The 57159-nt window shown below is 54.0% G+C and carries 58 protein-coding genes and 1 pseudogene; 40 read left to right on the forward strand and 19 right to left on the reverse strand.

Annotated elements, in window-relative coordinates:
* The first annotated feature begins 223 nt into the window (after positions 1-223).
* The 4 genes from metA to aceK all read left to right on the forward strand — a co-directional run bounded on the left by metA (position 224) and on the right by aceK (position 6164).
* Positions 224-1153 carry a homoserine O-succinyltransferase gene (metA, locus tag HX884_RS07830; RefSeq protein WP_178327936.1) on the forward strand — a complete coding sequence of 310 codons (930 nt, stop codon included), beginning with the start codon at positions 224-226 and terminating at the stop codon, positions 1151-1153.
* A gap of 270 nt (positions 1154-1423) precedes the next feature.
* Positions 1424-3025, forward strand: coding sequence for a malate synthase A (gene aceB / locus HX884_RS07835; protein WP_178327937.1), 1602 nt, complete (start codon positions 1424-1426; stop codon positions 3023-3025).
* A gap of 32 nt (positions 3026-3057) precedes the next feature.
* Complete coding sequence (gene aceA, locus HX884_RS07840) at positions 3058-4362, forward strand: isocitrate lyase (protein ID WP_038418438.1); 1305 nt, start codon at positions 3058-3060, stop codon at positions 4360-4362.
* Positions 4363-4412: 50 nt separating this feature from the next.
* Entirely contained in the window at positions 4413-6164 is a 1752-nt protein-coding gene (gene aceK / locus HX884_RS07845; protein ID WP_020686611.1) for a bifunctional isocitrate dehydrogenase kinase/phosphatase, read from the forward strand.
* Positions 6165-6186: 22 nt separating this feature from the next.
* Here aceK and iclR read toward each other — a convergent pair whose 3' ends face one another.
* Positions 6187-7014 carry a glyoxylate bypass operon transcriptional repressor IclR gene (iclR, locus tag HX884_RS07850; protein ID WP_013095025.1) on the reverse strand — a complete coding sequence of 276 codons (828 nt, stop codon included), beginning with the start codon at positions 7012-7014 and terminating at the stop codon, positions 6187-6189.
* 193 nt (positions 7015-7207) lie between these two features.
* On the opposite strand from iclR, the gene metH reads away from it, so the two are divergent.
* The 5 genes from metH to rluF all read left to right on the forward strand — a co-directional run bounded on the left by metH (position 7208) and on the right by rluF (position 14269).
* Positions 7208-10891, forward strand: coding sequence for a methionine synthase (gene metH / locus HX884_RS07855; protein ID WP_178327938.1), 3684 nt, complete (start codon positions 7208-7210; stop codon positions 10889-10891).
* 116 nt (positions 10892-11007) lie between these two features.
* A complete protein-coding gene (locus tag HX884_RS07860) occupies positions 11008-12639 on the forward strand; it encodes a Na/Pi cotransporter family protein (RefSeq protein ID WP_178327939.1) in 1632 nt (543 codons plus the stop codon).
* A gap of 95 nt (positions 12640-12734) precedes the next feature.
* Entirely contained in the window at positions 12735-13028 is a 294-nt protein-coding gene (locus tag HX884_RS07865) for a type II toxin-antitoxin system CcdA family antitoxin (protein WP_178327940.1), read from the forward strand.
* Positions 13028-13345 carry a CcdB family protein gene (locus tag HX884_RS07870; RefSeq protein ID WP_023621410.1) on the forward strand — a complete coding sequence of 106 codons (318 nt, stop codon included), beginning with the start codon at positions 13028-13030 and terminating at the stop codon, positions 13343-13345. The genes HX884_RS07865 and HX884_RS07870 overlap by 1 nt, the downstream gene beginning before the upstream one ends.
* A gap of 54 nt (positions 13346-13399) precedes the next feature.
* Positions 13400-14269, forward strand: a complete 870-nt coding sequence (gene rluF / locus HX884_RS07875) for a 23S rRNA pseudouridine(2604) synthase RluF (RefSeq protein ID WP_013095030.1) — start codon at positions 13400-13402, stop codon at positions 14267-14269.
* Positions 14270-14336: 67 nt separating this feature from the next.
* Here rluF and panS read toward each other — a convergent pair whose 3' ends face one another.
* Together panS and lysC are read right to left on the reverse strand one after the other, a co-directional pair.
* Positions 14337-15281, reverse strand: a complete 945-nt coding sequence (gene panS, locus HX884_RS07880) for a ketopantoate/pantoate/pantothenate transporter PanS (RefSeq protein WP_178327941.1) — start codon at positions 15279-15281, stop codon at positions 14337-14339.
* 92 nt (positions 15282-15373) lie between these two features.
* Complete coding sequence (gene lysC, locus HX884_RS07885; protein WP_178327942.1) at positions 15374-16723, reverse strand: lysine-sensitive aspartokinase 3; 1350 nt, start codon at positions 16721-16723, stop codon at positions 15374-15376.
* Between the two features lie 375 nt (positions 16724-17098).
* Between lysC and pgi the strand changes: the two genes are divergently transcribed.
* From pgi to HX884_RS07910, 5 genes are all read left to right on the forward strand, one after another.
* Positions 17099-18748 carry a glucose-6-phosphate isomerase gene (pgi, locus tag HX884_RS07890; protein ID WP_178327943.1) on the forward strand — a complete coding sequence of 550 codons (1650 nt, stop codon included), beginning with the start codon at positions 17099-17101 and terminating at the stop codon, positions 18746-18748.
* 367 nt (positions 18749-19115) lie between these two features.
* Positions 19116-19358 carry an exopolysaccharide production protein YjbE gene (gene yjbE, locus HX884_RS07895; protein WP_013095034.1) on the forward strand — a complete coding sequence of 81 codons (243 nt, stop codon included), beginning with the start codon at positions 19116-19118 and terminating at the stop codon, positions 19356-19358.
* Between the two features lie 63 nt (positions 19359-19421).
* The gene (locus HX884_RS07900; protein ID WP_013095035.1) at positions 19422-20060 is read left to right on the forward strand and encodes a YjbF family lipoprotein; all 639 of its coding nucleotides are present in this window, start codon (positions 19422-19424) and stop codon (positions 20058-20060) included.
* Complete coding sequence (locus HX884_RS07905) at positions 20057-20794, forward strand: capsule biosynthesis GfcC D2 domain-containing protein (protein ID WP_072200518.1); 738 nt, start codon at positions 20057-20059, stop codon at positions 20792-20794. Before HX884_RS07900 ends, HX884_RS07905 begins: the two co-directional genes overlap by 4 nt.
* Positions 20794-22890 (forward strand): YjbH domain-containing protein, encoded by a 2097-nt coding sequence (locus tag HX884_RS07910; RefSeq protein WP_029882648.1) that lies wholly within the window; start codon positions 20794-20796, stop codon positions 22888-22890. The genes HX884_RS07905 and HX884_RS07910 overlap by 1 nt, the downstream gene beginning before the upstream one ends.
* 55 nt (positions 22891-22945) lie before the next feature.
* Here the strand turns inward: HX884_RS07910 and HX884_RS07915 are convergent, their stop codons facing one another.
* Positions 22946-23398: an acyltransferase gene (locus HX884_RS07915; protein ID WP_020686619.1), complete on the reverse strand. Its 453-nt coding sequence runs from the start codon at positions 23396-23398 to the stop codon at positions 22946-22948.
* A gap of 96 nt (positions 23399-23494) precedes the next feature.
* Here HX884_RS07915 and psiE point away from each other — a divergent pair, with 96 nt between their 5' ends.
* The 6 genes from psiE to HX884_RS07940 all read left to right on the forward strand — a co-directional run bounded on the left by psiE (position 23495) and on the right by HX884_RS07940 (position 28393).
* Positions 23495-23905 carry a phosphate-starvation-inducible protein PsiE gene (gene psiE, locus HX884_RS07920; RefSeq protein WP_000202963.1) on the forward strand — a complete coding sequence of 137 codons (411 nt, stop codon included), beginning with the start codon at positions 23495-23497 and terminating at the stop codon, positions 23903-23905.
* Positions 23906-24051: 146 nt separating this feature from the next.
* Positions 24052-25287: a PTS sugar transporter subunit IIC gene (locus HX884_RS07925; RefSeq protein WP_249166247.1), complete on the forward strand. Its 1236-nt coding sequence runs from the start codon at positions 24052-24054 to the stop codon at positions 25285-25287.
* Positions 25269-25745 (forward strand): PTS sugar transporter subunit IIB, encoded by a 477-nt coding sequence (locus HX884_RS27175; protein ID WP_241692334.1) that lies wholly within the window; start codon positions 25269-25271, stop codon positions 25743-25745. The genes HX884_RS07925 and HX884_RS27175 overlap by 19 nt, the downstream gene beginning before the upstream one ends.
* Complete coding sequence (locus tag HX884_RS07930; RefSeq protein WP_058660669.1) at positions 25742-26785, forward strand: oxidoreductase; 1044 nt, start codon at positions 25742-25744, stop codon at positions 26783-26785. The genes HX884_RS27175 and HX884_RS07930 overlap by 4 nt, the downstream gene beginning before the upstream one ends.
* 2 nt (positions 26786-26787) lie before the next feature.
* A complete protein-coding gene (locus HX884_RS07935; protein ID WP_178327944.1) occupies positions 26788-27648 on the forward strand; it encodes a hypothetical protein in 861 nt (286 codons plus the stop codon).
* A 40-nt stretch (positions 27649-27688) separates the two neighbouring features.
* Positions 27689-28393 carry a GntR family transcriptional regulator gene (locus HX884_RS07940; protein WP_038418451.1) on the forward strand — a complete coding sequence of 235 codons (705 nt, stop codon included), beginning with the start codon at positions 27689-27691 and terminating at the stop codon, positions 28391-28393.
* A gap of 103 nt (positions 28394-28496) precedes the next feature.
* On the opposite strand, the gene malG is transcribed toward HX884_RS07940, so the two are convergent.
* The 3 genes from malG to malE form a co-directional block, all read right to left on the reverse strand.
* Positions 28497-29387: a maltose ABC transporter permease MalG gene (malG, locus tag HX884_RS07945; protein ID WP_178327945.1), complete on the reverse strand. Its 891-nt coding sequence runs from the start codon at positions 29385-29387 to the stop codon at positions 28497-28499.
* A gap of 14 nt (positions 29388-29401) precedes the next feature.
* Positions 29402-30946 (reverse strand): maltose ABC transporter permease MalF, encoded by a 1545-nt coding sequence (malF, locus tag HX884_RS07950; protein WP_020686620.1) that lies wholly within the window; start codon positions 30944-30946, stop codon positions 29402-29404.
* 125 nt (positions 30947-31071) lie between these two features.
* Positions 31072-32262 (reverse strand): maltose/maltodextrin ABC transporter substrate-binding protein MalE, encoded by a 1191-nt coding sequence (malE, locus tag HX884_RS07955; protein WP_014830274.1) that lies wholly within the window; start codon positions 32260-32262, stop codon positions 31072-31074.
* 371 nt (positions 32263-32633) lie between these two features.
* On the opposite strand from malE, the gene malK reads away from it, so the two are divergent.
* The 5 genes from malK (at position 32634) to ubiA (ending at position 37742) form a co-directional block, all read left to right on the forward strand.
* A complete protein-coding gene (malK, locus tag HX884_RS07960) occupies positions 32634-33743 on the forward strand; it encodes a maltose/maltodextrin ABC transporter ATP-binding protein MalK (protein ID WP_178327946.1) in 1110 nt (369 codons plus the stop codon).
* Between the two features lie 71 nt (positions 33744-33814).
* Positions 33815-35122, forward strand: coding sequence for a maltoporin (locus HX884_RS07965; protein ID WP_178327947.1), 1308 nt, complete (start codon positions 33815-33817; stop codon positions 35120-35122).
* A gap of 114 nt (positions 35123-35236) precedes the next feature.
* Entirely contained in the window at positions 35237-36181 is a 945-nt protein-coding gene (gene malM, locus HX884_RS07970; RefSeq protein ID WP_178327948.1) for a maltose operon protein MalM, read from the forward strand.
* A gap of 180 nt (positions 36182-36361) precedes the next feature.
* Positions 36362-36859 carry a chorismate lyase gene (gene ubiC, locus HX884_RS07975; protein WP_013095049.1) on the forward strand — a complete coding sequence of 166 codons (498 nt, stop codon included), beginning with the start codon at positions 36362-36364 and terminating at the stop codon, positions 36857-36859.
* 13 nt (positions 36860-36872) lie between these two features.
* Complete coding sequence (gene ubiA, locus HX884_RS07980; RefSeq protein WP_013095050.1) at positions 36873-37742, forward strand: 4-hydroxybenzoate octaprenyltransferase; 870 nt, start codon at positions 36873-36875, stop codon at positions 37740-37742.
* A 99-nt stretch (positions 37743-37841) separates the two neighbouring features.
* Here the strand turns inward: ubiA and plsB are convergent, their stop codons facing one another.
* Positions 37842-40262 carry a glycerol-3-phosphate 1-O-acyltransferase PlsB gene (gene plsB / locus HX884_RS07985; protein ID WP_013095051.1) on the reverse strand — a complete coding sequence of 807 codons (2421 nt, stop codon included), beginning with the start codon at positions 40260-40262 and terminating at the stop codon, positions 37842-37844.
* Positions 40263-40416: 154 nt separating this feature from the next.
* On the opposite strand from plsB, the gene HX884_RS07990 reads away from it, so the two are divergent.
* The 5 genes and pseudogenes from HX884_RS07990 to HX884_RS08005 all read left to right on the forward strand — a co-directional run bounded on the left by HX884_RS07990 (position 40417) and on the right by HX884_RS08005 (position 43273).
* On the forward strand, positions 40417-40785 hold the full coding sequence (locus HX884_RS07990) for a diacylglycerol kinase (protein WP_013095052.1): 369 nt from the start codon (positions 40417-40419) through the stop codon (positions 40783-40785).
* Positions 40786-40893: 108 nt separating this feature from the next.
* Entirely contained in the window at positions 40894-41502 is a 609-nt protein-coding gene (gene lexA / locus HX884_RS07995) for a transcriptional repressor LexA (protein WP_013095053.1), read from the forward strand.
* A 64-nt stretch (positions 41503-41566) separates the two neighbouring features.
* Positions 41567-42904: an MATE family efflux transporter DinF gene (dinF, locus tag HX884_RS08000; protein WP_038418457.1), complete on the forward strand. Its 1338-nt coding sequence runs from the start codon at positions 41567-41569 to the stop codon at positions 42902-42904.
* Positions 42901-42975 (forward strand): annotated as a pseudogene (locus HX884_RS27500) (hypothetical protein); the annotation flags it as partial. The gene dinF and the pseudogene HX884_RS27500, both read left to right, overlap by 4 nt.
* A 49-nt stretch (positions 42976-43024) precedes the next feature.
* Positions 43025-43273 carry a CsbD family protein gene (locus HX884_RS08005; RefSeq protein WP_178327949.1) on the forward strand — a complete coding sequence of 83 codons (249 nt, stop codon included), beginning with the start codon at positions 43025-43027 and terminating at the stop codon, positions 43271-43273.
* A 31-nt stretch (positions 43274-43304) separates the two neighbouring features.
* On the opposite strand, the gene zur is transcribed toward HX884_RS08005, so the two are convergent.
* Complete coding sequence (zur, locus tag HX884_RS08010; protein WP_013095057.1) at positions 43305-43817, reverse strand: zinc uptake transcriptional repressor Zur; 513 nt, start codon at positions 43815-43817, stop codon at positions 43305-43307.
* A 115-nt stretch (positions 43818-43932) separates the two neighbouring features.
* Here zur and HX884_RS08015 point away from each other — a divergent pair, with 115 nt between their 5' ends.
* The 4 genes from HX884_RS08015 to HX884_RS08030 all read left to right on the forward strand — a co-directional run bounded on the left by HX884_RS08015 (position 43933) and on the right by HX884_RS08030 (position 47249).
* The gene (locus HX884_RS08015) at positions 43933-44421 is read left to right on the forward strand and encodes a cupin domain-containing protein (protein WP_095908423.1); all 489 of its coding nucleotides are present in this window, start codon (positions 43933-43935) and stop codon (positions 44419-44421) included.
* Between the two features lie 220 nt (positions 44422-44641).
* Positions 44642-45901 carry a conjugal transfer protein TraF gene (gene traF / locus HX884_RS08020; protein ID WP_201747483.1) on the forward strand — a complete coding sequence of 420 codons (1260 nt, stop codon included), beginning with the start codon at positions 44642-44644 and terminating at the stop codon, positions 45899-45901.
* Between the two features lie 353 nt (positions 45902-46254).
* Positions 46255-46782 carry a Panacea domain-containing protein gene (locus HX884_RS08025; protein ID WP_032620640.1) on the forward strand — a complete coding sequence of 176 codons (528 nt, stop codon included), beginning with the start codon at positions 46255-46257 and terminating at the stop codon, positions 46780-46782.
* A 5-nt stretch (positions 46783-46787) separates the two neighbouring features.
* Positions 46788-47249 (forward strand): hypothetical protein, encoded by a 462-nt coding sequence (locus tag HX884_RS08030; RefSeq protein ID WP_032620638.1) that lies wholly within the window; start codon positions 46788-46790, stop codon positions 47247-47249.
* Between the two features lie 34 nt (positions 47250-47283).
* Here the strand turns inward: HX884_RS08030 and HX884_RS08035 are convergent, their stop codons facing one another.
* From HX884_RS08035 to HX884_RS08080, 10 genes are all read right to left on the reverse strand, one after another.
* The gene (locus tag HX884_RS08035; RefSeq protein WP_032620635.1) at positions 47284-47556 is read right to left on the reverse strand and encodes a pyocin activator PrtN family protein; all 273 of its coding nucleotides are present in this window, start codon (positions 47554-47556) and stop codon (positions 47284-47286) included.
* Positions 47557-47594: 38 nt separating this feature from the next.
* Positions 47595-48164 (reverse strand): 3'-5' exonuclease, encoded by a 570-nt coding sequence (locus HX884_RS08040; RefSeq protein ID WP_032620634.1) that lies wholly within the window; start codon positions 48162-48164, stop codon positions 47595-47597.
* Positions 48165-48357: 193 nt separating this feature from the next.
* On the reverse strand, positions 48358-49089 hold the full coding sequence (locus HX884_RS08045; protein WP_032620632.1) for a site-specific DNA-methyltransferase: 732 nt from the start codon (positions 49087-49089) through the stop codon (positions 48358-48360).
* On the reverse strand, positions 49086-49412 hold the full coding sequence (locus tag HX884_RS08050; protein ID WP_032620631.1) for a hypothetical protein: 327 nt from the start codon (positions 49410-49412) through the stop codon (positions 49086-49088). The genes HX884_RS08045 and HX884_RS08050 overlap by 4 nt, the downstream gene beginning before the upstream one ends.
* Positions 49409-49609 (reverse strand): hypothetical protein, encoded by a 201-nt coding sequence (locus tag HX884_RS08055; RefSeq protein ID WP_032620630.1) that lies wholly within the window; start codon positions 49607-49609, stop codon positions 49409-49411. The genes HX884_RS08050 and HX884_RS08055 overlap by 4 nt, the downstream gene beginning before the upstream one ends.
* Complete coding sequence (locus HX884_RS08060) at positions 49594-50136, reverse strand: hypothetical protein (RefSeq protein ID WP_032620628.1); 543 nt, start codon at positions 50134-50136, stop codon at positions 49594-49596. The genes HX884_RS08055 and HX884_RS08060 overlap by 16 nt, the downstream gene beginning before the upstream one ends.
* Positions 50137-50271: 135 nt before the next feature.
* Positions 50272-51099, reverse strand: a complete 828-nt coding sequence (locus HX884_RS08065) for a YfdQ family protein (RefSeq protein WP_058687609.1) — start codon at positions 51097-51099, stop codon at positions 50272-50274.
* Positions 51100-51156: 57 nt separating this feature from the next.
* A complete protein-coding gene (locus HX884_RS08070) occupies positions 51157-51528 on the reverse strand; it encodes a hypothetical protein (protein WP_032634314.1) in 372 nt (123 codons plus the stop codon).
* Positions 51529-52062: 534 nt separating this feature from the next.
* Positions 52063-52257, reverse strand: a complete 195-nt coding sequence (locus HX884_RS08075) for a hypothetical protein (protein ID WP_058687610.1) — start codon at positions 52255-52257, stop codon at positions 52063-52065.
* Positions 52258-52425: 168 nt separating this feature from the next.
* A complete protein-coding gene (locus tag HX884_RS08080) occupies positions 52426-53100 on the reverse strand; it encodes a LexA family transcriptional regulator (RefSeq protein ID WP_032634275.1) in 675 nt (224 codons plus the stop codon).
* Positions 53101-53188: 88 nt separating this feature from the next.
* On the opposite strand from HX884_RS08080, the gene HX884_RS08085 reads away from it, so the two are divergent.
* From HX884_RS08085 to HX884_RS08110, 6 genes are all read left to right on the forward strand, one after another.
* The gene (locus HX884_RS08085; RefSeq protein ID WP_032634276.1) at positions 53189-53389 is read left to right on the forward strand and encodes a YdaS family helix-turn-helix protein; all 201 of its coding nucleotides are present in this window, start codon (positions 53189-53191) and stop codon (positions 53387-53389) included.
* Positions 53390-53432: 43 nt separating this feature from the next.
* A complete protein-coding gene (locus tag HX884_RS08090) occupies positions 53433-53990 on the forward strand; it encodes a YmfL family putative regulatory protein (RefSeq protein ID WP_032634277.1) in 558 nt (185 codons plus the stop codon).
* Positions 53991-54162: 172 nt separating this feature from the next.
* Complete coding sequence (locus tag HX884_RS08095) at positions 54163-54864, forward strand: phage regulatory protein/antirepressor Ant (RefSeq protein WP_230203876.1); 702 nt, start codon at positions 54163-54165, stop codon at positions 54862-54864.
* Between the two features lies 1 nt (position 54865).
* The gene (locus tag HX884_RS08100) at positions 54866-55045 is read left to right on the forward strand and encodes a DUF4222 domain-containing protein (protein WP_047715956.1); all 180 of its coding nucleotides are present in this window, start codon (positions 54866-54868) and stop codon (positions 55043-55045) included.
* A complete protein-coding gene (locus HX884_RS08105; RefSeq protein WP_047715957.1) occupies positions 55042-55905 on the forward strand; it encodes a conserved phage C-terminal domain-containing protein in 864 nt (287 codons plus the stop codon). The genes HX884_RS08100 and HX884_RS08105 overlap by 4 nt, the downstream gene beginning before the upstream one ends.
* Positions 55902-57159: phage N-6-adenine-methyltransferase (locus tag HX884_RS08110; protein WP_375138598.1), on the forward strand; the 1258-nt coding region annotated here is incomplete at its 3' end. The genes HX884_RS08105 and HX884_RS08110, both read left to right, overlap by 4 nt.

Consider the following 57159-nt stretch of genomic DNA (forward strand, 5'->3'; position numbering starts at 1 on the left):
CGATGGTAGTGTGGGGTCTCCCCATGTGAGAGTAGGGAACTGCCAGGCATCAAATAAGAAGAACCCCGTACCGTAAGGTGCGGGGTTTTTTGCTTTTGTTTTCTCCCTCTCCTTGAAACTTTCTCACCTTTAGCTTGAAGACTCGACATTCACGCCAATTCTGGGTATCGTTGGCTGTCTGGATGTCTAAACGTTTATACGTATGCTGTGAGGATACAAGGTTATGCCGATTCGGGTGCAGGACGAGCTACCAGCCGTCAATTTCTTACGTGAAGAAAACGTCTTTGTGATGACCACTTCACGCGCGACAGGTCAGGAAATTCGCCCCCTGAAGGTGCTCATTCTTAATCTGATGCCGAAAAAGATCGAAACAGAGAATCAGTTCCTGCGCCTGCTTTCGAACTCTCCGCTCCAGGTGGATATTCAGCTGCTGCGGATCGATGCCCGTGAGTCGCGTAACACGCCTTCTGAGCATTTGAATAACTTCTACTGTAACTTCGACGATATCCGCGAGGAAAACTTCGACGGACTGATTGTCACCGGTGCGCCGCTAGGCCTGGTAGAATTTAATGATGTCGCCTACTGGCCGCAGATCAAACAGGTACTGGAGTGGGCAAAAGATCACATCACGTCCACGCTGTTTGTCTGTTGGGCGGTACAAGCTGCGCTGAATATCCTCTACGGCATCCCCAAACAAACCCGTACCGAAAAACTTTCCGGCGTATACGAACACCACATTCTTCACCCTCATGCCTTGCTGACACGTGGGTTTGATGATTCGTTCCTGGCCCCGCATTCGCGCTACGCCGATTTCCCGGCGCAGCTGATTCGTGACTACACCGATCTGGAGATCCTGGCCGAAACAGAAGATGGCGATGCTTACCTGTTTGCCAGCAAAGATAAACGTATTGCCTTTGTAACCGGCCATCCTGAATACGATCCACACACCCTCGCGGCAGAGTATTTCCGTGATGTCGAAGCGGGTCTCAATCCGGATGTGCCGTATAACTACTTCCCGAAAAACGATCCTCAGAACAAACCGCGAGCCACCTGGCGCAGTCACGGGAATTTGCTGTTTACTAACTGGCTCAACTATTACGTCTACCAGATAACGCCATACGATCTGCGTCACATGAATCCGACGCTGGAGTAATCTTCTGCATAAAACGATCCTAAAGCGTTTCAGCTATTCACATCAGGCACCTACGGGTGCCTTTTTTATTTCCGAAATTCAACTCAACATACATTAAAACTTTAAACTCATATTAATCAATAAGTTGAAGTTAAATTGAATTTAAAATGGAAATTGTTTTTGATTTTGGAGAAAATAGAGATAGTCTTAATTCTGCTGAGCGAAAACTACACAACGATCTTTCGTTCGCATTGGGGATGTGAATTTGGATCTTTGATGAGGAGCAGAGTGATGACTCAACAGGCAACGACGGTCGATGAACTGGCCTTTACCCAGCCTTATGGCGAGCAAGAACAGCAAATTTTGACGGCTGAGGCGGTTGAATTTCTGACTGAACTGGTGACCCGCTTTACGCCGCAGCGCAATAAGCTGCTGGCTGCACGCATTCATCAACAGCAGGAAATTGATAATGGCAAGCTGCCTGGGTTTATTTCGGAAACCACTTCCATTCGACGCGGCGACTGGAAAATCCGCGGCATCCCTGAAGATTTGCAGGATCGCCGCGTTGAGATCACTGGCCCGGTAGAGCGCAAAATGGTGATCAACGCCATGAACGCCAACGTCAAAGTCTTTATGGCGGATTTTGAGGACTCCCTGGCCCCGGACTGGCGTAAAGTGATCGACGGGCAGATCAACCTGCGCGATGCCGTTAATGGCACCATCAGTTATACCAACGAAGCCGGTAAAATTTATCAGCTGAAACCCAATCCGGCGGTTCTGATCTGCCGCGTACGCGGCCTGCACCTGCCGGAAAAACACGTCACGTGGCGCGGAGAAGCGATTCCGGGCAGCCTGTTTGATTTTGCCCTCTATTTCTTCCACAACCACAAAAACCTGCTGGCAAAAGGCAGCGGCCCCTATTTCTACCTGCCGAAGACCCAGGCCTGGCAGGAAGCGGCCTGGTGGAGTGAGGTGTTCAGCTACGCGGAAGATCGCTTCAACCTGCCGCGTGGCACCATTAAAGCCACCCTGCTGATTGAAACGCTGCCTGCCGTATTCCAGATGCATGAAATCCTGCACGCTCTGCGCGATCACATTGTGGGTCTGAACTGCGGACGCTGGGACTACATCTTCAGCTATATCAAAACGTTGAAAAACCACCCCGATCGCGTACTGCCGGATCGCCAGGTTGTCACCATGGATAAACCGTTCCTCAGCGCCTACTCGCGCCTGCTGATTAAAACCTGCCACAAGCGCGGTGCCTTTGCGATGGGCGGCATGGCGGCCTTTATTCCGAGCAAAGACGCTGAGCGTAACAATCAGGTGCTCAGCAAGGTGAAAGCTGACAAGGAGCTTGAAGCGCGTAACGGTCACGACGGTACGTGGATCGCCCATCCAGGCCTGGCCGATACGGCAATGGAAGTCTTTAACCACGTGCTCGGCGACAACAAAAACCAGCTGTTTGTCACCCGTGATGACGATGCCCCAATCGCAGAAGAGCAACTTCTGGCGCCGTGCTCGGGTGAACGCACGGAAGAGGGCATGCGCGCCAATATCCGCGTTGCCGTGCAGTACATCGAAGCTTGGATTTCTGGTAACGGCTGTGTGCCCATCTACGGTCTTATGGAAGACGCGGCGACGGCAGAAATCTCCCGTACCTCTATCTGGCAGTGGATCCACCATCAGAAAACGCTCAGCAACGGCAAGCCGGTGACCAAATCCCTGTTCCGCCAGATGCTGGCCGAAGAGATGCGCGTCATTCAGGACGAGCTGGGCGAACACCGCTTCAGCAGCGGACGTTTTGATGATGCCGCCCGCCTGATGGAGCAAATCACAACCTCAGATGACTTAATCGACTTCCTCACCCTGCCAGGCTACCGCCTGCTTGCGTAAATCCACCACATAACAATATGGAGCATCTGCACATGAAAACCCGTACCCAACAAATCGAAGAACTGAAGAAAGAGTGGACACAGCCGCGCTGGGAAGGTATCCGTCGCCCGTACAGCGCTGAGGAAGTGGTGAAACTGCGTGGCTCGGTCAATCCGGAATGCACGCTGGCGCAAAATGGCGCGGCGAAGATGTGGCATCTGCTGCATGGCGGCTCCAAAAAGGGCTACATCAACAGCCTCGGTGCACTGACCGGCGGTCAGGCGTTGCAGCAGGCGAAGGCCGGTATCGAAGCCATTTATCTTTCCGGCTGGCAGGTCGCGGCTGATGCCAACCTGGCCTCCAGCATGTATCCGGATCAGTCGCTCTATCCGGCAAACTCGGTGCCGTCGGTGGTGGATCGGATCAACAACACCTTCCGCCGTGCGGATCAGATCCAGTGGGCGGCAGGTATTGAGCCAAACGATCCGCGCTTTATTGACTACTTCCTGCCGATCGTCGCGGATGCAGAAGCCGGTTTCGGCGGCGTGCTGAACGCCTTTGAGCTGATGAAATCGATGATTGAGGCCGGTGCAGCGGCCGTACACTTCGAAGATCAGCTGGCCTCGGTGAAGAAATGCGGACACATGGGCGGCAAAGTGCTGGTCCCGACCCAGGAAGCGATTCAGAAGCTGGTCGCTGCGCGTCTTGCCGCTGACGTGCTCGGCGTGCCGACGCTGGTGATTGCCCGTACCGACGCGGACGCGGCTGACCTGATCACCTCTGACTGCGATCCATACGACAGCGAGTTCATTACCGGCGAGCGCACCAGCGAAGGATTCTATCGTACCCATGCTGGCATTGAGCAGGCCATCAGCCGTGGCCTGGCGTATGCACCGTACGCAGACCTGGTCTGGTGCGAAACCTCCACGCCGGACCTGGCGCTGGCAAAACGCTTTGCCGATGCTATCCACGCCAAATACCCGGGCAAACTGCTGGCCTATAACTGCTCGCCGTCCTTCAACTGGCAGAAGAATCTGGACGATAAAACCATCGCCAGCTTCCAGCAGCAGCTGTCAGACATGGGCTACAAGTATCAGTTCATCACCCTGGCGGGGATCCACAGCATGTGGTTCAACATGTTCGACCTGGCGCACGCCTACGCGCAGGGTGAAGGCATGAAGCACTATGTCGAGAAAGTGCAGCAGCCGGAGTTTGCCGCGGGCAAAGAGGGCTATACCTTTGTTTCTCATCAGCAGGAGGTGGGAACCGGTTACTTTGATAATGTGACCACGATTATTCAGGGCGGCACCTCCTCCGTCACTGCCTTAACGGGGTCAACAGAAGAAGCACAGTTCTAATCTTTTCCCCCTCTCCCTTCTGGGGAGAGGGTTGGGGTGAGGGGGAATCTATGTCGCGTGGTCTGGAATTACTGATTGCACAGACTATTTTGCAGGGCTTCGATGCCCAGTATGGTCGTTTTCTGGAAGTCACCTCCGGCGCGCAGCAGCGCTTTGAGCACGCCGACTGGCATGCGGTCCAGCAGGCCATGAAGCAGCGTATTCACCTCTACGATCATCACGTGGGTCTGGTGGTGGAACAACTGCGCTGCATTACCGACGGTAAAAACCCTGACGCGGCATTTTTACTGCGCGTTAAGGAGCACTACACCCATTTGTTGCCAGACTACCCGCGCTTCGAGATTGCGGAGAGCTTTTTCAACTCCGTGTATTGCCGGTTATTTGACCACCGCTCATTATCTCCTGAGCGGTTATTTATTTTTAGCTCCCAGCCGGAGCGCCGTTTTCGCACCATTCCGCGCCCGCTGGCGAAGGATTTTTTCCCCGACCACGGCTGGGAGAAGCTCCTGCACCGCGTGTTAACAGATTTACCGCTGCGTTTGCCGTGGGAGAATAAAGCCCGCGATATTGGCTTTATCATCGCCCATCTCCACGAATCCTTTGGCGAAGAGGCTCTCAGCCACTGCCATTTGCAGGTCGCCAACGAGCTTTTCTACCGCAATAAAGCCGCATGGCTGGTGGGCAAGCTCGTGACGCCCTCCGCCACCGTGCCGTTTCTGCTGCCCATACACCGTACCGATGATGGGGAACTGTTTGTCGATACCTGCCTGACCACCAGCGCCGAGGCCAGCATTGTGTTTGGCTTCGCCCGCTCCTATTTTATGGTCTACGCTCCGCTGCCTGCCGCCCTGGTGGAGTGGCTGCGCGAGATCCTGCCGGGCAAAACCACCGCCGAGCTGTATATGGCGATTGGCTGTCAAAAGCATGCCAAAACGGAAAGCTACCGGGAGTATTTGCGTTATGTCACCACCGCCGATGAGCAATTTATCGAAGCGCCCGGCATTCGCGGCATGGTGATGCTGGTCTTTACGCTGCCGGGATTTGACCGGGTGTTTAAGGTCATCAAAGATACATTCGCGCCGCAGAAAGAGATGACCGCAGCGCATGTTCGTGCCTGCTATCAGCTGGTGAAAGAACACGATCGCGTCGGACGTATGGCGGATACGCAGGAGTTTGAAAATTTTGTGCTGGATAAGCGGCAGATCGATCCGGCTTTAATGGCCCTGTTACTGCAGGAAGCACCGGCAAAAATCACCGATTTGGGCGACAAAATAGCGATTAGCCATCTGTATATCGAGCGCCGTATGGTGCCGCTGAATATCTGGCTGGAACAGGCCGACGGTCAGGCTTTAAAAGATGCCATTGAAGAGTACGGCAACGCGATTCGTCAGCTTGCCGCCGCCAATATCTTCCCTGGCGACATGCTGTTTAAAAACTTCGGCGTGACCCGACACGGGCGGGTAGTGTTCTATGATTACGATGAAATTTGCTACATGACCGAGGTTAATTTCCGTGATATCCCGCCGCCCCGTTACCCGGAAGATGAACTCTCCGGCGAGCCGTGGTACAGCGTCTCACCGGGCGATGTCTTTCCCGAGGAGTTTCGCCACTGGCTGTGCGCCGACCCGCGTATTGGGCCATTGTTTGAAGAGATGCATGCCGATCTGTTTCGTGCCAGCTACTGGCGCGGGCTGCAAACGCGGATCAAAAACGGGCATGTGGAAGATGTGTACGCCTACCGTCGTAAGCAGCGGTTTTGCATCCGGTTTTCTCCCTCTCCCTGTGGGAGAGGGCCGGGGTGAGGGCAACAGACCGCACTCAATCCTAGCGAATCCCACCATACGCCAGGGTGACCTCTTTCGCCGCCTTAATCACCAGCGCACCCAGCTCGGTGACGCGATCGTCGGTCATACGGGAAATCGGCCCGGAGATGGAGATGGCGGCAAACGGTTCGCGATGCTCGTCAAAGATACAGGCCGCAATGCAGCGCAGGCCCAGGGCGTGCTCCTCGTCGTCAAACGAATAGCCGCGCTTACGGGTCAACGCCAGATCTTCTTTCAGATGCACCGGTGAAACCAGCGTGGCGTGGGTATAGGCGTGCAGCCCTTTACGGTGCAGCAGCCCCGTCACCTGTTCCTCGCTCAGCTGCGACAGAAAGGCTTTCCCCGCGCCGGACGCGTGCATAGGCAGCTTACCGCCAATGGGGGCTGACATACGCATCAGCTGGGTACACTGTACCTGGTCAATGATGATCGCCTGATGGTCGCTCTGGTCGAGCACGGCCAGATTCACGGTCTCGCCCGACTCTTCCATTAATTTGCGCAGGATAGGGTGCACAATCGCCAGCAGGTTGCGGCTTTGCAGGAAGCTGCTGCCGACGATGAACGCATGGGCGCCGACTGCCCAGTGCCCCAGCTCGCCAACCTGACGCACAAAGCCAAGCTGTTGCATGGTGGTCAGCAGCCTGTGCGTAGTGGAGTTCGGCAAACCGGCCTGCTGGGCCAGCTCCGTCAGGGCCACGCTGCTGTGCGACTCGGCTATCCATTCCAGCAGCTTCAAACCGCGCGTGAGCGATTGAACCTGTCCGCCCTGTTGTGCGGCGGGGGTGGCAGCAGGTTTTCTGCCGCGTTTCGCGGGAACGGTCGTGACCATGACGATCTCCTTTTTCTGTATCGTGGAAATCATTTTCGTTTTATTTGGTGATTTTGCAACCGTTATCCTGACAGATCGGATGAGTGATAGTGAACATGTCTCATGTTACCGCCGTGTGACTTTTCCACCCTGCAAGATTGTGCCAGTATGGACCGCAGCCTTTTGGCCTGGTTGAGCGTTGTCGGGAGCAAGTGTGAGCAGCAAAGTAGAGCAACTGCGTGCGCAGTTAAATGAACGAATTCTGGTGCTGGACGGCGGCATGGGCACCATGATCCAGAGCTATCGCCTCAGTGAAGACGATTTCCGTGGCGAACGTTTTGCGGACTGGCCATGCGATCTCAAAGGTAACAATGACCTGCTGGTATTAAGCAAACCGCAGGTGATTGCGGATATCCACAACGCCTACTTCGAAGCGGGTGCGGATATCGTTGAAACCAACACCTTCAACTCGACAACCATCGCCATGGCGGATTACCAGATGGAATCCCTGTCGGCGGAGATAAACTATGAGGCGGCGAAGCTGGCCCGCGCCTGTGCCGACGCGTGGACGGCGCGCACGCCGGAGAAACCGCGCTACGTTGCCGGGGTGCTGGGCCCAACCAACCGCACCGCCTCTATTTCACCGGACGTAAACGACCCGGCGTTTCGTAACATCACCTTTGACCAGCTGGTGGCAGCCTACCGTGAATCAACCAAAGCCCTGGTGGAAGGCGGTTCCGACCTGATCCTGATTGAAACGGTTTTCGATACCCTCAATGCCAAAGCCGCGATTTACGCGGTGAAAGAGGAGTTCGAGGCGCTGGGCGTCGAGCTGCCAATCATGATTTCCGGCACCATTACCGATGCCTCTGGCCGTACCCTGTCCGGGCAGACCACCGAAGCGTTTTATAACTCCTTGCGCCACGCGGAAGCGCTCTCCTTCGGCCTGAACTGCGCGCTGGGTCCGGATGAGCTGCGCCAGTATGTGCAGGAACTGTCACGCATTGCGGAATGCTACGTCACCGCACACCCGAACGCCGGTCTGCCAAACGCCTTTGGCGAATATGATCTGGATGCGGACACCATGGCGGCGCAGATCCGCGAATGGGCCGAATCCGGTTTCCTGAATATCGTTGGCGGCTGCTGCGGTACCACGCCGGAGCACATCACCGCCATGAGCAATGCCGTGGCCGGTTTGCCGCCGCGTAAACTGCCCGAGCTGCCGGTTGCCTGCCGTCTCTCCGGCCTTGAGCCGTTGACTATCGGCGATGACAGCCTGTTTGTTAACGTTGGGGAACGTACCAACGTCACCGGTTCCGCTAAATTCAAACGCCTGATCAAAGAAGAGAAGTACAGTGAAGCGCTTGACGTTGCCCGCCAGCAGGTAGAAAGCGGCGCGCAGATCATCGACATCAACATGGATGAGGGGATGCTCGACGCCGAGGCGGCGATGGTACGTTTCCTCAACCTGATCGCCGGCGAGCCGGATATCGCTCGCGTGCCGATCATGATTGACTCCTCCAAATGGGAAGTGATCGAAAAAGGGCTGAAGTGCATTCAGGGCAAAGGTATTGTCAACTCCATCTCAATGAAAGAAGGGGTCGATATCTTTATTCACCACGCGAAGATGGTGCGCCGCTACGGCGCGGCCGTGGTGGTGATGGCCTTTGATGAAGTGGGCCAGGCGGACACCCGCGAGCGCAAAATTGAGATTTGCCGCCGTGCGTACAAGATCCTGACCGAAGAGGTGAGCTTCCCGCCGGAAGACATCATCTTTGACCCGAACATTTTCGCCGTCGCCACCGGGATTGAAGAGCACAATAACTACGCCCAGGACTTTATCGGCGCGTGTGAAGACATCAAACGTGAGCTGCCGCATGCGCTGATCTCCGGCGGTGTCTCGAACGTGTCGTTCTCGTTCCGCGGCAACGACCCGGTTCGTGAAGCGATCCACGCCGTATTCCTCTACTACGCCATCCGCAACGGGATGGATATGGGGATCGTCAACGCCGGACAGCTGGCGATTTATGACGATCTGCCCGCAGAACTGCGCGACGCGGTGGAAGATGTGATCCTCAACCGCCGTGACGACGCCACCGAGCGGCTGCTCGATCTGGCAGAAAAATACCGCGGCAGCAAATCGGACGACGCTGCCAACGTCCAGCAGGCCGAGTGGCGTAGCTGGGATGTCAAGAAGCGGCTGGAATATTCGCTGGTAAAAGGCATCACCGAATTTATCGAGCAGGATACCGAAGAGGCGCGCCAGCAGGCCGCCCGGCCCATCGAGGTTATCGAAGGGCCGCTGATGGACGGCATGAACGTGGTGGGCGATCTGTTCGGCGAGGGCAAGATGTTCCTGCCGCAGGTGGTTAAGTCCGCGCGCGTGATGAAGCAGGCCGTGGCGTATCTGGAGCCGTTCATCGAAGCCAGCAAAGAGCAGGGCTCCAGCAACGGTAAAATGGTTATCGCCACCGTGAAGGGCGACGTGCATGACATCGGAAAGAACATTGTCGGTGTGGTGCTACAGTGCAATAACTACGAGATTATTGACCTTGGTGTAATGGTGCCGGCGGATAAAATCCTCAGGACCGCGCGCGAAGTCAATGCTGACCTGATTGGCCTTTCGGGGCTGATTACCCCGTCGCTCGACGAGATGGTTAACGTGGCGAAAGAGATGGAGCGTCAGGGCTTCACCATTCCGCTGCTGATTGGCGGGGCGACCACCTCAAAAGCGCATACTGCGGTGAAGATTGAGCAGAACTACAGCGGCCCGACGGTCTATGTACAGAACGCCTCTCGCACCGTGGGCGTGGTCTCAGCGCTGCTCTCCGACACCCAGCGCGATGACTTTGTGGCCCGGACCCGCAAAGAGTACGAAACCGTCCGCATTCAGCATGCCCGCAAGAAACCGCGCACCCCACCGGTGACGCTTCAGGCGGCGCGCGATAACGATCTGGCGTTTGACTGGGCGAGCTATACGCCGCCGGTTGCCCATCGCCTGGGCGTGCAGGAGGTGACCGCCAGCATCGAAACGCTGCGCAACTACATCGACTGGACACCATTCTTTATGACCTGGTCGCTGGCGGGCAAATATCCGCGCATCCTGGAAGATGAGGTTGTCGGCGAAGAGGCGAAGCGCCTGTTTAAAGACGCTAACGACATGCTCGACAAACTCAGCGCCGAGAAATCCCTTAACCCGCGCGGCGTGGTGGGGCTGTTCCCGGCTAACCGCGTGGGCGACGACATCGAAATTTATCGCGATGAGACGCGCACTCACGTGCTGACAGTAAGCCATCACCTGCGCCAGCAAACCGAAAAGGTCGGGTTTGCCAACTACTGTCTGGCCGATTTTGTTGCGCCGAAGCTGAGTGGTAAAGCCGACTACATCGGTGCCTTCGCCGTGACCGGCGGTCTGGAAGAGGACGCCCTGGCGGATGCCTTTGAAGCGCAGCACGATGATTACAACAAAATCATGGTCAAAGCGATTGCCGATCGTCTGGCGGAAGCGTTCGCAGAGTATCTGCATGAGCGCGTACGCAAGGTTTACTGGGGCTACGCGGCGAATGAAAATCTCAGCAATGAGGAGCTGATCCGCGAAAACTACCAGGGGATCCGCCCGGCACCCGGCTACCCGGCCTGTCCGGAACATACCGAAAAGGGCACCATCTGGCAGCTGCTGGACGTTGAGGCCCATACCGGAATGAAACTGACCGAATCTTTCGCGATGTGGCCTGGGGCATCGGTATCCGGCTGGTACTTCAGCCATCCGGACAGCAAATACTTTGCCGTGGCGCAGCTGCAGCGCGATCAGATTGAAGATTATGCACTGCGTAAAGGCATGAGCGTCTCTGAAGTGGAGCGTTGGTTAGCGCCGAATCTCGGCTACGACGCCGACTGACCGTCACTTTTCCTTACAACTAACAGGGCGCTCATTGAGCGCCCTGTCTCTTTCTTACGTTTAAACCCTTATACTGACCTAAGGAAAATGAATAACGATAAGGAGGATAACCTTCCGTGCTGACCCTGTTACATCTGCTCTCGGCAGTCGCACTGCTGGTCTGGGGCACCCATATTGTCCGTACCGGCGTGATGCGCGTGTTTGGCGCACGTTTACGTACCGTTCTCAGCAGCAGCGTGGAGAAGAAACCGCTCGCCTTCTGCGCGGGTATTGGCGTAACGGCGCTGGTTCAGAGCAGTAATGCGACCACATTGCTCGTGACATCGTTTGTCGCTCAGGATCTGGTGGCGCTGGCCCCTGCACTGGTTATTGTGCTGGGCGCTGACGTGGGTACCGCGCTGATGGCACGTATCCTGACTTTCGATCTCTCCTGGCTGTCGCCGCTGCTGATATTTATCGGGGTCATCTTTTTCCTTGGGCGTAAGCAGACGCGCGCTGGCCAGCTTGGACGCGTGGGGATTGGCCTCGGGCTGATTCTGCTGGCGCTGGAGCTGATTGTGCAGGCGGTCACGCCCATTACCGAAGCCAACGGTGTGCAGGTTATCTTCGCCTCGTTAACCGGCGATATTATGCTGGATGCGCTCATCGGCGCGGTGTTTGCCATCGTCAGTTATTCCAGCCTGGCGGCGGTGCTGCTGACGGCCACGCTCACCGCCGCAGGGGCGATCTCCTTCCCGGTCGCACTGTGTCTGGTGATCGGGGCTAATCTCGGCTCGGGCCTGCTGGCGATGCTCAATAACAGCGCTGCCAATGCTGCCGCCCGCCGCGTGGCGCTCGGCAGTCTGCTGTTTAAGCTGGTGGGCAGCCTGATTATTCTGCCGTTTGTGCACCCACTGGCGAACCTGATGGACAACCTCTCTCTGCCGAAGGCAGAGCTGGTGATCTACTTCCACGTCTTCTACAACCTGGTGCGTTGCCTGGCGATGGTGCCGTTTGCTGAACCAATGGCGCGCTTCTGCGAACGGCTTATACGCGATGAACCGGAGCTGGATGCGCGCCTGAAACCGAAGCATCTGGACACCTCCGCGCTGGATACTCCTGCGCTGGCGCTGGCCAATGCCGCCCGCGAGACGCTGCGCATGGGTGATGCCATGGAAACCATGCTCGAAGGCTTGCAAAAGGTGATGCACGGCGAGCCGCGGGAAGAGAAAGAGCTGCGCCGGCTGGCGGATGATATCAACGTGCTTTATACCGCTATCAAGCTCTATCTGGCGCGCATCCCGCAGGATGAACTGGCGGAAGAGGAGTCCCGCCGCTGGGCGGAAATCATAGAGATGTCGCTTAACCTTGAGCAGGCTTCGGATATTGTGGAGCGGATGGGCAGTGAAATTGCTGACAAATCTCTGGCCGCCCGCCGTGCGTTCTCCGTCGAAGGGCTGAAGGAGCTGGAAGCCCTGCACGAACAACTTCTGAGCAACCTGAAGCTGGCGATGCTGGTCTTCTTCTCAAGCGATGTGCCGAGCGCACGCCGTCTGCGCCGCAACAAGCATCCCTTCCGTATCCTCAACCGCCGCTACTCGCACGCCCACGTTGAACGTCTGCACCAGCAGAACGTGCAGAGTATCGAAACCAGCTCCCTGCACCTGGGGCTGCTGGGGGATATGAAACGCCTTAACTCATTGTTCTGTGCGGTGGCGTACAGCGTGATGGAACAGCCGGATGAAGATGACGAGCGGGATGAGTATTAATCTCTGAAAGCGCCTCGCAAAACCCATTTGCGAGGCGTGACGCTTTACAAAGAGCAATTTACTCTTCAGACCTTATATTTTGAAGGGAATAGAAAATGCTCGTTTATTACGCTACACTTCGCCAATTCATGCGCATTCCAATGGGGGTTCTCATGCGCACTACCCATGGCATTAAAACATCGGTCAATGTTTCGTTAGCACCTGAAATTCTTGAAGAAGCGCGACGGCTTAAACTCAATCTCTCTGCTGTACTCACTACCGCTCTACAGGAGCAGTTTCGTGCGCATCAGCGCGCAGAGTGGTTAGCAGAAAATAAAGCGTCTATAGAGGCCATCAACCAGTGGGTTGATGAAAACGGCTCCTTTAGTGATTTTCAGAGGTCGTTCTGATGGAGCAATATTTTGCTTATGAGAATGAAGGCAATGGGAGAAAAGCCTATCCATGGCTTATTAATATGCAGCACCCTGTTGCTAATGTGATGAAACATGTACTTGTCGCTCCCGCCGTTGAATTAAGCCTGCTGGGCGGCATTCGTCCGCCTGCGAAAGTGTGCCCTGTCGTTGAAATCGCGGGTAAGCCCTGCGTTGTCATGATGCATATGCTGTCAGGCATATCTTCAAAAGAGTTAGGTGAACGTGTTGCCGATCTCACTGACAACAGTGCTTCATTGCGGGATGCACTCGATTTTCTCATCAACGGTTACTAGGACTTTTTTGTCAGCCGCAAGGTAAGGTATATTTCGCCCTTCACAGGAGAAACTATGCTGCCAACTCAATCAATCCGATTAAACAAATACATTAGCGAGAGCGGGATCTGCTCACGTCGCGAGGCGGACCGTTACATCGAACAAGGTAATGTGTTCCTCAACGGCAAACGCGCCACTATTGGTGACCAGGTGATGCCTGGCGACGTGGTCAAAGTGAATGGTCAGCTCATCGAACCGCGTGATGCAGAAGACCTGGTGTTTATCGCGTTGAATAAACCGGTTGGGATTGTCAGCACCACGGAAGATGGCGAGCGGGACAACATCGTTGATTTCGTTAACCACAGCAGCCGTATCTTCCCGATTGGCCGTCTGGATAAAGACTCGCAGGGGCTGATTTTCCTCACTAACCACGGCGATCTGGTGAATAAGATTCTGCGTGCCGGGAATGACCACGAGAAAGAGTATATCGTGACGGTGAATAAGCCGGTCACGGACGAATTTATTCGCGGCATGGGCGCCGGTGTACCCATCCTCGGTACCGTCACGAAAAAGTGTAAGGTGAAGAAAGAAGCGCCGTTCGCGTTCCGCATTACCCTGGTGCAGGGCCTGAATCGTCAGATCCGCCGTATGTGCGAATACTTCGGTTATGAAGTGACGAAGCTGGAACGCACGCGCATCATGAACGTCAGCCTGTCCGGTATCCCGCTGGGCGAGTGGCGCGATTTAACCGATGATGAACTGATCGAGCTGTTTAAGCTTATCGAGAACTCCTCGTCTGAAGCAAAGCCGAAGGCCAAAGCCAAACCGAAAACTCAGGCGATTAAACGCCCGGTCGTGAAAGCACCGCAGTCGGAAGAGAAAGGGCGAGGCAAGCCCGCAGGTAAACGCTTTACGCAACCGGGACGTAAAAAGAAGGGGCGTTAAGCCCCTTTTTTCCCCGGCTTGCGCGTGCGGAGAGTGTAGGTCGGGTTAGCGTAGCGCCACCCGACTGTTAAAAACGATATTCATCTTTTTTCTGTGGTTTTTCTTCTATCGGTTTGCCGGACCAGTATCCCGCCAGCAGCGAACCGGACAGGTTATGCCAGACCGAGAAAAGCGCACCAGGCAGAGCCGCCAGCGGCGAGAAGTAAATTTTCCCGAGTGCCGCTGCCAGACCGGAGTTCTGCATCCCTACTTCAATTGCCAGCGTCCGGCAGGTGGACTCATCGAAGCCAAACAGTTTCCCGCCCCAGTATCCGCCCAGCAGGCCAATGGTGTTATGCAACACTATCGCGATAATCACGACAAAGCCCACGGATGCAATGTGCGACGCAGAACCGGCCACCACGGCGCTGATGATGGCCAGAATACAGACCATCGAAAACGCAGGCAGATAGGGCTCAACGGCTTTTACCACGCGCGGGAACAGGTGGTGAATGACAAGGCCCAACGCGATCGGAATCACCACGATTTGCAAAATGCTCAGCAGCATTCCCATCACGTCCACCTGAATATGGGCGTCAACGTACAGGCGTGTTAGCAGCGGCGTGGCAAACACGCCCACCAGCGTGGATACCGAAGAGATGGTCACGGAGAGCGCCACATCGCCTTTTGCCAGATAGATCATGACATTGGAGGCGGTTCCGCTGGCCACGCTGCCCACCAGCACCATCCCGGCGGAGAGGTCGGGTGGCATCTTAAAGGCCATTGCCAGCAGCCAGGCCGCAAGGGGCATCACCAGGTAGTGCAGGAAAATCCCTGCAGCAACCGGAGCCGGGCGCGAGAGCACGCGTTTAAAGTCGTCGATTTTTAGATGCACACCCATGCCGAACATAATCAGCATCAGCAACGTGGTCACCCACGGACCAATGCCCGTGAACGTAGTGGGGGTGTAATACGCGAGTATGGAGAGCAGCAGCGCCCATAACGGGAACAGCCGGGTGATGGCGGATAACATAGATATTCCTTGCAGTATTGTCGTGTTGTTTAGTTATAAAAAAGCCGGGTCTGTGCCCGGCTTATAGATATTGTTTATCGTGCTAACGAATTTTATTCAAACAAATTCTGATGAAGTTTCTGCACCACCTGTTCTGCCTGCTCAGCAGGCACCAGGAAGCAGAGGTTGTAGCTGGAGGCACCGTAGCAAATCATGCGGATATTGAACGGGTCGAGCACACCGAAGACCTCTTTGCCCACGCCACACGCGCGCGACAGCTTATTGCCGATGATGGCTACCAGCGCCAGGTTTTCTTCTACTTCCACGCGGCACAGTTCTGACAGCTCAATCAGCAGCGACTGCGTCAGCAGAGTGTCACCCGTTGAGGTTGAACCGGTGGTGTCCAGCGTCAGTGCGATACTTACTTCGGAGGTGGTGATCAGATCCACGGAGATGTTATGACGCGCCAGGATGCCAAACACTTCCGCCAGGAAGCCGCGCGAGTGCAGCATATTATGGCTGTGCAGCGTAACCAGCGTTTGCTTACGGCGCAGGGCCAGCGCGCGGAACAGCGGTGGGTTTTCGGTTTTCTTGCACACCAGCGTACCGCCCGCTTTCGGATCTTTACTTGAACCGACGAAGACCGGGATATCACTACGCACGGCAGGCAGCAGCGTTGCCGGGTGCAGCACTTTGGCACCGAAGGTCGCCATTTCCGCCGCTTCTTCAAACGCAATCACGTCAATACGTTTTGCCGCAGAGACGACGCGTGGATCGGTGGTGTAAATCCCCGGGACGTCAGTCCAGATATCCACACGGGTCGCGTGCAGCGCTTCACCCAACAGCGCCGCGGTGTAATCACTGCCGCCACGGCCAAGCGTGGTGGTGCGTCCTTTGGCTTCGCTGCCGATAAAGCCCTGGGTGATCACGATACCCTCATTCAGACGCGGGGCCAGTTGCTGATTGGTCAGCTCGGCCAGCGCTTCCACGTCCGGCTCGGCGCGGCCAAAGCGATCGCTGGTGCGCATGATTTTACGCACGTCGAACCACTGTGCCTGAACGTTACGTTCACGCATGATTTCAACAAACAGCAGGGTGGACATGAGCTCACCGTGGCTGACCAGCTCATCGGTCAGGGCGGTGGAGGTGGCCAGAGAAGCCGCTTCTGCCAGCGTGGTGATATTTTCCAGCAGACGCTCCACTTCTTCGCGGATCACGTTCGGGTTCTGCAGACGTTCAAGGATATCGAACTGAATTTTGCGCAGTGCGTCCAGCTTAACGAAGCGCTCGGTGGCCTCCAGCCCTTCAGACAGAGAAACCAGCAGGTTCGTCACGCCAGCAGAGGCAGAAAGCAGTACCAGGCGGGTATTCGGATCGGCCAGCACCACATCGGCGCTGCGGTTCATGGCATCGTAATCTGCCACACTGGTGCCGCCAAACTTGGCGACCACAAAACTCGTCATAACAACCTCGTGTCAGGGAATGAATAAAGCGACCATGGCACAAGAATGAAACGAAAACAGGTGCAGGCGCAAAATACGGCCCTATAAATAAAATGCGGGGGAGGTCCTGTCAATGCCGGGATTATGCGGATTTTTCATGGGGGGGTACCCCTGAGAAACAGGACTTATAACAGGGCCATATTTTATGCTCCGTTTTCCCCGGTTTTGACCGACATTTCGCCGCCACGGATGGGCGCGTCAGCAGCTATACTTTTCGGGTCTTTTCACCTGCGTTTGATGCAGGCCAGGGCAATGGCATAAAAACCATCACAATTTTTATTTGCAGGCGCTACAATCGACCGCAGTCACAATTCTCAAATCAGAAGAGTATTGCTAATGAAAAACATCAACCCAACGCAGACCGCTGCCTGGCAGGCACTACAAAAACATTTTGATGAAATGAAAGACGTCACCATCGCGGAGCTGTTCGCGAAAGATGCCGATCGTTTCAACAAATTCTCCGCGACCTTCGATGATCTGATGCTGGTGGATTTCTCCAAAAACCGCATCACCGAAGAGACGCTGGCGAAACTGCAGGATCTGGCGAAAGAGACGGAACTGGCAGACGCCATCAAATCCATGTTCTCCGGTGAGAAGATCAACCGTACCGAAGACCGTGCCGTGCTGCATGTGGCTCTGCGTAACCGTAGCAATACGCCAATCATCGTTGACGGCAAAGATGTGATGCCGGAAGTGAACGCGGTGCTGGAAAAGATGAAAGCCTTCTCTGAAGCAATCATCTCCGGAAGCTGGAAAGGCTACACCGGCAAAGCCATCACCGACGTGGTGAACATCGGTATCGGCGGTTCTGACCTCGGCCCGTTCATGGTGACCGAAGCGCTGCGCCCATACAAAAATCATCTCAATATGCACTTTGTCTCCAACGTCGATGGTACCCACATCGCCGAAGTGCTGAAGAACGTGAACCCGGAAACTACACTGTTCCTGGTGGCCTCTAAAACCTTCACCACCCAGGAAACCATGACCAACGCCCACAGCGCGCGCGACTGGTTCCTGAAAACCGCAGGTGACAACAAGCACGTGGCGAAACACTTCGCTGCGCTGTCCACCAACGGTAAAGCGGTTGGCGAGTTCGGTATCGACACCGCGAACATGTTCGAGTTCTGGGACTGGGTTGGTGGCCGCTACTCTCTGTGGTCTGCGATCGGCCTGTCTATCATTCTCTCCGTGGGCTTCGACAACTTTGTTGAGTTGCTCTCCGGCGCGCACGCGATGGACAAACACTTCTCCACCACCGCACCTGAGAAAAACCTGCCGGTGCTGCTGGCGCTGATCGGTATCTGGTACAACAACTTCTTCGGCGCAGAGACCGAAGCGATCCTGCCGTACGACCAGTACATGCACCGCTTCGCGGCCTACTTCCAGCAGGGCAATATGGAATCCAACGGTAAATACGTTGACCGTAACGGCAACGCGGTGGATTACCAGACTGGCCCAATCATCTGGGGTGAGCCAGGCACCAACGGTCAGCACGCGTTCTACCAGCTGATTCACCAGGGGACCAAAATGGTACCGTGCGATTTCATCGCCCCGGCTATTACCCATAATCCACTGTCTGATCACCATCCTAAACTGCTGTCTAACTTCTTTGCTCAGACCGAAGCGCTGGCGTTTGGTAAATCCCGCGAGGTGGTAAAGCAGGAATACCGTGACCAGGGTAAAGATCCGGCCACCCTGGAACACGTTGTGCCGTTCAAAGTGTTCGAAGGCAACCGTCCAACCAACTCCATCCTGCTGCGTGAAATCACGCCGTTCAGCCTGGGTGCGCTGATTGCTCTGTATGAGCATAAGATCTTCACGCAGGGCGCAATCCTGAACATCTTCACCTTCGATCAGTGGGGCGTTGAGCTGGGTAAACAGCTGGCGAACCGTATTCTGCCTGAACTGGGTGATGACAAAGCGATCAGCAGCCACGACAGCTCGACAAATGGTTTGATAAACCGTTATAAAGCATGGCGCGCGTAATTAAATCGTCATAAAAACGTGCCGGCGATATGCCGGCATTTTTTTATCAGACAATTCCTGATGTCTGTTATTTAACTCAAATTCCCGTTATGAGTTTTATCCGAAAATACCTTTTAACCCGTTAATGAGTGCGGTTTATTTTAGGATTATACGGAGAGTTACTTTCGCCTTATGTAATTATATCTATTTGATTTTAAATAAATAATTTATTATCTAATTATTCTTATACTTCACATTTATCCAATAGTCCGAAAACCCTTCCTCTATTTATCCGTACGGCAATCCCTCTGCTTTAGTTGTGTATACTCGAATCCGCCTGAATTTCTTTTCGGGCAAATCTCCATTCATTCATTGAAGGGAAATTGTTATGAAGAAAGTACTGTATGGCATTTTTGCCATATCTGCACTTGCGGCGACATCTGTCTATGCAGCTCCGGTTCAGGTCGGGGAAGCAGCAGGGTCGGCAGCGACGTCTGCGTCTGCGGGGAGTTCTACCGCGGCCAGCACCAGCACCGTAAGTTCAGCCGTGGGTGTCGCGCTGGCGGCAACCGGTGGCGGTGATGGCTCCAATACCGGAACCACGACCACTACGACGACCAGCACCCAGTAATTCCGGGTGTTTTAATCATAACCACACTTCGGTGTGGTTATTTCGCCCCTTCGGAGAAGAGTCGTGAAGCGACCTGCAATCATCCTGATTTGCCTGCTGTTGCAGGCGTGCTCGGCCACCACCAAAGGGCTGGGCAACTCACTGTGGGACAGCATATTCGGTACGCCGGGTGTGCATTTGACCGATGATGAACTTCAGAACATGCCGTATGCCAGCCAGTACATGCAGCTCAACGATGGTCCGCAACTGTTTGTGGTGCTCGCTTTCGATGAAAACGGGCAGCAGAAATGGGTGACGCAGGATCAGGCCACCATCGTGACGCAACATAGCCGTATTGTGAAAACCCTGCTCGGTGGCGATAACCTTCTTGAGGTCAACAACCTTGCGGCCGATCCGCTCAGCAAACCGAACCAGATCACCGACGGGGCAAGCTGGACGCGGACAATGGGCTGGACGGAACACAAGCAGGTGCGTTACGCCACCGCCCGCTCTACCTTCCGCTGGGACGGTACGGACAGCGTCAGGGTAGGCAGCGACGAAACCCGGGTTCGCGTACTGGATGAAGAGGTCACGACCGATCGGGCAACATGGCATAACCGTTTCTGGGTGGATGATGAAGGGCAGATCCGCCAGTCCCTGCAATATTTGGGTGCCGGATTCTTCCCGGTTAAAACCACGCTGATCAAGGCCGCGAAATCATGAAAACACTTATTCGCGTTGCGCTGATCGCAAGCTTTGCCACACCGCTCGCCTGGTCTGCCGGGACGGTGAAGGTCTACACGCCGGACAGCACGCAGCCCAAAACGTTAACGAACGCCGGCCACCTGATTGATCTCGTCGGCCAGCCAAGGCTGGCAAACAGCTGGTGGACAGGTGCGGTGATCGCTGAGCGGCAGGCAACGGTGGCGGCGGAACAAAAGCACAAGGCGCTGCTCGCCAGATTAACGGGGTTAGCAGAGCAGGAAGACGGCGACGATGCGGCAGCCATTAACAGCCTTCGCCAACAGCTTCTGGCGCTGAAGGTTACCGGAAGACAAAACATCAATCTCGATCCGGATGAAGTCCGCGTGACGGAAAAAGGTAATCCGGCTCTGGAGGGAGATTACACGCTCTGGCTCCCGGCGCAGCCTTCCACCATCACGGTGATGGGGCTTATCAGCAGCCCGGGTAAAAAACCGTTTACTCCTGGCCGCGACGTGGCGAGCTATCTCGACGAGCAGAGCCTGCTAAGTGGTGCGGATAACAGCTACGCCTGGGTGATTTATCCTGACGGGAACACGCAAAAGGCGCCGGTTGCCTACTGGAACAAGCGGCATGTCGAACCCATGCCAGGCAGCATCATTTTTGTCGGTTTTGCCGACCATTTCTGGACGAAGGCATATGACGGGCTGAATGCCGATATCCTTCATTCCCTGACACAGCGGATACCGGAATAATGAAAAAGACCTATCTCTATAGCATGCTGGCACTGTGTGTGAGTGCCGCCTGTCATGCAGAAACATATCCGGCACCCATTGGCCCGTCTCAGTCAGACTTCGGTGGCGTCGGTTTACTGCAAACCCCTACCGCGCGTATGGCGCGAGAAGGGGAAATTAGCCTTAACTATCGTGATAACGACCAGTACCGCTACTATTCTGCATCCGTACAGCTGTTCCCATGGCTCGAAACCACGCTGCGCTACACCGACGTACGAACGAAACAGTACAGCAGCGTGGACGCGTTCTCCGGCGATCAGACCTACAAAGATAAAGCCTTCGATCTCAAACTGCGCCTGTGGGAAGAGAGCTACTGGATGCCGCAGGTTTCCGTGGGGGCCAAAGATATCGGCGGTACCGGCCTGTTCGACGCGGAGTACATTGTCGCCAGTAAGGCCTGGGGGCCATTTGACTTCTCGCTGGGGCTTGGCTGGGGCTATCTCGGTACCAGCGGCAACGTGAAAAACCCGTTCTGCACCTACAGCGACAAATTCTGCTATCGCGACAACAGCTATCAGAAAGCGGGTTCCATTAACGGTGACCAGATGTTCCACGGCCCGGCTGCCCTGTTTGGCGGCGTGGAGTATCAGACGCCGTGGCAGCCGCTGCGCCTGAAGCTGGAGTACGAAGGTAACGACTACTCGCAAGAGTTCGCCGGAAAGATTGAGCAAAAGAGCAAGTTTAACGTCGGCGCCATTTACCGCGTCACCGATTGGGCCGACGTTAACCTCAGCTACGAGCGCGGCAACACCGTGATGTTTGGCTTTACGCTGCGCACCAACTTTAACGACATGCGGCCGCACTATAACGACAACGCGCGGCCTGCATACCAGCCGGAGCCGCAGGATGCCATTCTGCAGCACTCCGTGGTGGCCAACCAGCTGACGCTGCTGAAGTACAACGCCGGTCTGGCGGATCCGAAAATCCAGGTGAAAGGCGATACGCTGTACGTGACCGGTGAGCAGGTGAAATACCGCGACTCGCGGGAAGGGATCGAACGTGCCAACCGGATCATCATGAACGATCTGCCGGAGGGGATCCGCACGATCCGCGTAACGGAGAACCGCCTGAACCTGCCGCAAGTGACGACGGAAACGGACGTGGCCAGCCTGAAGCGCCATCTGGAGGGCGAGCCGCTGGGGCATGAAACCGAGCTGGTACAAAAACGCGTTGAGCCGATCGTGCCGGAGACGACCGAGCAGGGCTGGTATATCGATAAATCGCGCTTCGATTTCCACATCGACCCGGTGCTAAACCAGTCTGTCGGCGGGCCGGAAAACTTCTACATGTACCAGTTGGGCGTGATGGCAACGGCGGATCTGTGGGTGACCGACCACCTGCTGACCACCGGCAGCCTGTTTGGCAACATTGCCAACAACTACGACAAGTTCAACTACACTAACCCGCCGAACGACTCGAAGCTGCCGCGCGTGCGTACCCGCGTGCGTGAGTACGTGCAGAACGATGCCTACGTAAACAACCTGCAGGCCAACTACTTCCAGTACTTCGGCAATGGCTTCTACGGCCAGGTCTACGGCGGTTATCTGGAAACCATGTATGGCGGCGCGGGGGCGGAAGTGCTTTATCGTCCGGTGGACAGCAACTGGGCGTTTGGTATTGATGCTAACTATGTTAAACAGCGTGACTGGCGCAGCGCGCAGGACATGATGAAGTTCACCGACTATAGCGTGAAAACCGGCCACCTGACGGCCTACTGGACGCCGTCGTTCGCCCAGGACGTGCTGGTGAAAGCCAGCGTGGGCCAGTACCTGGCGGGCGATAAGGGCGGCACGCTGGATATCTCCAAACACTTCGACAGCGGAGTGGTGGTGGGTGGTTACGCCACCATCACCAACGTCTCGCCGGACGAATACGGGGAAGGGGACTTCACCAAAGGGGTGTATGTGTCGATTCCGCTGGATCTGTTCTCATCCGGTCCAACCCGCAGCCGTGCGGCCATTGGCTGGACGCCGCTGACGCGCGACGGGGGCCAGCAGCTGGGTCGTAAGTTCCAGCTGTATGACATGACCAGTGATAAGAACATTAACTTCCGCTGATAGCCCTCATCCTTTTCTGTTGTAGGCCCGGTAAGCGCTTGCGCCACCGGGCAACTCACAAGCGGCGCAGCAGCCTCGCCGGGTTTCCCGCATAAACGCCTTTCTCGGTGATGGATTTGGTCACCACGCTCCCCGCACCAATCACCACCCCGTCGCAGATGGAGACCGCCAGGATGGTCGCCCCGCTGCCTATCGACACATCATTTCCCACGGTAATGCGTCCCCAGCTGTTCCGGTCAGCATTGGGTTTGCCATCGCGAAACATATCGTTGGCAAACATCACCCCATGGCCAATGAAACAGCGTTCGCCCAGGGTGACGTACTCGCAAATGAAGGTGTGGGACTGAATTTTGCTCTCGTCGCCAATGCGCGTATTGCCCTGAATTTCAACAAACGGGCCGATAAACACACCGTTGCCAAGCACGCAGTCATAGAGATTGCAGGGCTCATACAGGGTGACATTTTCACCACAGGTTACGTTGCGAACCCCGGTAGGTCTGCGCTCCATTCGTTACCTCCGTACATAAAACATAATTAAAAAATATAGATCCACGTCACATTTTTGCGTTATACAGGAACCTCGCCCTGGAGAATGAGGTGCTGTATGACATCCCTGACTCGCCCGCGCGTTGAGTTCATCTCAACTATCCTCCAGACCGTGCTCAACCTCGGTCTGCTGAGCCTTGGCCTGATCCTGGTCGTCTTTTTGGGTAAAGAGACGGTGCATCTGGCGGATGTACTGTTCGCCCCCGAGCAAACCAGCAAATATGCGCTGGTGGAAGGCCTGGTGGTCTACTTTCTCTACTTTGAATTTATCGCCCTGATTGTGAAGTATTTCCAGTCAGGCTTTCACTTCCCGCTGCGCTATTTTGTCTACATTGGGATCACCGCGATAGTGCGGCTGATCATCGTCGATCATAAATCTCCCCTTGATGTACTGATCTACTCGGCGGCGATCCTGCTGCTGGTGATCACGCTCTGGTTGTGTAATTCGAAGCGGCTGAAGCGCGAATAGGCGCTCTGACGCGGAAGAGATGCGGTCAAAATGTGATCTATATAGATTTAATTTAAAACTATATAGTTTTAAATGTGTGGCAGTTCAGGAATACGCGGTACTGAAATTAACTGCCACATACTTAATCTATTCGACAGGTGATCTGCATGGCCCACTCTTCAATACTGGAGCGGATAACTGACGTCTCGCAAAAGCTGGCATCAGAAGTCCATCTTCGAAGTCTACGGGACAGTTTTATTATTTCTGTCCCGTTCCTTGTCCTGGCTGGACTCTTCATTATGCTTAATTATGTTTTTCTCGATCCGAAAGGCATATTGAGCGGTCTGTTATCCACTGACACCCTGGTACAGCTACGCAATATTGGCGAGCGCGTTCTTAACGGAACAATGAATATTTTATCGCTGATGCTGGTGATATTAATTGCGTATCATATTGCCAGTAAGAAAAAACACCCCACGCCAGTCATTCCCGCTATGGTTGCGCTGGCGGTGTTTTATGCATTAATGCCCATTGAAACCGTGCAAACTCTGGCCGATGGTCAGCAGGTTCGGCTTACCGGAATGGTCTCCTATGGCAGTACCAATGCTGGCGGTGTCTTTCTGGCAATACTGACGGCGGTGTTATCAACAAATCTTTTTTTATGGATTTCGAAAAATAAAAAATTACAGATCCGGCTAGGAGATGATGTGCCTTCCATGGTGGTGCAATCCTTCCAGTCGATGTTTTCCATTATGTTAACCGTCGCTATTTTCGCGCTGGTTGCATTTAGCGTTAATCTTTTCCTTCATACTGAAATCCCGGCGCTGATTCAGCATCTCATCCAGGCGCCGCTGGTACATTTAACGACTAATTTATCCGGTTTTCTGGTGTTAACGACCCTGACAAATCTTCTCTTTTCGTTGGGGATACATCCGGGTGGGATTATTAATCCCATTCTTGAACCTCCCTTGCTGGTAGCGATGCAGGAAAACATGTCCGCCTTTGCCAGCGGGAAGATCCCACCCCATATTATCGTTCTGCCATTTCGCGATCTGTATGGTCATATGGGAGGAACCGGGAGCACGCTGGCCCTGCTGCTGGCAGTGTTTGTTCGAAGCCATATGTCCAGCCACCGTAACTTTTCCAGAACGGTGATTGCCCCAGGCATTTTTAATATTAACGAGCCGGTCATTTTTGGTTTCCCGGTACTCTACAACCCGTTAATGATGATCCCTTTTATCCTTTATCCGCAGATTAATTTCACAATCGCGTACTTTGCAACCGCCTGGGGTGGGTCTCAAAAATTGTTGCCTACGTTCCCTGGTCAGTGCCTCCGCTTATTTCTGGCTGGCTCGGATCCGGCGGTGATTTTCGTAATGTCATTTTGCAGATCCTGCTATTAGCGCTTGGAGTCGTAATCTATTTACCTTTTTTAACCGCCTATGAGCGTTCGTTAATCAAACGCAGCAATGAAACGATAATTAATACTCTCGCCTCTGAGTCAGAAATAACGCCGCAGGAGGACAATGATATTCATCGGTTGGATGGGAAAACCATTATTCTGGCCTGCAATGAAGGCATGTCGACCTCTTTGATGGCCAGCAAAATGCGAAAATATTGCGAAAGCCAGAATTGTACGCTCAACGTGTATGCCGTGAATGCAGGTAAACTGGTCGATGAATATAAAAATGCCCAGCTTATTTTGCTGGGTCCGCAAATCGCGTATCTCCAGGAAACCATTCTTCAGGATATCAATCACCACTGCCCGGTGATCCCCCTTGACCCTCAGCACTTCAGCAAACTTGATGGACCGGCGGTAATTCATGCCGCCCTGCCATACTTTAAAAAGGAATCCGTATGATTAACTGCGCCTATATTGGCTTTGGTAAAAGCGCCACGCGCTATCATCTCCCTTATGTTTTATGCCGCAAGGATAAATACAACGTAAAGCGTATTTATGATATTGCGCGTAAGCCAGAGGTTGAAGCGCAGCCGCACTATCAACACATCTGTTTTACCTCCCGGCTGCAGGATATTCTGGAAGACAATACGCTTCAGCTGGTGGTTATTTGCACCCATCCTGATAGCCATTTTGAGTATGCCCGGCTATGTCTGGCACATGGCAAAAACGTGCTGGTCGAGAAACCTTTTACAACCACCCCAGAAGAAGCGAAAACGCTGTTTGCTCTGGCGAGAGAAAAGGGCTTAACCGTCTCTCCGTTTCAGAACCGACGTTTTGATAGCTGTTATTTGACCATGAAACAGGCGATTGAGAGCGGTAAACTGGGGGAAATTGTCGAGATCGAAAGCCATTTTGACTATTTTCGCCCGGCGTCGGAAACCTGTCCCGGCAGTTATTTCGACGGCGCGTTTTATGGCCTTGGCGTGCATACGCTCGATCAAATTATCGCCCTGCTGGGGCGTCCGCAGCAGGTCGGGTACCATCTTCAGCGCCAGAGAAACCCGCTCAACCCTGACGACGCCTTCACTGTTCACCTCTATTACCCGAAGACGACCGCGATCGTGAAAACCAGCCATCTGGTGAAAATACCCGCGCCGAGATTCACGGTACACGGTACGCGAGGCTCGTTTATTCGCTATGGTATCGACCAGCAGGAAACCAGCCTGAAGGCGGGCATTATGCCAGGGCACCCAGGGTTTGGTGAAGATCGTGAATGCGCGGTGCTGGAGTATATCGATGACGCAGGATGTTCTGTCCGGGAGGAACTGTCGGCGGTACCCGGCGACTACGGACGCGTTTATGACGCGCTTTACGACACACTCTCCTCAGGCAAGGCCAACTATGTCAGCGAGCATGAAGCGTTAACCAATCTCGACATTTTGCAAAAGGCATTTCAACAGCCAACGCCTGCCATCGTTTCTCTCGAAGAGGAGGCGTAAAGATGAAACGGCTTCTGAATTGCCGGGCCAGCGACTTTCGTGGCCCCATTACCGGCGATAGCTTACGAGATGCCATCAGCGCCAGCGAAGGGCGCGTCATTATGGCCGAAATTGCCGTGCAGGCGCCCCCGCTGTTTGCAGAGGTGACGAATGCGGAATTGTTGTGCGCGTTTGGCGCCGACCTTCTGCTGCTCAAGGGGATCCATTTTCAGCGGCCCGCATTGAACGGCGGAGAAGAACGTTTTGGCGCCGATCCTGTCAGCCAGGTGAAATGCCTGACGGGGCGTTTAACAGGCGTCAATTTTGAAGTCCTGCCCGCAGACGATCTCTCCAGCCCCGGCGCTTTTCTGCCTGCGCATCTGGAGGCAGTGCGGCATGCGGATTTTTACTGCCTGACCGGCTATGACAAGCCCGGGGTGACGGCCGGGCGTATGTGTCAGGCGATAGCGGCGCTCAGGGCGCAAACCGATAAGCTGATTCTGGCCGCGAAATTTTATAATTCCGGGCTGGCGCAACCCCAGGAGTATGCTGGCTATATCAGTGCAGACGCAGATGGCGCTATCTTTTCGGCACCAGGCGGATGCCGGGGGGCATCGGAAGGACGCGTCAGCCACATTGCGCAGGCAGTGCAGTCGCTGGGAGGGCTTGCCATCACCACGCTGAGCAGTAGTCAGGAAGGTGCGGATTGTGCTACGGTGCGCGACATTGGCCTGGCCAGTAAACGTTGCGGTAGCGACATGCATAATTTTGGCGACGCAGGGGTGGCAGGCATGGCCGACCCGGAAGCGCTGAATGCCTTATCCCTCGCTATCCGTGGCCGACGGCACACCTGGGTGCGTATGGCTGCATCCCTGTCTCGTTAATTTGAGTCGGCCCTGTAAGGGGCCGTTTGCGGAGAGCGTTATGCCTAAGTATATGGAGATCTACCATGAAGTGCGGCGGCGCATTGTGGTGGGCATCTATGCTCCCGACAAAAAATTGCCCGAAGGGGCAAGGCTCGCCGCTGAATTTGAATGTAGCGAGCTAACCATCACCAAAGCGCTGGATTTGCTCGTCCGTGAGGGACTGGTGCTGCGCAAGCGTGGGCTAGGCTCGTTTGTTAAGCGCCAGGTTTCTGCGGCAAGCAACTCACACCTGATAGGCACCGCGCAGCGCTGCGCCACTCAGGGGAAAACCCTCACCACTCGCGTGCAGCTATATACCGCCGTGCCTGCCTCTGCCGATATCGCGCAAAAATTGCAAATCCCTGAGGGTGAACTGGTGCATGAAATCCACAGAGTACGCGTCATAGCGGAGATCCCTTCCATCGTGGAGTACACCTGGATGCCTGTCGCGCTGTTTCCTCGTCTGGCTCTGAGCCATGTTCAGCATTCCATTTACGCGTACATTACCCATGAGCTGGGGTGTACCGTCCATAGCGCACATATGAAAGTCACCGGGCGAAACGCCAGCGAGCAGGAAAGGGTGTGGCTGGAGCTGACCGAACCCACCACGCTTATTCAGGTGGAGCAGACGGCATTTCTCGATAACGGCAAGCTGTTTGAATACTCCTGCGCCCGCCATCTCTGGCATACCTTTAACTTTGAGACTGACTTTGTGCGTGTCTGACCCATAAAAAAATGGCGCTCCGAAGAGCGCCTAACAACAGTCACAAGTTGGGTTAATACAATACGTCTAAAGTTGAGGGTTGCAGTGGCATAACAGATGAAACTTAACCTTTCACACCGCCCGCCGTCAGGCCGTTGACCAGCCAGCGCTGCGCCAGCAGGAACACCACGGTAATCGGGATGGCAGAGAGTACGGCCGCCGCGGCAAAGTCGCCCCACAGGTAGTTTTGCGGGTTGAGGTATTGCTGCATACCCACGGCCAGGGTGTAACTATTCACATCACGCAGTAACAAAGACGCGACCGGCACTTCGGTGATGGCGGCGATAAACGACAGGATAAATACCACCGCCAGGATAGGCACCGACAGCGGCAGCAGAACCAGACGGAACGCCTGCCATGGTGTCGCGCCATCCAGCGCCGCCGCTTCTTCCAGCGAGCCGTCGATGGTTTCGAAATAGCCTTTGATGGTCCACACATGCAGGGCGATGCCGCCAAGATAGGCGAAGATCACACCGCCGTGGGTGTTGAGGCCGATAAACGGCACATACTGCCCCAGGCGGTCAAACAAGGCATACAACGCGACCAGAGACAGTACCGCCGGGAACATCTGGAAAATCAGCATCCCTTTCAGCAGTGAGGCCTTGCCCGGGAACTTCATACGGGCGAAGGCGTACGCACAGGTGGTGGAGAGCGTCACGATGCCGATCGCGGTGATGGTGGCCACTTTCACCGAGTTCCACAGCCACAGCAGTACCGGGAACGGCGGCGGGGTAACACGGCCATCGGCATGCTCCACGCTGAAGCCCAGCGCAAGCTTCCAGTGCTCCCAGGAGATTTCGTCCGGGATCAGGCTGCCGGTAGCGAAGTTACCCGAACGCAGGGAGATGGCGATGACCATCAGCAGCGGGAACATGATCGTCGCAATAAAAATCAGCAGCCCTAAATGCGTCGCCAGGAGGCGCAGTTTCTGAGATTTGGGTTGTACCATAGCCATGATCGATGCCCTCCTTAGTCAAATTTCATACGTGTGGCTTTCAGGTTCACTATCGCCAGCGCGCCAACCAGCAGGAAGATCAGGGTGGCAATCGCTGCCGCCAGCCCAAAGTCCTGACCGCCGCCGCCTTCAAAGGCGATGCGATAGGTGTAGCTCACGAGCAGATCGGTATAGCCGGCTGGCGTGGTGGTACCGAGACGATCCGGGCCACCGTTGGTCAACAGCTGAATCAGCACGAAGTTATTAAAGTTGAAGGCAAAGCTGGCAATCATCAGCGGAGTCAGCGGCTTGATGAGCAGCGGCAGCGTAATCTTAAAGAAGTTCTGGAACGGACCCGCGCCATCCATTGCCGAGGCTTCGTACAGGTCGTCCGGGATAGCCTTCAGCAGGCCCATGCACAGGATCATCATGTACGGATAACCCAGCCAGGTGTTGACGATGATAATCATGGAACGGGCGGTGGTCGGGTCGCTGAACCAGGCCGGTTTGATGCCGAACAGCGCGCTCAGCATCATGTTGATTTCACCGAAGCTCTGGTTAAACAGCCCTTTGAAAATCAGAATTGAGATAAACGACGGTACGGCATACGGCAGGATCAGCAGCACGCGATAGATCGCTTTGCCTTTCAGGGCTTCCCACTGCACGAGGCAGGCCAGCACCATACCCACGGCAACGGTCAGGAGTACCGTCAATACGGAGAAGACCACCGTCCAGACGAAGATAGCAAAGAACGGCTTCTGGATCCCTTCGTCGGTAAACACGCGGGTAAAGTTGTCCCAGCCGATGGTCACGGTATAGCCCGGGCTGAGTTTGTCATCGCCCCAGCTGCCGTCGGCGTTTACAGACTGATAGAAACCAATATCGTTGTTCGGACGGTACTTCACGCCGCTCTGGTTATTCGTCAGCGTGCCGTCATCCGCCAGGGTATAGAGTGGCTGCGTGCCGGAAAACTGGCGCAGCGAGCTCATGGTCACTTTGCTTTCGTCTGGCAATACGGCGGTGAGCTGAGTGAGCGCCTGACGGTTCTGGGTAATGATACGCAGGTTAGCGCGTTCGCCTTCCGGCAGGGCAGGGGCCTCTTTTAAGGCCAGCTTCTGCTCGCCGCCAAATTTGAAAGCGTCGGAAATATAGGTTTTGCCGCTCTCGCCGTCAGTCAGTGCTAATTTCCATTCGTCACCCGCAGGATACAAACCAAAGTTGAAGGTCTTGCCTGCCTGATAAGAACGGTCCAGAAGCACCTGAGTGGCGCGCTCTTGTGCGAGCTGGTTGGTGCTGCTGTAGTTAGTGAATGCGATAGCGATAGTACAGATCAGCGGGAACAGGACAAACAGCCCCATCCCGGCCACGCCCGGATAGACATAACGCCAGGCATATGCCTTACGGTTGGCGAAAATATACAGGCCAGCAGAGCTTAAAATCAGCGTCATGATGGCGAACAGATATTCCCCTTGTACGTACATTAAAACAACAAGGTAACCCACCAGCAGACAGAGCAGACCGATCGCTGACCACTTCAGCACGTCGCTTTGCCACCAATGTTTCTTTTTAATGACATCCATGGGGTTCTTCCTCTACAACGTTTGATCTTTTCTCCCTCTCCTGGGGGAGAGGGCCGGGGTGAGGGCGTGCGGATAGCGACAACCCTCACCCTAACCCTCTCCCAGAGGGAGAGGGGACTACGGCATTACTTAGTAATACGACCCTGCGCATCTTTCAGCGCGGCATCGACAGTCTGACGACCGCTTGCGGCGTTAATCACCGCAGTACGGGTGGCATACCAGAACGCGGCCATCTGTGGGATGTTCGGCATGATTTCGCCTTTCTGGGCGTTATCCATGGTTGCCGCGATACGTGGGTCTTTTGCCAGCTGATCCTGGAAGGATTTCAGCGCAACGGCACCCAGCGGTTTGTCCTTGTTCACTTCATCCAGACCCTGATCGGTCAGCAGGTAGTTTTCGAGGAACTCTTTCGCCAGCTCTTTGTTCGGGCTGGCGGCGTTGATACCTGCGCTCAGCACGCCGACGAACGGTTTAGACGGCTTGCCGTTGAAGGTTGGCAGCAGCGTCACGCCGTAGTTGATTTTGCTCTTGTCGATGTTGGTCCAGGCCCACGGACCGTTGATGGTCATCGCGGTTTCGCCTTTGTTGAACGCCGCTTCCGCGATGGAGTAATCGGTATCCGCGTTCATGTGTTTGTTCTTGATCAGATCGACCAGGAAGGTCAGACCCGCTTTCGCACCCGCGTTGTCCACGCCCACGTCTTTGACGTCATATTTGCCGTTTTCAAACTTGAACGCGTAACCGCCATCGGCAGCAATCAGCGGCCAGGTGAAGTACGGCTCCTGCAGGTTGAACATCAGCGCGCTCTTACCTTTCGCTTTCAGCTCTTTATCCAGTTTCGGGATCTCTTCCCAGGTTTTCGGCGGGTTAGGCACCAGGTCTTTGTTATAAATCAGAGACAGGGCTTCTACTGCAATGGGATAAGCGATCAGCTTGCCGTTATAGCGAACGGCGTCCCAGGTGAACGGGAACAGTTTGTCCTGGAAGGCTTTATCAGGCGTGACTTCCGCCAGCAGGCCGGATTGTGCATAACCCCCGAAACGGTCATGCGCCCAGAAGATGATGTCCGGGCCGTCACCGGTTGCCGCAACCTGCGGGAATTTCTCTTCCAGCTTGTCCGGGTGTTCTACGGTGACTTTGATACCGGTGTCTTTTTCGAATTTTTTACCCACTTCGGCCAGGCCGTTATAGCCTTTGTCGCCGTTAATCCAGATAACCAGCTTACCTTCTTCAATTTTGGCGAGAGCCGGTGCGGAAATCATCATTGCTGCAAGGGCGGACAATGCGAAAACGCGTGCGCCAGTCTTGATCTTCATATCTGCCATCCTTTTTTGGTGATGTGCTCGTGGATACATAAGGTGGTTCAACGTCACTCAGTCTCCTTATTTGACATCCTCTTTCCATCCTCCCAACCCCTACGCCCCACCCCCGGTTTGTGTGATCTGTGTTGCATAAATTTAAGTTATGAGTGCTGGCGCACATAAAAACACGCTGAATTTTGCAGGTGGCTTCACGAATTTTGCCTCAGCCCGCCAGCTGCGGTCGCAGAGCCTGCTCTCTCATCCTCCCGCCTCCTCCCCCATAAAAAAGCCGGGGGGTGGAGGATTCGCGAAAGTAATGGATACCCCATAGTGAACTTATCTTGAATGTTTCTGTCGGTGACAGGTTGTAACGAAGGGAGAAGGGCATGGCGAGCGTACAGCTGCGTAATGTAACGAAAGCCTGGGGCGACGTAGTGGTGTCAAAAGACATCAATCTCGACATCCACGAAGGTGAATTCGTGGTGTTTGTTGGCCCATCTGGCTGCGGTAAATCAACTCTGCTGCGTATGATTGCCGGTCTTGAAACCATCACCAGCGGTGATTTGCTGATTGGTGATACCCGAATGAACGACATTCCGCCTGCCGAACGTGGCGTTGGCATGGTGTTCCAGTCTTATGCACTTTATCCCCATCTCTCCGTCGCCGAGAACATGTCCTTTGGCCTGAAGCTGGCGGGGGCGAAAAAAGAGGTGATTAACCAGCGCGTCACGCAGGTGGCGGAAGTGTTACAGCTGGCACACCTGCTGGAGCGTAAACCGAAGGCGCTTTCCGGTGGTCAGCGTCAGCGCGTCGCGATTGGCCGTACGCTGGTGGCCGAACCACGCGTCTTCCTGCTGGATGAACCGCTTTCTAACCTGGATGCCGCGCTGCGCGTCCAGATGCGTATCGAAATCTCCCGTCTTCATAAACGTCTTGGCCGCACGATGATTTACGTCACCCACGATCAGGTCGAAGCGATGACGCTGGCTGACAAAATTGTGGTTCTGGACGCAGGCCGCGTGGCACAGGTGGGTAAACCGCTGGAGCTTTATCACTATCCGGCAGACCGCTTTGTTGCGGGCTTTATTGGCTCGCCAAAGATGAACTTCCTGCCCGTCAAAGTCACGGCGACAGCCATTGAACAGGTACAGGTTGTGTTGCCAAACCGCCAGCAAGTCTGGCTGCCGGTCGACAGCGCCAACGTACAGGTGGGGGCCAACATGTCCCTCGGTATTCGTCCTGAACATTTACTGCCGAGCCACATCGCCGATGTGACGCTGGAAGGTGAAGTTCAGGTCGTCGAACAACTTGGTCACGAAACACAGATTCATATCCAGATCCCCGCCATCCGTCAGAACCTGGTCTACCGCCAGAATGACGTGGTGTTGGTAGAAGAGGGTGCCACATTCGCTATCGGTTTGCCGCCAGAGCGTTGCCATCTGTTCCGCGAGGATGGCACTGCATGTCGTCGGCTGCACAAAGAGCCAGGCGTTTAAGCAATCCCAAAAGAAGACACGAAACCGACAGGTCAAGTGGTCAAAGAAAAGCAATGATCTCCGGAGATAGAATGATGATTACTCTGCGCAAAGTCCCTCTGGCACTCGCCATTGCGGCAGGCATTATGTCTGCCCAGGCAGGCGCTGTAGACTTTAAAGGTTATGCTCGTTCCGGCATTGGCTGGACCGGGAGTGGCGGTGAACAACAATGTTTCAAGGCAACCGGTGCTCAAAGTAAATACCGTCTCGGTAACGAATGTGAGACGTACGCTGAGCTGAAACTGGGCCAGGAAGTGTGGAAAGAGGGCGACAAGAGCTTCTATTTCGACACTAACGTAGCGTATTCCGTTTCTCAGCAGAACGACTGGGAATCCACCAGCCCGGCCTTCCGTGAAGCTAACGTGCAGGGTAAAAACCTGATTGAGTGGCTGCCAGGCTCCACCATCTGGGCCGGTAAGCGCTACTATCAGCGTCATAACGTCGACATGATCGACTTCTACTACTGGGACATCTCAGGTCCTGGTGCCGGTATTGAAAACATCGATCTGGGCTTTGGTAAACTCTCTCTGGCAGCTACCCGCTCTTCTGAATCAGGCGGTTCTGCAACCTTCGCCGATCGTGATGCCAACGGCGACCGTGTTTATGACAACGTTGTACCTAACGACGTCTTCGACGTGCGTTTAGCCGGTCTGGAAACCAACCCGGGCGGTACGCTGGAACTGGGCGTTGACTATGGTCACACCAACATTCCTGACGACTACTACCTGCAGCCTGGCGCTTCTAAAGATGGCTGGTTGTTCACTGCTGAACACACCCAGAGCATGATGAAGGGCTTCAACAAGTTCGTACTGCAGTACGGTACGGATTCCATGACCTCTAACGGCAAAGGTATTCCACAGGGCGGTAGCGTTGATAACGATGGCTCCATGTGGCGTGTGCTGGACCAAGGTGCAATCACCCTGGCAGACCGTTGGGACCTGATGTACGTCGGTATGTACCAGAACATCGATCGTGACAACAACAACGGTACCGAGTGGTGGACTGTGGGTGTTCGTCCGATGTTCAAATGGACGCCAATCATGAGCACCCTGCTTGAAGTGGGCTACGACAACGTCAAATCTCAGAGAACTGACGAGAAGAACAGCCAGTACAAAATCACCCTGGCACAACAATGGCAGGCAGGCGACAGCATCTGGTCCCGTCCGGCTATCCGTGTCTTCGCAACCTACGCGAAATGGGATGAGAAATGGGGTTACGCAAACAACAGCGACACTGGCTACACCTCCGGTGTGGCTTACAGTGACACCTCTGCGAAAACCTTCAGCCGTGGCGACAACGATGAGTGGACCTTCGGCGCCCAGATGGAAATCTGGTGGTAATTCGTTAGACCTGACGTAATGACCTGAAAAGAGGGGCGCAAGCCCCTCTCTCCTTAGGGTGCTGCGCGCTATTGCCTGGCCACCGCAGTGCTCACGCTATCAGAGGTAATAACAATGAAAATGAAGAAAAGTCTCGTCGCGCTGTGCCTCTCTGCGGGGCTGTTAGCCTGTGTTCCGGCCGTCTCCTTTGCAGACGTGAATTTCGTGCCACAAAATACCAGTGCTGCGCCCGCTATCCCGGCAGCGGCACTCCAGCAACTGACATGGACGCCGGTTGATCAATCCAAAACGCAGTCGACTCAGCTCTCTATGGGTGGCCAACAACTGAACGTGCCGGGGATTTCTGGCCCTGTTGCGGCTTATAGCGTACCGGCGAACATTGGTGAATTGACCCTGACGCTGACCAGCGAAGTGAACAAACAGACCAGTGTGTTTTCGCCAAACGTCTTGATCCTCGATCAAAACATGACGCCATCGGCGTTCTTCCCGAGCGACTATTTTAGCTATCAGGAACCGGGCGTAATGAGTGCGGACCGCCTGGAAGGCGTTATGCGCCTGACGCCTGCTCTGGGTCAGCAAAAGATTTACGTGCTGGTATTCACAACAGAGAAAGATTTGCAGCAGACAACAAAGCTGGTTGACCCGGCGAAAGCTTATGCCAAAGGCACCGGTAACTCTGTCCCGGATATTCAGGATCCGCTTGCCCGCCATACCACTGATGGCCTGGTCAAACTGAAAGTTTCCACCAACAGCGCTTCCAGCGTACTCGTTGGCCCACTGTTTGGCTCGTCTGGTCCAGGTCCGGTGACTGTGGGGAATACCGCTGCACCTGTTTATACCGCGCCAGCGGCTACGGCAGCCGCGACCGCAGCCCCAGCTCCGGCGAAGAAAGCTGAGCCGGTACTGAACGACACCGAAGAATACTTCAACAACGCCATTAAGCAGGCGGTGAAGCGCGGCGATGTCGATAAAGCGCTGAAACTGCTTGATGAAGCCGAACGTTTAGGTTCAACCACTGCCCGTTCCACCTTTATCAGCAGTGTAAAAGGCAAGGGGTAACCGTTTCCCCACAGTGCTGATTTGTTAGTAGTTTAGTGCGCCTGAGTGGGCGCACTTTTTTTCGTGCCGCTCGCGCTGTTGCACCATTGTTGCGATAGTGATCGCTAAATAACGTTTGACCGCCCTCAATGTGCTTTTCTGCGATACAATGCCATTACGTTATGTATCGGAGAGTCCGGCATGTCACACCCTGCGCTAACGCAACTGCGTTCGCTGCGCTATTTCGACCAAATACCTGCGCTTGACCCGCAGCAGCTTGACTGGTTGCTGCTGGAAGATTCCATGACTAAACGTTTTGAGCAACAGGGCAAGACGGTTACGGTGACGATGATTCAGGAAGGGTTTGTCACCTCCGCTGACATTGCCAGTGAGCTGCCGCTGTTACCAAAAGAAGAACGCTACTGGTTGCGTGAAATTCTGCTCTGCGCGGATGGTGAGCCGTGGCTCGCCGGACGAACCGTGGTGCCTGAATCCACCCTTTCCGGGCCAGAGCTGGCACTGCAACGGCTGGGAAATACCCCGCTCGGGCGGTATCTTTTTACCTCGTCTGAACTTACCCGGGATTTTATTGAAATTGGACGCGATGCCGAACTGTGGGGACGTCGTTCCCGTCTTCGCCTGAGCGGTAAACCGTTAATACTGACGGAGCTTTTTTTACCGGCATCGCCGTTGTACTGAGAGGAAGAAAAAAATGGAGTGGAGCCTGACGCAGAACAAGCTGCTGGCCTATCACCGCTTAATGCGTACCGATAAACCCATCGGCGCGCTACTGCTGTTGTGGCCGACATTATGGGCGCTATGGGTGGCGACGCCGGGCGTTCCACCGCTGTGGATCCTGGGCGTGTTTGTGGCCGGTGTCTGGCTGATGCGTGCGGCGGGCTGTGTGGTCAATGACTACGCCGATCGTAAATTCGACGGACATGTGAAACGGACAGCCAATCGTCCGTTACCCAGCGGGCAGGTCACAGAGAAAGAGGCCCGCGTGCTGTTTATCGTGCTGGTGCTGCTCTCCTTCCTGCTGGTGTTAACCCTCAACACCATGACCATCCTGCTTTCCGTTGCGGCCCTCGCGCTGGCATGGGTCTACCCGTTTATGAAACGCTATACCCATCTGCCGCAGGTGGTGCTCGGCGCGGCGTTTGGCTGGTCGATCCCAATGGCGTTTGCGGCGGTCAGCGAGTCGGTACCGCTGAGCTGCTGGCTGATGTTCCTGGCGAACATTCTCTGGGCCGTGGCTTATGACACGCAATATGCGATGGTTGACCGCGATGACGATCTGAAAATTGGCATTAAATCGACCGCCATTCTGTTTGGTCGTCACGACAAGCTGATTATCGGTATCCTGCAGGTCGCGGTGCTGGCGCTGATGGTGGCGATTGGTCGCCTGAACGGGCTCAACTGGGAGTTTTACTGGTCAGTGCTGGTGGCGGGGCTGCTGTTTGCTTATCAGCAAAAGCTGATCGCAAAGCGTGAGCGTGACGCCTGTTTTAAAGCGTTTATGAATAATAACTACGTGGGCCTGGTGCTGTTCCTGGGGCTGGCGATGAGCTATTTTGGCTGAAAAAAAGGCCCGGTGACGCTGAAGCTTACCGGGCCTGCATGATATGAAGCGTCAGATTGTGAGCCGGGTAAGGCGAAGCCGCCACCCGGCTTTTTCACATCACTCGCCCTGCGTCGCACTCTCAATCGTCAAACGCACGTCGGAGGTAATCAGCTCTGCCAGCATCTGATACACCTTCAGCGTCTCTTCCGGCTCGGCATCGCCCGTGTCGCTAATGAACCCTTCATCACGCAACGTCAGTACCAGTGAACTGAAGACCGCTTTGTCGAAGAATTCCGGGGCGTTGATGCCGTGCAGAACGGAAAGGCGCTGTGCCAGCGTCCGGCTCTCTTTCTCCAGCGTACCGCGGTTAATGGATGGGTTCGCGCTCAGCAGCCAGAAGGTGATAGCGTAGCGCTGCAGCGTTTCTCGCGCACCCGCCGCCAGCAGTTGCAGCGTACGGGAGCGTGACGGATTGATATGCAGCTCGTCGTTAACAACGGTAATCAGCCCCTGACGACGCAGCTCCTCGGTCATTTTATCCAGCTCAATCGCCAGCTCATCCTTGCTCCAGCGCAGGAACAGCTCTGCTTTCAGCATCGGATAGAGCGTCTCTACATGACGCAGCAGCTCCTGACGAGAAATACGGCGATGCTGGGTAATGATCGCCGCCATCAGCGACGGCAGCATCAGCATATGCGCGATATTGTTACGATAGTAGGTCATCAGCACCGCCTGTTCGCGCGGGAGAATGATGATGTCGCCAATCGTATCTTTCTCGACTTCAAACTTGTTCATCTGCAGCGCATGGTCGATCAGCTCGCTCGCCGTGCTGGCAGGCGTCGTTGAATCCACCGAGTAGGGAACGTTGCGCATCAGGTCAAGATAGCAATCCAGCTGCTCCGTAAGCTGTTCACGGGTCAGCGAGCGTTGACGTGACGCCAGCAGTGCCGTACAGCAGAGGTTCATGGCGTTTGCGGCACCGGCATTGTTAATACGCACCATCAGCTCAGCCGCGATACCGTTAACCGTTGGCGTCAGCCAGGCTGGACGCACCGCTTCGATAGGATCGATAGACTCGCGCCAATCGGGAACATGGTTGTTCAGGTATGTCATCAACGGCATCGGCTCGCCGAAGTTTACGTAGCCCTGACCAAGATTGCGTAGCTTGCTCAGCCCGCGCAGCATCTGCGGCAGGCTCTCTTTCTCTTTAGTCGCCCCGCGCAGCTCTTTGGCGTAAGTCCCCACTTCCATGACGTGCTCATAGCCAATGTAAATGGGCACCAGCGTGATGGGACGAGTGCCGCCGCGCAGCATCGCCTGGATGGTCATCGACAGCGTGCCAGTTTTCGGATCCAGCAGACGGCCGGTTCGTGAACGTCCCCCCTCCACGAAGTACTCAACGGAATAACCGCGGCTGAACAGCTCGCCCAGATATTCACGGAATACGGTGGAGTAGAGCTTGTTGCCCTTAAAGGTACGACGAATGAAGAACGCCCCCAGGCGGCGGAAAATCGGGCCTGCTGGCCAGAAGTTCAGGTTGATACCGGCTGCGATGTGCGGTGGCACCAGCCCCTGGTGATAGAGCACATACGAGAGGAGCAGGTAGTCCATGTGGCTGCGGTGGCAGGGCACATAAACAATTTCATGGCCGTCATGCGCCAGTTGGCGAACGCGCTCGGCGTTATGGACGTTAATGCCCTGATAGAGGCGGTTCCATGTAAAGCCCAGGATGCGGTCAGAAAGACGGATCATCTCATAGGAGAAGTTCGCGGCAATCTCTTCCATCAGCGCAATGGCGTTCTGCTGTGCTTTTTCATGAGAAATCTTTTTACTGCGCGCTTCGTCTTCAACAGCACGGGCGATCGCTTTGGAAGCCAGCAGCTTGTTGAAGAGATCCTGACGCGCCGGAAGGCGAGGGCCAACGGCGGCCAGACGCTGACGAGCGAAATGCATGCGCGCCACGCGCGCCAGTTTTTGCGCGATGATCTTATCGGTGCCGTGCTCGTCGGCCATCCGGCGCAGCGAGACGGAAGGGGAGAAGCGCACAAAGCTGTCGCGCCCCAGCCAGGAGACGGCGAAGAATTTCTGGATGCCATTAAGCATGCGTAACGGTGGGTTCTCTTCCCCTTTTTCGCGGCCCGGACGACGACCAAACATCACCGACACCGGCACCATTTGCACATCCAGATCGGGATTGCTGCGATGCAGGTCGAGATAGTCGTGGAACAGCTTAATGGACTCTTCTTTTGGCGTGTAATAGGTAAACACGCGTGGCCCACCGTGAATGAACACGTATCGCGGCAACAGCGTACCGTCGACTTCTAACGGTTCAAGCGGGTCAGGTAAATCATGCGCCAGACACTGGGCGCGAAGCGTCAGCAAGTCTGCCTTCGAGTTATAAGGCAAAACATACATAATAGGGCGCGACGTATCGAGCCCCAATTCCAGCGCGGGTTCTGCTGGGATAGACTTACTTTTTACCAGGACGCTTAATGGTAAATTAAGTAATTTGTAGTAAATTCGTGGCCAGCCAGACATAAACGATGTAAAGCCTCTGGTTAATAATGCAATTGCGGCGCAAGGATAACAGAAAGCGCGCGAAATTACTGTTGTTACCCGTCATACTTCAGGCTACAGCGCAACACGTTGCGCCTCCTGTTATTGACGCTATTTCAAATAAAAGGTTCTTTTAATGGCCAATAATACCACTGGGTTAACCCGTATCATTAAAGCTGCTGGCTATTCCTGGAAAGGTTTTCGCGCCGCTTGGGTCAACGAAGCCGCGTTTCGCCAGGAGGGTGTCGCCGCGATTGTCGCGGTGATTATCGCCTGTTTCCTTGATGTTGATGCCATTACCCGCGTGCTTCTGATCGGCTCCGTGCTGTTGGTGATGATAGTGGAAATTCTTAATAGCGCTATTGAGGCCGTTGTGGACCGTATTGGCTCTGATTTTCACGAACTTTCTGGCCGGGCAAAAGACATGGGCTCTGCTGCCGTGTTGCTGGCGATTATCACTGCGGTCATCACCTGGGTCACGCTGCTTTGGTCACATTTCCGATGAGCCTCGAGGAATAATTAAGTCCCTGGTTTTTTGTGCAGTTTTTGGTTCCAAAATCGCCTTTGACTGTATATACTCACAGCATAACTGTATATACACCCAGGGGGCGGAATGAAAGCGTTAACGACCAGGCAGCAAGAGGTGTTTGATCTCATTCGGGATCATATCGGCCAGACGGGTATGCCACCCACGCGTGCGGAAATCGCGCAGCGTCTGGGCTTCCGTTCTCCGAACGCTGCCGAGGAACACCTGAAAGCGCTGGCGCGTAAAGGCGTAATTGAGATTGTATCGGGTGCTTCACGCGGTATCCGCCTGCTGGTGGAAGAAGAGACGGGCATTCCGCTGGTGGGGCGCGTCGCGGCAGGTGAACCTCTGCTGGCGCAACAGCATATTGAAGGCCACTACCAGGTTGATCCCGGCATGTTCAAGCCGAGCGCGGATTTCCTGCTGCGCGTAAGCGGTATGTCCATGAAAGACATCGGTATTCTTGACGGCGATCTGCTTGCGGTACATAAAACGCAAGACGTGCGTAACGGCCAGGTTGTGGTGGCACGCATCGATGATGAAGTCACCGTTAAACGCCTGAAAAAGCAAGGTAATACGGTTCAGCTGCTGCCGGAAAACAACGAGTTTTCCCCGATTGTGGTAGACCTGCGCGAGCAAAACTTCTCTATCGAGGGGCTGGCGGTAGGGGTCATTCGCAACGGAGAATGGCTGTAATCTCATCCTGACAGGCTACGGATCTGCCGTGGCCTGATTCCTTATCCACTCCCGGTATTTTTTCATGTCACTGCTTACGGCATCCGATAAGGCATTGTGGCGTCTTGCACTGCCGATGATTTTTTCCAATATCACCGTTCCTCTGCTGGGGCTGGTGGATACGGCAGTTATTGGTCACCTTGATTCACCCATCTATCTGGGCGGCGTGGCGATTGGCGCGACGGCGACCAGCTTCCTTTTTATGCTCCTGCTCTTTTTGCGCATGAGTACCACCGGGCTCACGGCGCAAGCGTACGGTGCTAAAGATCCTTTGCGTCTGGCGCGCGCGCTGGTTCAGCCGTTAATTCTGGCGCTTGGGGCAGGCGCGTTAATCGCTATATTACGTACCCCACTGATTGATCTGGCGCTGCATATCGTTGGCGGCAGCGAGGCGGTACTGGAGCAGGCACGACGCTTCCTTGAAATTCGCTGGCTCAGCGCGCCCGCGTCGCTGGCCAATCTGGTTCTGCTGGGGTGGTTACTCGGCGTGCAGTATGCCCGCGCGCCCGTAATCCTGTTGGTGGTAGGCAACCTCCTCAACATCGTGCTCGATCTCTGGCTGGTGATGGGCCTGCACATGAACGTGCAGGGTGCGGCACTGGCGACGGCGATTGCCGAATACGGGACGTTTATCCTTGGTCTGTGGATGGTCTGGCGGGTGCTTGTCATGCGCGGGATCTCCCTTGCTCTGCTTAAGAGTGCATGGCGAGGTAATATCCGCACTCTGCTGGCGCTTAATCGCGACATTATGCTGCGCTCACTGCTGCTGCAGCTCTGTTTCGGCGCACTGACGGTCTTTGGCGCCCGGCTTGGGCCAGATATCGTCGCGGTGAATGCCGTTCTGATGACGCTGCTGACCTTTACCGCCTATGCACTGGATGGCTTTGCGTATGCTGTGGAAGCGCATTCCGGCCAGGCATACGGCGCACGTGAAAGTGGTCAGCTGCGGGATGTCTGGCGGGCGGCCTGTCGGCAGTCGGGGCTGGTGGCGCTGGCGTTCGCGCTGATTTACGCCTGTTTTGGCGAACAGATTATTGCGTTACTCACCTCCCTTCCTGCACTGCGCGAGCTGGCAAGCCATTACCTTATCTGGCAGGTCATTTTGCCGGTGGTGGGGGTCTGGTGCTATCTGCTGGACGGTATGTTTATTGGCGCGACGCGAGGAGCGGAGATGCGTAACAGCATGGCGGTGGCGGCGGCTGGTTTTGCCCTGACGCTGCTCACGCTCCCCTGGCTGGGTAACCATGGTTTATGGCTCTCCCTGGCGGTCTTTCTCGCGTTGCGAGGCCTGTCACTGGGCTTTATCTGGCACCGGCACTGGCAAAACAATACCTGGCTTCCTTCCCGCAACGATATATCGTGACGGTTAAAGATTCCGAATATGAAATCAACTGCCGAATCCTTAACTACAATTATTATCACGTCCAGCAGAAAAGAACGTAACGGACGTTACGACCCGACGCTTAACTAAGAGGACACGATGATGAATAAAGACGAAATCGGCGGCAACTGGAAGCAGTTCAAAGGTAAAGCGAAAGAACAGTGGGGTAAGCTGACGGATGACGATATGACGGTCATCGAAGGTAAACGCGATCAGCTTGTCGGTAAAATTCAGGAACGCTACGGTTACGAGAAAGGCCAGGCGGAAAAAGAGGTCGGCGACTGGGAAAAACGCAACGACTACCGTTGGTTACCGTGTGATACCCCGACAGTACAAGGAAGTACTCCCTGAGGGCGGCCATGGGCCGCCTTTGTTTTGGCTGTTAACGCGGCTTTTTCTTTACGAGGATAGAGTGGTCATGGTGGCACGCGTCCTGATGCCGGCAGGCCTCCACTTCTACACACGCAGAGCATAATCCGTGTGCTTCAATGACGTTATGGCGCAAGGCAAAGCCCATTCTGGCCGCCAGCGTATGCATAATATCTTCTACGCCTTCCGCCCCTTCTTCTTTCACCACGCCACAACGGTCGCAGATAAACATGGCCGACGTATGGGTTGGCTGGTCAAAAAGATGACACAACACATAACTGTTTGTGGATTCGACCTTGTGTACAAACCCTTGTTCCAGCAGAAAATCTAGCGCACGATAGACCGTAGGCGGTTTAGCCTGTGGCTCGCTTTCGCGCAGCAGGTCGAGCAGGTCGTATGCGCTGATGGCGCCCTGCTGCAGGGTCATCAGACGCAAGACTTCAAGGCGCTGCGGAGTCAGGCGCACATTGCGTTGCGCGCACAGCTTCTCTGCCTGCGCTAACAGCTCTTTTGTGGACTTATCCATTTAGCACCTCGGATGTTATAGGCTGGAAAACCCTCACTTTACCATGTTCTGGTAAAAACGCCGAGATCCGCCAGGCTGTGCTATACCTGACCCATCGCAAACCGGGAAATTAATGATGAAAAAACCTGACTGTATTCGGCACTGGCGAGGCGTGGAAGAGCCAGATAATTCAACCTATCCCGACAGCAACGAGCTTTTCTCCATCGGTGCACCGCTGGCTCGTCACCTGGGGCTCAGGCGAATCGGTATTCACCACGAGCGTTTGCCGCCCGGGCGTCGAACCTCCTATCCCCACGCGGAAAGCGACGAAGAAGAGTTCATCTATGTGCTGGAAGGGTATCCGGAAGCCTGGATTAACGGCTATTTGTGGAAGCTTGAACCCGGCGACAGCGTAGGGTTTCCTGCTGGCACCGGCGTCTGCCATACCTTTATTAATAACACCGAAGAAGAGGTGCGATTACTGGTTGTTGGCGAGGCTAACAAGAAGCACAACCGAATCTACTATCCGCTTAACCCGGAGTATGCCGCCACGCGTGAAGATCGCTGGGTTGATCATCCCCCTCAGTTCTTTGGGCCGCACGATGGAAAACCTGGGAAAAAATAATTTCCTCTTCTATAAATATTGAGGGCCGTCACAAATAACAACAGGCCTGTCCGGAGTTTTACTTAAGGAAATAGCGGGTCTTTTTGTACTTATTCACAGCAATAGTTCGTTCCTGTTTGGGTGATAACAAACAGGGTGATGTTATTAACGACAATAAGACGAGCATACTGTGAAAAAACATTTTAAATTTTCGGTGGTTAGCATCGCTGTCTCCCTGTTTATGGCAAATCAGGCGGGAGCAGCCAATACCTGGACAGAATCACGTAGCGACGCAATGGGTGGCACGGGCGTCGCTTCGGGCAGCTATGGCAGCGGGGCGTTAATCAACCCTGCGTTGTTGGCAAAGGCGAAACCGGACGATGATGTGACGGTTATTTTACCGTCCGTCGGCGTGCAGGTGACGGATGAAGACAATCTTCAGGATGAGATTGATACCATCAACGATAAAATCAATCACTATAAGGATGTGGTTGATAGCCTGACCCCCATCGAAGTGATTACCAACCCGCTGGGCTCAATCAATCAGTTCCAGGGAGCGGCAAAAGATCTTGCCGATGAACTGGACTATCTCAAAGGCAAAACCGCACGCGCTACGGCAGGCGCGGGGATTGCGGTGAGTATCCCTAACGATGTGCTCTCCGTGGCCTTTATGGCGAAAGGCTATGCCCACGGGCGCGTCAGCTCTTCTATCGATCAGCAAGATATTGATTACCTGCGCAGTATCCAAAACAGCGATGCGGTGGCGGCGGGCGTGGCACTGGATGCGGCGCTAAACGGTACTGATCAAATCACAAAAAACCTTAACTCTACGGCGTCTGGCCGGGCGGCAATTGTCTCCGATTATGGTGTTGCCATTGCCCGTCAGTTCGATCTGGGTGGCGTCCCGGTTTCCCTTGGTGTCACGCCAAAACTGCAGAAAACCTGGATCTACAACTACACCACCTCAATTTACGATTACGACAGTAACAAGTGGAACGACAGCCGCTACCGGAAAGACGATACCGGCTTTAACGTGGATGCCGGTATCGCGGCCGATTTCGGCGAGCACTGGACGGTCGGGGTGAGCGGGCAAAACCTGATGTCGCGCGATATCGACACCAAGGACATTCGCATCCGCAACGGGCGCACGGGGGAAGTGGTGAGCTATAAAGACACCTACCAAATCCGTCCGCTGGTGACGGCCGGTGCCGCCTGGCACAACGATCTGGTGACCCTGACCGCCGATGGCGATCTGACAGAAACCAAAGGCTTTAAAAGCGAAGATACCTCGCAGTATGTTGGCGTGGGTGCGGAAGTGACGCCGCTGAGCTGGCTGGCCGTGCGGGCGGGTTATCGTGCCGATATGAAAGGGAATGACAGTAACGTCTTTACCGGTGGTGTCGGTTTTGCACCGTTTAACACGGTCCACGTCGACCTGATGGGGCTCTACGGTGAAGATGAAACCTGGGGCGCAGGGGCGCAGTTGAGTATGACGTTCTAAAGGGCACCGGAGGCGTTGCGCCTCCGGCTTTTCTTTATGCTATAGTAGCGCCCCTTTTCCACCAGATGCTTAAAACTTCGCCATGTCGTCAGAACACCAGACTGCCTTTCCCGCACACCGTTTCTCCATTGCGCCCATGCTCGATAGGACGGATAGTTCAGTAAAGTAGGTTGGTTTGGTGTATCATGGGGTTCTATTGGGAACCTGTTGTCGTAACTTTTCTATTCATATCTATTCATTGAGCATCATTTGCCCAGGTATTAAATTGACCGGATATGCCCACAGGTATTAAAATTACTTAAAACAACTGCGGTTGTTAGGTTTTAAAGTCACATTTGATGAAGGATAACTTGATGCTAACTATAAGGTTCGATTCAGAAAAGGCTTTAGAGGCCATTCTGTACGTCGCCTCTAAAGCACCAATTCCTGACATCTACCATGTTGGTAAGATTTTGTATTATGCGGACCGGTTTCATCTGGAGGCGTTTGGTCGTCTCATCACTGGCGATCAGTATAACGCCATGAAAGATGGCCCGGTTGCCAGTAATACATACGACATCATTAAGATCGCCAGAGGTGACGGTCGCTACATTCCAAATGGATGTGATACTGACGCAGTGCGTAAGGCATTCTGTATCGCTGGTATGAATGTGGTTCCTCGTCGTCAACCAGATGTAGATTTTCTGAGTGAGTCCGATTTAGAGTGTATCGACAAGTCAATCGAGATGCTCGGTGAAATGTCTTTCGAAGATATCAAAAACATGAGCCACGATGCTGCATGGGAATCTGCTGATAGAAATGGTGAGATGCCACTTGAATCCATCATCGGCCAGCTTCAAAATAGCGAAATGATTTTGGATTATCTTCATAACGGATATTGATACTTATGCTGGGTGATAGCTTTCCTCCTGAATTTATGGCTAGTTTTAGTCGAGATAGAGGCATATCACCTGGCGATGTTTTGTATCTTCACTGCGAGTTTACTACCCCTCCCAAAGTGAAGTTTATGGTAGTGGTTTGCTGTGAGCCTCTTCTGGTTCTCTTGATTAACTCTGAAGTTAACCCATTCATCCAGAAAAATGCGTCATTGATGGCGTGTCAGGTAGCTGTTAACCAAAAAGATCATGATTTCCTTGACTGGGATTCCTTTGTGAATTGCATTCAGGCGCATGCAGCGTTCGATCTGGAAGTTATAAAAGAGCAAATATCCACAGATTATGGTGGGATTTTGAAGGGGCGAATTACTGACCCTTGCATGCAACAGGTTCGAAATGCAGTTAATGCTTCTAAAACTATGGTTACGCGTCACAAAAAAGCGATCCTATCTGCGCTTCAGGAATATGAATAAACCCGCTTTCGGCGGGTTTGTTATCTTTTCCATTTTAACTATTTTTCGGTTTATCTGTTCTAACTCTCTCCCACTCAACTCGTCCTTCTTCCCTTCTCTTGTCGATATACTCAGCAAGATCCTGAATATTGATACAGCGCTTTGCTTTCTGAGAGGTTCCCACGCGATAGGTTGGGATAGGCAACAGACATGCATTGGCTTTTGCCTCTGCAGTCGCCGGGCTCATGCCGAAATACTTCTGGCATACCACTGAAAGTTCAATGTTTGGGGTGTTGAACTCAGCCATAAGAAAAAAAAGAGTATTCATGGATTCTCCATAGCCCGGCTGCACCCGGGCGTTTAGGTTTATTCTTCGGTGCTGGTGGGCAGCAGGCGCTGCCAGATTGCCGAAACATATTTCGCCTGGTGGCGGGCATCGGCTAGTGCGTTGTGGGCTACACCATCAAATGGCATATTGCGCTTTGGGTCGAAACCGAGTTCTTTGCCAAGCAGTACCATGGTTCGCACGTCGCTGTCGTTCCAGAATTGCCATGGGCAAGTTTGGCCGGCGCGTTCATAGGCTGAGCGCAAAATCACGTTGTCGAAGTTAGCACCATTGCCCCAGACTTTCAGATAACGTGGGTTGTCAGAGTTACGACTGATAAATGAGCTCAACTCGGAGAGAGCAAAGGTGATGCTTCTTGTATCGTCGGTACAAATCGCAGCGCGTGCCTCTGCGGATTGCTTTAGCCACCACAGGATGGTATCACCATCAGGTGTAGCCCCCTGATCCATGGCGCTGGCGAGGTTGACGGCCACATAGAACTCGGCGCCCAGCTCGCCGTTTTTCGGGTCGAAAAACACAGCGCCGATCGCGACAATTGGCGCAGTAGGCTTATTGCCCATGGTTTCGAGGTCTATCATAAGGTGGTTCATTACATGTGCTCCAAATCTGATGGTTTAAAAGAATGCCAGTAACCCTCTTCACGGGTCTCTGTTCTGGTCTTGCCGCAGCCATTACACCCATAGTGGAAAATAATAGTTGGCTGCAGCCCGTTAAGGGATTGATATGGGTGAAGCTCTTTCTTGAACAGCACCCATTTATGAAGTTTGAAAAAACAGCGGATCTTCATGCTGCATGCTCCTGCTTAATCCCTATACGATGACGCGCGACCTGAAATATTGAGGTGTCTTTCTCAATGCCAATAAAGCAGCGCCCGATACGCAGGCAGGCTACTCCTGCGGTACCGCTTCCCATTGTGAAATCCAGCACCGTATCGCCGGGGTTGCTGTAGGTCTCGATCAGGTACTGAACCAGTGCCAGCGGCTTCTTGGTTGGATGGAAATTACCGATTTGCTTGTCACTCGAGAAAAACTGCACATCGCGTGGGTACCGGCTGGTTGAGTCATACTTAGTCAGCGTCAGCGCTTTGCCGTAGCACTCCGAATTGACGGTTTTGCGCTTCGATGTTCTGCGCGCATGGCCATGGGTAAACTGCGGGTTGTATGTCGGCTGGCGACGATAAAACACCTCGATATTTTCATGGGCGCGCAACGGCTGTTTTTTGGCATTAAGGAAGCCGGTGGCATTGCCTTTTTCCCAAATCCACTCGGATCGCCAGTCCGCCAGGTTGCTGCCGACCAGCACAGCGGTAAACGGTTGAGCCGAAAACAGGACAATTGCCGCCGACGGTTTGGCGATGCGGTACAGTTCATGCCACATCACCTTGAGGTCAAGCACCGAATCCCAGCAGCACTGCGTGGTACCGTAGGGAATATCCGCACACACCATGTCTACGGAACCGCTGGCAATCGTGGGAAAAATATCGAAGCAGTCGGCGTTATGCAGGGTAATGCTCATTCATCTTCCTCTGACAAAACCAGAATGGTGTCGTCCGGCACTGAGATGGTGAGCTGGACACTATAACCACGCTCATGCATGGCGTAAGAGACGGGCCACGCTGGCAGCAGCGTATCTTCGGCAACCTGACTGATGCCGATGCTCCACAGCCCGCTGTCGAGGTAATAACCGACCACCTGAATTTCACCCTCGGCGGATTTGAGGTGATAGATGCCTGGAGAGTTGTAGCAACCAATCTCCTCGCGGATCGCGCCTTCGCATTCCAGCAAATCGTCGCTGGCACCGTAGAAATGGAGGTGTTTAACTTTAGTTTGTTCGTTCATTGCGATTTCTCCCCGCGTAAAATTTCGTTCTCTGCCATAAGGGTGACGCGCTGATCCAGAGCTTCAGTTAGGGCAACAAAGGTCACATCCAGTCTGGTGGCGACTTCACGCATTAACTGTGCCTCTGCTGGTGGAAGGTCTGACGCTGCTATGTGTGCCGCTGTGACTAATTCTTTTACTTTCATATGTTGTTGCATGCGCGCAGCTCCATCAGTTCGTTAAAGCGGGTCATGAACAGTCCGTAGGCCTGACCAGGGCGAAGTGGAATGATCTGAATAATATCGCTGGTGGGGATCCCTTTAAGGCAAGGCCATTCGGTTCCGTCGTCAATTTCCAGATCGCGGCGTTCGGTCGCTAACATTGTGAGGTCCGCATACTTCACAACAGGGGACATATCTGCCGGTAATCCAAACACAGTACGAATCAGACCATCAACGCGGGCTTCAATACGGCGGTAGTCAGGAAGCAGGGCTTTAAGCGGTGCAGGTACATCCTGGCAATACGCTTCAGCCGCATCATGCATCAGGGCTTCAAATGCGAATTCAGGCGGTACAATTTGGCTCGCTAAGACAGAATGCTGGGCAACGCTGTAGAACTCTGGAAGATGGCCAGCAAAGCGACAAATGTTGGACAGAGCGTTTGCGATATCTTCAATATCAACGTCGGCTGCAGTTGGGTTAATGAAATTAAACTTTTTGCCGGAAAGCGTTTGTATATAACTCATAATCGAATCTTCTCCATTTTTTGCAGCTGCACCTGCGGCGATTTTTGGTTGTACGAATCCCTCGCCGGATGGCGATATTTAAAGGAATTACGCTTCACTAATAACCCCGTTGCCGGGGTTATTAAGGCTGAGCAATTACGCTTTAAAGTTACCGATGAAGGTTTCAACTGTGTCGCCGTCGAATTTCTCGATCAGCAGATCACGGAACTCATTGGCAATAGCTTCTTCCTGCGCTTCAAGCTGGACAATGCGCAGAACAAAACATGGTTCATCGTTTGTCAGTAAGCTGTTACGCAGGCTGAAACGGCGTTCACCAAGACCTTCATACGGTACGCATTTAAATTCAAACGCCACAGGCATAACGTCTTTGCTACTGGCTTCAACGCTCTGCATGAGGGATTTTTTACCGCTGAAATCACCGTCTTCGTGATCCTGCTGCGTTGCCTGCTGGATAGTGATACGACGGACCGCCTGAGCAGCCTGGGAAATTTGCATGGCCCCGCCTTCCGCATCGAACGCCAAAAGGTAATCGCTCCAGTCTTCCAACCATTCAGCGATCTGCTTCTGTTTCAGTCGCTGGCCGTTGATCTGCAGAAGTGCGCGGAACGGAGCGGTTTGTTTCAGGCTGATCGAAGCAATGTTGTCCGCATGACCAGGATTATCCAGCGTGCCGATATTGAAGATGGAACGGGCAGTCATATTGTCAGCATCGATAAAGCAGCGAGCTTTCTCGGTTGCGCTGGCGTATCCCTTTGAGTAACGCACAAAGTCTTCAATGCTGGTTGTGCCCATGGCGCCACGGAAGCGGAAGCGCTCCAAAGAGAAGCGTTCAAGGCTTTCGACGTTTGTGCCGTTCGGAAGCAATGCAGTCGGGCAAGCCAGACCATGGATATCATTCAGATGATAGCCGGATAAAACCAGGTCTTTGACCTGCTGAAAGGTACCGCTGTCTAACTGAGGCATAAAAAAATCCTTATTAACAAATGATCGAAGTGGTTACAGTGAATTGGTCGAGGCGGTTCACTGAGCCGCTTTAAGCTTTCCGTCAGTGCCGCCGTTGATGCTGAACAGCTGACCCTGATCCTCTTGGAGGATGGTTAGCTTGCCGCCTTTATTGACCCACATCGGTGTTTCGGTGGTGTCTTCTTCGGAGGCTTTACCGCGCGGGGTCGGGGTGCTGTAGTTCAGCTTGTGCTTGATCTTGACGCGCTTCTCTTCAACGGAATTACCCATACGCTCAAAATCAAAGGTGAGGACTACTTTGCCTTTATTGCCGTTATTCAGAACGCCGAGAGCGGTGGTGTTGAGCGCCGCTGCGATTTTGTTCATGAACACGCCGGCATCCAGCTCGCCCAGAAAGTCGGGCACTACGGTCATGCGGTCATTACTCATGGTTTTACCCTCATGAAAGGCGGCTGCAACCGCCAGTGAAACTACTCCATACACAACAGAGAAGGACACCTGCGCGATTATCATGGGTAGACAGGCCACTTTCCTCGCGCCCGGGTGGATTGGGTTATGAGCCCGTCACCCGGTGATGCCCTTGTCTGTTGTGTAAAAAGGGCGGTACCAGGGACTTCTAAGGTTGGTACTGGTACCGCAAAGACTACACACAGCAATTCATATGTTGTGGCGGTGGTGCCTCCACCTGCCGGCCCGGCCAGAACCGGCGACGCTACACCTTAAGAAACGTATTCATTTCAAAGTTGAAATAAACTTATTGGCCTCGTCACGTGCGCAGAGCCGCATTACCACAACTGGAAGCGCACTCCGCCTCTTTGCTTACCTGTCATCCACAACCGATAGCTGATGGAGTGCGCTTTCATGTTGTGCTCCTGTCTTTTCACCACATCAGGCTCGGTGGATCCTGCTATTCCCCAACAACAAGGATGCGGTTAATCTGAATATCCCCAACAACAAAAATTCTCATGATCCGAGGCACTCGTTAATCCACCGACGAAAAAGAGCACAGTGCTTTAACGTCGCGTTGCAGTATTCAACGGAGATCACCTGGCCTTGTGTCAAATGAGGCTTAATCTCTTCGTTGATCTGCAACCCTCGTTTGGCTGCCAGCTCCAGACGCGCAATCTTTTCGTAAAGCGCTTCTAACTTCTTATCCATTGGCGTTCTCCACTTCACACTGGCGAATCATCCCGGTCTTCATCTGTCCCGGGCGGCTACTTCGTGGTCGTCCTGCCAGTTCGCTGTTTCTTATTGGTACAATATGTACCGCAAGGGTACATTGTCAAGTATAAAAAAACCTGCCGAAGCAGGTTCATTAGGAAACCATTAAGGTTTTGTTCTATATCTTCTTGGTTTTCCGGAAAATATCACGGTACCTATTATTGAGCAGTTACCATTGATTTTGACGTAAGGCTCTGGCCAGTTCGGATTTAGAGCCTTAAGAAACTTTTGACCCCCATCCTCAATTAGACGCTTGAAGGTTGTTTCTCCCGTCTCATGCATCAAAGCGATCACGTCATCGCCATGAACGGCTGCAATCTCTGGATCAACAAAAATCATATCCCCAGGGCGATATTCCGAGATCATGGAATCGCCGATAACTCTGAGAATATATGTCATCGGGCCACAAGGAACAGGGCAAGGGTAAGTCTCTGTACTATTCAAATCTACCTCAGCATAGCCAACTTCGGTCCATGCTCCTGCCTGCACCCAGGATATAACCGGAACCATAGTAATATTTCTATTAGTGTCGGAAACATCAGGATTTTTTGCAACATTAGTAGTTTGATGTTCCTTATCTAGCCATCCTTGCGGGAGATCGAAACACTTTTCGATATGGCGTGCCATTGCGTCACCAATATTTTTGGTAGCACCTTCCCCCATAAACCTGCTCGTTTGGGTCGGTTCGCGATCAATCATGTTGGCAAAATACGAATTTCCACCAACACCATCTCGCAATTTTCTGGCGTTTAAGCGCCGTATCTCTTGGATAGTTTTCATTCTGAAATTACACAGCTTGTACCGGAAAGGTACAAGTACCTTGATGGTTCATTTTATTCGTGTAATATGTACACAGGAGGTACATATTATGAAAGAGTATTGGGACTCTTTAACCAAAGAGCAGCAGAGCAAGCTGGCAGGTAGTGTTGGTTCTACCCCTGGCTACCTGCGTTTGGTGTTCAACGGGTACAAAAAAGCTGGTTTCTCCTTGGCTAAGAAGTTGGAGTCAGCCACTGCTCGGGCTATCACCAAATCAGATCTTCGACCGGATATTTATCCGAAACAGTAACAGGGTATTCCAGTTTTAGTACCACAGAAGTAAGGGGTTAACCGTGGGTATAGAACCTGAATGGAAAGTCGATAAGCAACCATCCTGGCTGGTGGCCGCTATCAAAAAGACCATCACTGAGCTTCCTGGTGGATATGGCGAAGCGGCGGAATGGCTGGGAGTCACTGAAAACGCATTGTTCAACCGCCTGCGTACTGAAGGGGATCAGATTTTCCCACTTGGGTGGGCGATGGTGCTGCAGAGTGCTGGTGGATCAAACCATATCGCTGACGCAGTAGCACGGCATTCGCACGGTGTATTCGTGCCGCTGGCAGAAGTGGAAGAGATTGATAACGGTGATATTCACCAGCGCTTAATGGAATCCATTGAGTGGATCGGCAAGCACTCGCATTACATCCGTAGAGCGACAGCAGACGGCATCATCGATGCGACTGAACGGGCACAGATAGAGGAGAACAGCTATCAGGTTATGACGAAGTGGCAGGAACATTTGACGCTGCTTTTCCGGGTGTTTTGCGCACCAGAAAAGAGTGACGCCCGCGAGTGTGCAGCTCCGGGCGTCGTGGCAGATAAATCTATGTGTATGGAGAAATCCGCATGAGCAATTTAACAGCAATTCCTCGTTTACCGCAACTTCGGTCATTTCCGCTCCCGGACGCCCCGTTGTTCAGGTATGAGCGAATGGTAGCAGGGCGCTGGGTTGCATGTAACCACAGTCGCGCGGCTCTCATTGTGGGGGTATTCAACCGGAGGGCTGCTGCATGGTACAGCAAATGAACCGCTTCGACGCGCCAGCGTCACTGTCAGTATTCAGTTCTGGCCCATTGACCATGGGAAGCCGGGAAATTGCAGAACTTACAGATAAGCAGCATGGCCACGTGTGCCGGGATATCGAGACGATGTTTAAACAGCTCGGCGAGCGCCCCGAGGGGTATATCCAACTTTGGACACACCCCCAGAATGGTCAGCAGTACCGTGAGTATCGCCTTGACCGCGAGCACACTGAATGCCTTATCACAGGTTACAGTGCCGCGCTGCGCATGAGAATAATCCGCCGACTGCGTGAGCTTGAAGAGGGTGGTGCACCGCTACCTCAGACTCTGCCGGAAGCGCTGCGCCTGGCTGCTGATATGGCTGAGCAGAATGCCGAACTGATGAATAAAGTGCAGCAAGACGCGCCGAAAGTCGCATTCGTCGAACATTACGTTGAAGCCGGCGGTGCTAAAAGTCTCCGCGAAACGGCGAAAATCCTCAATATGCCGGAAAAGGCAATGATCGACGCTCTCCTGCGAGACAAGGTGCTGTTCCGTCAGTCCGGCAATCTCCTGCCACATGCACTTCGCCAGCGCGAAGGACTATTCACTGTCAAAACGGGCACTTCTGACTTCGGCCATGCCTACACCCAGACACGTGTCACACCTCGTGGTGTTGAGTGGATTGCCCAGCGCTACGCCTCAGAGCTGATGGGAGGGTGATATGAGCTGCAATCATCAAATTCTCGATCGACATTACCGCGATCACCACGGCATCGTCGTCAACGTTATCAGATACGAGCCAGATACCCAGCGAGTCATCTACCGCCGCCCGGGTTATGAATGGGAGTGCGCGGCACCGTTACTTATTTTCCGTGCCCGATTCAGGAGGATCGACAAGTGAGTGTGAAATTATCCTCCTACGTCTGGGATGGTTGTGCTGCCGCTGGAATGAAGCTTTCCAGCGTGGTCATTATGGCGCGACTGGCTGATTTCAGCAGCGATGAGGGGGTGTGCTGGCCGTCTATAGCGACAATTGCCCGCCAGATTGGAGCAGGGGAAAGTACTGTCAGGACGGCGATAGCGAAGCTTGAAAAAGAAGGTTGGCTAACACGCAAACAGCGTCGCCAGGGCAACCGCAATGCCTCGAACGTCTACCAACTGAATGTCGTGAAACTTCAGGCTGCTGCTCTTTCTCACCTGTCAGAATCTGACACCTCAAATTCTGACGCATCAGATTTTGACCCCTCAAAATTTGAGGCGTCAAAATCCGGTAATTCGGCGGTGTTTGACCCGTCAGAATCTGGCGGGGATCCGTCAGTAAAATCAACTACTGATCCATCAGATAAAAAACCTTATTGTCCGGTTGCGCCGCAACCCGACCCTGAGGTTGTGATCACCGATAACGCCATTCTGGTGTTAACCCACTTAAACCAGGTTAGTGGCTCCCGGTACCAGAAATCAAAGACCTCTCTGGAGAATATCCGAGCCCGGCTGCGGGAGGGGTATACCGTCAGTGACCTGAAGCTGGTTATCGACCTGAAGCATGAGCACTGGAACGGCAACGACGAGCAATACCAGTACATGCGACCTGAAACGCTGTTTGGGCCGAAAAAGTTTGAAGGCTACCTGCAAAGCGGGATCCGCTGGGACAAGAAAGGCCGCCCTCCGCGTGAAAGTTGGGGTGAAAAGAAACATGATCCGATGAAATTTGGTGGGCCGGACAAAGCCATTCCAACTGGCTTTAGGGGAGCGAAACAATGAGCATGAATACTGATAACAAATATTGCCGTGCATTGGCTGAACTCCGCGCAAAACCAGCGCACGAATTGAAAGAGGTTGGGGATCAGTGGCGTACACCAGATCTACTGTTTTGGGGCATAAATTCGATATTTGGCCCGTTGGTTCTGGATCTGTTCGCAGACGACAGCAATGCAAAATGCCCTGCCTGGTATACGGCCGAAGATAACGCGCTGACGCAGGATTGGTCTGAGCGTCTGGCAGAACTCGGTGGCGCCGCGTTTGCTAACCCGCCATACAGCCGCTCTCAGTACCACGAAAAGCAGGCGATCACCGGAATGACACACATCATTAACCACGCTATGGCAATGCGAGAAAAGGGTGGTCGGTACGTTTTTCTCATTAAGTCTGCGACGAGTGAGACGTGGTGGCCGGAAGAGGCAGATCACGTCACATTCATCCGTGGCCGAATTGGTTTCGATCTTCCTACATGGTTCGTGCCGAAAGACGAAAAGCAGCAGCCCACCAGCGCATTTTTTGCTGGCGCTATCGTGGTCTTCGACAAAACATGGCGGGGAGAGCGTTTCAGTTACATCAACCGCACCGATCTGGAGGCCAAAGGCCGCGCTTCGATGTCGCTGGCCCAATTTGCAGTGGGAAGAACGCAAACTGATGCGGCGCCTGATCTGGTCGCTGAGGTAGTGCCTGAGAAATCAGAGGCTGAATTGCCATTAACCCAAAAAGCCATTCTGGAGGCAAGTGGTGTAGAGGCATGGGCCTGTGTTGTCGCAGCGTTCGGCGAGAAAGATGAGTACACCTTCAGCGAGTCAAAGTTTGGTCATACCTGGTCTGCCGACTCTCTGGAAAACCCTGAATTTACCAATGTTTCACCGCTGACGATCGACAGAGCGAGAAAGCTGATCAGCGAGAGCATTCTGGTGGGTGTTAATGCCTGGCTGGACACATTACCCTTTGATAGCGATGACGTGAAACAAGACATGTCAGAGCGGCTTCGCACGGTTGCCGTTGAATCTGCGAAAGAATACGGCATCAACCACAGTGAATTCATAGCGACATTGGAAAGCCTGGATAAAGCCAAATGGTCAAATATCCGGGGGATCCGCGCCCATGTCCGTGAAACGCAGGAATCAAAGGACAAAGCGTTAAACGAATCGCGCGTTTGGCCTCTTGAGGTTGGACTGGTGTTTAACCAGATTGAAGGGGCTGACGCTCTACCTGTTTCACAACAGAACAAGCTGAAAGCCAATATCAACCAGC

The sequence above is a fragment of the Enterobacter sp. SECR19-1250 genome (assembly GCF_013391025.1).
Classification (GTDB): Bacteria; Pseudomonadota; Gammaproteobacteria; order Enterobacterales; family Enterobacteriaceae; genus Enterobacter; species Enterobacter cloacae.

Excerpts from the sequence above, each read along its gene's own strand:
- metA (WP_178327936.1), top strand. The coding sequence starts at position 224 with ATGCCGATTCGGGTGCAGGACGAGCTACCAGCCGTCAATTTCTTACGT.
- aceB (WP_178327937.1), top strand. The coding sequence starts at position 1,424 with ATGACTCAACAGGCAACGACGGTCGATGAACTGGCCTTTACCCAGCCT.
- aceA (WP_038418438.1), top strand. The coding sequence starts at position 3,058 with ATGAAAACCCGTACCCAACAAATCGAAGAACTGAAGAAAGAGTGGACA.
- aceK (WP_020686611.1), top strand. The coding sequence starts at position 4,413 with ATGTCGCGTGGTCTGGAATTACTGATTGCACAGACTATTTTGCAGGGC.
- iclR (WP_013095025.1), bottom strand. The coding sequence starts at position 7,014 with ATGGTCACGACCGTTCCCGCGAAACGCGGCAGAAAACCTGCTGCCACC.
- HX884_RS07865 (WP_178327940.1), top strand. The coding sequence starts at position 12,735 with ATGCTCGTTTATTACGCTACACTTCGCCAATTCATGCGCATTCCAATG.
- HX884_RS07870 (WP_023621410.1), top strand. The coding sequence starts at position 13,028 with ATGGAGCAATATTTTGCTTATGAGAATGAAGGCAATGGGAGAAAAGCC.
- rluF (WP_013095030.1), top strand. The coding sequence starts at position 13,400 with ATGCTGCCAACTCAATCAATCCGATTAAACAAATACATTAGCGAGAGC.
- panS (WP_178327941.1), bottom strand. The coding sequence starts at position 15,281 with ATGTTATCCGCCATCACCCGGCTGTTCCCGTTATGGGCGCTGCTGCTC.
- lysC (WP_178327942.1), bottom strand. The coding sequence starts at position 16,723 with ATGACGAGTTTTGTGGTCGCCAAGTTTGGCGGCACCAGTGTGGCAGAT.
- pgi (WP_178327943.1), top strand. The coding sequence starts at position 17,099 with ATGAAAAACATCAACCCAACGCAGACCGCTGCCTGGCAGGCACTACAA.
- yjbE (WP_013095034.1), top strand. The coding sequence starts at position 19,116 with ATGAAGAAAGTACTGTATGGCATTTTTGCCATATCTGCACTTGCGGCG.
- HX884_RS07905 (WP_072200518.1), top strand. The coding sequence starts at position 20,057 with ATGAAAACACTTATTCGCGTTGCGCTGATCGCAAGCTTTGCCACACCG.
- HX884_RS07910 (WP_029882648.1), top strand. The coding sequence starts at position 20,794 with ATGAAAAAGACCTATCTCTATAGCATGCTGGCACTGTGTGTGAGTGCC.
- HX884_RS07915 (WP_020686619.1), bottom strand. The coding sequence starts at position 23,398 with ATGGAGCGCAGACCTACCGGGGTTCGCAACGTAACCTGTGGTGAAAAT.
- psiE (WP_000202963.1), top strand. The coding sequence starts at position 23,495 with ATGACATCCCTGACTCGCCCGCGCGTTGAGTTCATCTCAACTATCCTC.
- HX884_RS07925 (WP_249166247.1), top strand. The coding sequence starts at position 24,052 with ATGGCCCACTCTTCAATACTGGAGCGGATAACTGACGTCTCGCAAAAG.
- HX884_RS07930 (WP_058660669.1), top strand. The coding sequence starts at position 25,742 with ATGATTAACTGCGCCTATATTGGCTTTGGTAAAAGCGCCACGCGCTAT.
- HX884_RS07935 (WP_178327944.1), top strand. The coding sequence starts at position 26,788 with ATGAAACGGCTTCTGAATTGCCGGGCCAGCGACTTTCGTGGCCCCATT.
- HX884_RS07940 (WP_038418451.1), top strand. The coding sequence starts at position 27,689 with ATGCCTAAGTATATGGAGATCTACCATGAAGTGCGGCGGCGCATTGTG.
- malG (WP_178327945.1), bottom strand. The coding sequence starts at position 29,387 with ATGGCTATGGTACAACCCAAATCTCAGAAACTGCGCCTCCTGGCGACG.
- malF (WP_020686620.1), bottom strand. The coding sequence starts at position 30,946 with ATGGATGTCATTAAAAAGAAACATTGGTGGCAAAGCGACGTGCTGAAG.
- malE (WP_014830274.1), bottom strand. The coding sequence starts at position 32,262 with ATGAAGATCAAGACTGGCGCACGCGTTTTCGCATTGTCCGCCCTTGCA.
- malK (WP_178327946.1), top strand. The coding sequence starts at position 32,634 with ATGGCGAGCGTACAGCTGCGTAATGTAACGAAAGCCTGGGGCGACGTA.
- HX884_RS07965 (WP_178327947.1), top strand. The coding sequence starts at position 33,815 with ATGATGATTACTCTGCGCAAAGTCCCTCTGGCACTCGCCATTGCGGCA.
- malM (WP_178327948.1), top strand. The coding sequence starts at position 35,237 with ATGAAAATGAAGAAAAGTCTCGTCGCGCTGTGCCTCTCTGCGGGGCTG.
- ubiC (WP_013095049.1), top strand. The coding sequence starts at position 36,362 with ATGTCACACCCTGCGCTAACGCAACTGCGTTCGCTGCGCTATTTCGAC.
- ubiA (WP_013095050.1), top strand. The coding sequence starts at position 36,873 with ATGGAGTGGAGCCTGACGCAGAACAAGCTGCTGGCCTATCACCGCTTA.
- plsB (WP_013095051.1), bottom strand. The coding sequence starts at position 40,262 with ATGTCTGGCTGGCCACGAATTTACTACAAATTACTTAATTTACCATTA.
- HX884_RS07990 (WP_013095052.1), top strand. The coding sequence starts at position 40,417 with ATGGCCAATAATACCACTGGGTTAACCCGTATCATTAAAGCTGCTGGC.
- lexA (WP_013095053.1), top strand. The coding sequence starts at position 40,894 with ATGAAAGCGTTAACGACCAGGCAGCAAGAGGTGTTTGATCTCATTCGG.
- dinF (WP_038418457.1), top strand. The coding sequence starts at position 41,567 with ATGTCACTGCTTACGGCATCCGATAAGGCATTGTGGCGTCTTGCACTG.
- HX884_RS08005 (WP_178327949.1), top strand. The coding sequence starts at position 43,025 with ATGAATAAAGACGAAATCGGCGGCAACTGGAAGCAGTTCAAAGGTAAA.
- zur (WP_013095057.1), bottom strand. The coding sequence starts at position 43,817 with ATGGATAAGTCCACAAAAGAGCTGTTAGCGCAGGCAGAGAAGCTGTGC.
- HX884_RS08015 (WP_095908423.1), top strand. The coding sequence starts at position 43,933 with ATGAAAAAACCTGACTGTATTCGGCACTGGCGAGGCGTGGAAGAGCCA.
- traF (WP_201747483.1), top strand. The coding sequence starts at position 44,642 with ATGGCAAATCAGGCGGGAGCAGCCAATACCTGGACAGAATCACGTAGC.
- HX884_RS08025 (WP_032620640.1), top strand. The coding sequence starts at position 46,255 with ATGCTAACTATAAGGTTCGATTCAGAAAAGGCTTTAGAGGCCATTCTG.
- HX884_RS08030 (WP_032620638.1), top strand. The coding sequence starts at position 46,788 with ATGCTGGGTGATAGCTTTCCTCCTGAATTTATGGCTAGTTTTAGTCGA.
- HX884_RS08035 (WP_032620635.1), bottom strand. The coding sequence starts at position 47,556 with ATGAATACTCTTTTTTTTCTTATGGCTGAGTTCAACACCCCAAACATT.
- HX884_RS08040 (WP_032620634.1), bottom strand. The coding sequence starts at position 48,164 with ATGAACCACCTTATGATAGACCTCGAAACCATGGGCAATAAGCCTACT.
- HX884_RS08045 (WP_032620632.1), bottom strand. The coding sequence starts at position 49,089 with ATGAGCATTACCCTGCATAACGCCGACTGCTTCGATATTTTTCCCACG.
- HX884_RS08050 (WP_032620631.1), bottom strand. The coding sequence starts at position 49,412 with ATGAACGAACAAACTAAAGTTAAACACCTCCATTTCTACGGTGCCAGC.
- HX884_RS08055 (WP_032620630.1), bottom strand. The coding sequence starts at position 49,609 with ATGCAACAACATATGAAAGTAAAAGAATTAGTCACAGCGGCACACATA.
- HX884_RS08060 (WP_032620628.1), bottom strand. The coding sequence starts at position 50,136 with ATGAGTTATATACAAACGCTTTCCGGCAAAAAGTTTAATTTCATTAAC.
- HX884_RS08065 (WP_058687609.1), bottom strand. The coding sequence starts at position 51,099 with ATGCCTCAGTTAGACAGCGGTACCTTTCAGCAGGTCAAAGACCTGGTT.
- HX884_RS08070 (WP_032634314.1), bottom strand. The coding sequence starts at position 51,528 with ATGAGTAATGACCGCATGACCGTAGTGCCCGACTTTCTGGGCGAGCTG.
- HX884_RS08075 (WP_058687610.1), bottom strand. The coding sequence starts at position 52,257 with ATGGATAAGAAGTTAGAAGCGCTTTACGAAAAGATTGCGCGTCTGGAG.
- HX884_RS08080 (WP_032634275.1), bottom strand. The coding sequence starts at position 53,100 with ATGAAAACTATCCAAGAGATACGGCGCTTAAACGCCAGAAAATTGCGA.
- HX884_RS08085 (WP_032634276.1), top strand. The coding sequence starts at position 53,189 with ATGAAAGAGTATTGGGACTCTTTAACCAAAGAGCAGCAGAGCAAGCTG.
- HX884_RS08095 (WP_230203876.1), top strand. The coding sequence starts at position 54,163 with ATGAACCGCTTCGACGCGCCAGCGTCACTGTCAGTATTCAGTTCTGGC.
- HX884_RS08100 (WP_047715956.1), top strand. The coding sequence starts at position 54,866 with ATGAGCTGCAATCATCAAATTCTCGATCGACATTACCGCGATCACCAC.